Raw genomic sequence first — 57,417 nt, 5'->3', positions numbered from 1 at the left:
CCGGCTCCCACACGTCGGCACGGCCGCCGGCGAAGCCGAAGGTTTTGAAACCCATCGATTCCAGCGCGACGTTGCCGGCCAGGATCATCAGGTCGGCCCAGGAGATACTGCGGCCGTATTTCTGTTTGACCGGCCACAGCAGCCGGCGTGCCTTGTCGAGATTGGCATTGTCCGGCCAGCTGTTCAGCGGCGCGAACCGCTGCTGGCCCGCACCGGCGCCGCCACGCCCGTCGCCGATGCGATAGGTGCCGGCACTGTGCCAGGCCATGCGGATGAAGAGCGGTCCGTAATGGCCGAAATCGGCCGGCCACCAGTCCTGCGAGTCGGTCATCACATGGTGCAGGTCCTTGATCACGGCATCGAGATCGAGGCTCCGGAATTCCGTGGCATAGTCGAAATCCTCGCCCATCGGGTCCGAGAGGCTCGACTGCTGATGAAGAACGCCGAGGTCGAGTAGATTCGGCCACCAATCCCGATTGGTCCTGCCGGCGGATCCATGCGCCACGGGGCATTTGCCAGCGCTGTTGTCGTCGGTTTTCGCGTCCATCTTACTCTCCAGGTTTTGATTTTTCCGAGATTGATTCTGCGCAGATTTCGGGGCCCGCCAGCGGCCGCGCCAATCTGGAATGATTCCAGCCTAGGCCGGCTTGGCGATAAAGACAAATTGCCTTTCCCGTTCGTTTTGATAAGCTTTCCTTATGATCGGCCTCACCGTGCGACAGATGCTTTATTTCGACGCGCTGGCGCAGACGCTGCATTTCGGCCGCGCCGCGAAGCTTGCCGGCGTCAGCCAGCCGGCGCTCTCCGGCCAGATCGCCGAAATGGAAGAGCGGCTGAACTGTCTTTTGTTCGAGCGCGGCGGCAAGACGGTGCGGATGACGGACGAAGCGCTTGTGCTGCAGCCGCGCATCGAGCGCATTCTTGCCGATATACGTGACGTCGAGACGACCGCCCGGCGCGGCCGCCCCGCGATGGAAGGCCGCTTCCGGCTGGGCATCATCCCGACCGTAGCGCCCTATCTCCTGCCGCGGGTCCTGCCGGAATTGAAGAAGCATTTCCCGGGCCTGCAGCTCGAACTGCGCGAGGCGCTGACGGCATCGTTGGTCGAGGACAATGTCTCGGGCAAGCTCGACGCTTTCATCGCCGCGCTGCCGCTCGACCATCCGGGGCTCGTCACGGAAGAGCTCTTCCCGGACCGCTTCTTCCTTGCGGTGCCCGCCGGCGATCCGGCCTTCGCCTCGCCGCCCGTGCCGCCGGAAAGCCCGGCGCTGGAACGGCTGATGCTGCTCGAGGAAGGCCATTGCCTGCGCGAACAGGCTCTGGCCGTCTGCGGCAATGTTCGGCCGGTGGCGATGGCAAGCTATGGCGCCACCAGTCTCACCACGCTCTTGCAGATGGTGGCGCATGGGCTGGGCGTGACGCTGGTTCCGGAAATGGCGGCAAACGCCGCCGGCGTCATGCCGGACCTCAAGATCGTGCCGTTCCAGGAGCCGATGCCGCAGCGCATGATCTGCCTCGCATGGCGGCGCAACAAGGTGCGCCAGGACGAATGCGTGGAACTGGCAAAGATCATACGGGGATTGGATCAGGCGGTGCTGGCGAGCTGACCCTGGATTCTGAGCTTTGCCCCAATCCCAGTTCTCAGCCAACGCCCCGTATCGGAAGCTTCTGCTGCTTACCGGAGCTAACGCTGCCCGCTTCGAAAATCCGATAGTGCGGTTCCCAACCTCGTGTTCTCTACCCTGCGTTCGATTGCCAGCCTTTACGGCACAAATATGAGAAATACGTAGGTAAAGAACACCACAATATGAACCATTCCGGTCAGGAATGTCGTTCTTTCGGTGCTAAAGCTTACGCTGCAAATGAAAAGAGCCAGGGCCAAAAGTACCGCATCAGCCGCCGGAAGCCCAAGGGTTAACCCTCGGCCTGTCAGCAGGCTGGCGGCCGCGACCGCCGGTATCGTCAGACCGATGGTGGCGCAGGCCGAACCCATCGCAACGTTGAGGCCGCGCTGCAGCTCATTGTTGAGCGAGGCGCGAACCGCCGAAATGGCCTCCGGCATCAAAACCAGCCCGGCGATCATCGCTCCCACGATACTGTCGGCCTGGGTCACCTGGTAGGCAACGAGCGTATCCTCGACACCGGCGGCGACCTGCTCGGCCAGCATGACGATGCCGATCAGCCCGCTCAGCAGCAGCAGAACGCCGACAGAAAGGCTTTCGGGAAGGGCAGTTCGCATCGAAACGTCGTGCGCCTGTTCCTGGACGAAGTCGTCCCGGTGCCGAACGGTCTGGGCGAACACGAAGCTTGCATAGAGCAGCACTGAAAGGACGCTCACAAAACCAAGCTGGCCTGCCGAAAACGTGCCTGGATCCGTGGTTTGAGTGTAGGTCGGCAGGACAAGCGTCATGACAGTCAGCGCGATCAGAACCGCGAGATACGCGCTGGTCCCTTGCCGAACGATTGCCTGCTTGCGATGACGCCAGCCGCCAAGCGTGAGACACGTACCGACGACGCCGGTGGAGATAATCATCACTGTCGAGAAAACGGATTCGCGCGCCAATGTCGGGTTGTTCTCTCCATGCAGCATCATGGAAACGATGATCGACACTTCGATTGCCGTCACGGCAAAGGTCAGCACCAACGTCCCGTACGGCTCCCCCACGCGCCGGGCCACGGCCTCGGCGTGGTCGAGCACCACGAAAATGGTGATGAACATGATCGCACTCGAAAGCGCTCCAACGACAATCCTGATGCTCAGCGAACCTTCGTCCACCGAAAGGCCGCTGGCTCTGACCGCGACAGCCATCACCAGGGCGGCCAATGGCATTGTGTAGGAAGTCACCGACCGCGCGAAACCAGTCATTGAAGCCCCTGCGTTTCGGCGAATTTAGCGGAAAAGCCTGTGGGAAGCACCCGAGCCGACATCATTGCGAAGCGGACGGACCGATCAACCGGCGTTCGACTTCTTCCGGGAAGCCGATCCGCTGCTGCCGAGGATGCGCGAGGAGTTGCGGCGCCGGCTGTTCCAGCGCACCGAAACGTCGAGATGCCATGGTCTTACGCCGTTTCCCGCGCCGGCAATCACCGTCCTCACAGCACCCGCGACAGGACTTCACGCGTGCGTGGCGTGCTCCCACTTGCCGGTCTGGGCGATGCGGCTTTAGGACACGATCGAACGGCTTCTGGCATCGACGGTGTCAATCGCCTTGCGAACCGCCGTGCAGAATTTTCGCAAAAGTTCCGGCTCGTTCCCCAGCCGCTGGCGCAGGGAGAAGGGTATCTCCAGCTGCGCTCCTTTGCCGGTCAATCCACGATTGACGATGTTCAAATCGCCGATTCCTGGGAAAATATGGTTGTCCCTTTTGGTGTTGAAGCCGGCTTCCTGGAGGCGCCGAACTATCTCTGTAATCAGCGCGGCATCCTTGCCGCCCATATAGATTGTCGAGGGATCGTCCCGATCCTGGCGACCATGGATAGCAACGACAATCGACTTCGCCCGCACCAAGTCGAGCGCGGATTCCTCGTCAAAGTTATTTGACGTTATGTGCAACTCGCGATTGTTGTGCGGCATCAGTCCTTCAAAGCAATACAGATCCAGATCGCTCCCTGCCACCGTCTCGGCAATCAGGGAGGTGCGGGGCTCGATTTTCCCACCGTGCGGGGCGAGGACGATCGCATTGCCGGTTCGAGCGCCACGCCGCACGACGATGCGATAGTCCACGTTTTCGATTTTGGCGGCCTTCAGCGCCGCAAAATTTGGGAACTCGTTGTCCATAATCCCATCCAAACGCGTGGTCGGCAGTTCGTGCTTCGAGCGCGTTTTGCGAAGGCTGAATATTTCCGGATCAATCCCGCCTCACGCCGTCTTCTGCGCCACCAGCCCCAGTTCCTCGACCATTGCCTCGCGCATCAGGAATTTCTGCGGCTTGCCGGTCACCGTCATCGGCAGCTCGGTGCGGAAGCGGATGTAGCGCGGCACCTTGTAATGCGCGATCTGGCCGCTGCAGAAGGCCTTGATCTCCTCAGCGGTGGCGATCTGGCCGGGCTTCAGCACGATCCAGGCGCAGATCTCCTCGCCATATTTGTCGTCGGGAATGCCGAAGACCTGCACTTCCTTGATCTTGGGGTGGCGGTAGAGGAATTCCTCGACCTCGCGCGGATAGACGTTCTCGCCACCGCGAATCACCATGTCCTTCACCCGGCCGACAATGTTGCAATAGCCCTCGGCGTCGATCGTCGCGAGGTCGCCGGTGTGCATCCAGCCGTCGGCGTCGATCGCCTCGCGGGTTTTTTCCGCGTCGTCCCAATAGCCCTTCATCACCGAATAGCCGCGTGTGCAGAGCTCGCCCGGCTCGCCGACCGGGACGGTGGCGCCATCGGCGCCGATCGCCTTGACCTCGACATGCGGATGGATGCGGCCGACCGTGGAGACGCGTTTTTCCAGCGGGTCGTCGACGCTGCTCTGGAAAGAAACCGGACTGGTCTCGGTCATGCCATAGGCAATGGTCACTTGCGCCATATGCATCAGCAACACCACCTTCTTCATCACCTCTATCGGGCATGGCGAGCCGGCCATGATGCCGGTGCGCAGGCTGGAGAGGTCGAAGCTAGAGAAATCGGCATGATCGAGCATGGCGACGAACATGGTCGGCACGCCATAAAGGCCGGTGCAACGTTCCTGCGCGACGGCTCTGAGCGTCGCGCCCGCGTCAAAACCTTCGCCCGGGAAGACCATCGTGGCGCCTTTGGTGACGCAGCCCATCGTGCCCATCGACATGCCGAAGCAATGATAGAGCGGCACAGGGATGCAGAGCCGGTCGTCGACGGTGAGCTCGATCGCCGAGGTGACGAAGCTGCCGTTGTTGACGATGTTCAAATGGGTGAGGGTCGCGCCCTTCGGCGCGCCCGTCGTTCCGCTGGTGAACTGAATGTTGATGGCGTCGCCGGGCTTCAGGCTTTCGGAGATGCGATCGAGGCTGTCATGCTCGTCGCGTCCGGCCATTGCCAGCACATCGCCGAAATTGAACATGCCGGGCGAGTTGTCCTCGCCCATGCGGATGACGATCTTCAGCGACGGCAGCTTCTTTGCCTCGAGCTTGCCGGGCTCGGCCTTGGCGATCTCCGGCGCCAGCGTCTCGATCATGCCGAGATAGTCGGAGGTCTTGAAGCTGACCGCCGTGACCAGCGCCTTGCAACCGACCTTGTTGAGCGCATATTCCAGCTCGCTCAGCCGGTAGGCCGGGTTGATGTTGACCAGGATCAGGCCGATGCGCGCGGTGGCGAACTGCGTCACCAGCCATTCCCAGCGGTTGGGCGACCAGATGCCGACGCGATCGCCCTTCTCCAGGCCGAGCGCCAGGAAGCCGGCGGCCAGCGCGTCGACCGCATCCGACAGCTCGCTCCAGGTGAAGCGCTTGTCTTGGCCGACGAAGACCGCGGCATCGAGCGTGGCGTATCTGCTCACCGTATCGGAGAAGAGTTCCGGAATGGTTTTGTCGAGCAACGGCGCCGAACGGTCGCCCGAGACATGCGCCCTGCCGTCCATCGGAGCAATGAAGGTGCCATGCGTTCCGCGCCCGCGCAGATTGGTGGCGTTCATGAGCTCGTCGAGTTTGATCGCCATCGCCGTCTCCTCCCGGGATGAGCCAGCCTATCAGCCTGCCGGGACGGTGGAAACCCGCCGAAGGTACCGGTTAAGCGACCAGCGCAGCCATCTTCGCTGCGATGCCACGCAACTGTGCCTCATCGGCCGCGTCGCGCACCTTCCTGGAAGCAACGAGACAGGCCTGCGACTTCAGGATTATCCCATCGCTCAGCACCTTGAGATGGTTGGCGCGCAGCGTCGAGCCGGTGGTGGTGATGTCGACGATGACGTCGGCAAGGCCGGCCGCCGGTGCGCCTTCGGTGGCGCCGAGGCTTTCGACGATGCGGTAGACCTGGATGCCGTGCTTCAGCGAAAAGAACTGCTGGGTCAGCCGCCAGTATTTGGTGGCAATCCTGAGCCGCCGGCCATGACGCTGGCGGAAATCGGCGGCGACATCATCGAGATCGGCCATGGTATCGACGTCGAGCCAGATATCCGGCACCGCCACCACGACATCGGCATGACCGAAGCCCAGACGGGCGACGATCTCGGCGCGCGCTTCCCAGTCGGCGAGGTTTTCGCGCAGCAGATCCTCGCCGGTGATGCCGAGATCGACCGCGCCCTGGCCGATCTCGCCGGCGATCTCGGACGCGGAGAGGAAGGCCACTTCGACATTGTCGAGGCCCTCGATCCGGGCGCGGTATTTGCGGTCGTCCTCGGGCAGAGTGACCGCCAGTCCGGCCTTGGCCAGGACTTCAAGCGACTGCTCCTTGAGACGGCCCTTGGATGGGATCGCCAGCGTGATCATCGCGTGGGCTCCCGTAGTGCTTCGATGCGGTCGAGCCACACCGAGAAGCCGACGCCGGGGATAGGCTTCTTCGCGCCGAGCAGCGTCAGCAGCCGGTCGTAACGACCGCCGCCCACCAGCGGACGGTCGCCACCCTGGGCAGCAATCTCGAAGACGAGACCGGTATAGTAATCGAGCGGACGGCCGAAGGCGGCGTCATAGCGGATCTTTTCGACCGGCAGGCCATGTGCCGCGATCGCCTCGGCGCGGGCGGCGAAATTTTCGAGCGCCGCGCCAAGGGACAGGCCCGCAGCGGCGGCGAATTTTTCCAGCGCCTCAGTTGCTCCGCCCAGCGCGACGTCGATCTCGAGAAATCCTTTCAACGCCGAGAACGCCTCGTCGGACAGCCGCACGCTGCGCAGTTGCGCCTTCTCGATCAACCGCCGCGCGATGTCGGCCGGGGCGCGGCCCGAGGAGGCCGACAGCCCGGCCTCTTCCATGCCGGCGGCGATATAAGCGGCGAGGCCGTCGGTATCGCTGTCGAGCACCAGCAAGGCCACCGGACCCGACAGCTGGCTGTTGCGCGGCGGATTGGCGAGGTCGGCAAGGGCCGCTTCCAGCATCGACGCCGAGCCGAAGGCGCGTGCGAGGCGCATGCGCCAGCCACGCGGCAGGCCGAGCGCGGCCAGCACCGCCTCGAACAAGGTCTGGTCGCCGAGCGTGATGGCGAGCGGCACGCTGGGCAGCACCAGCGAGAGCAGCGCGTGCGCGTCGGCCAGCGAGCGCGCGTCAGCGGCGGCGGTATCACGATCGCCGAGATCCTCGATACCGGCCTGGAAGAACTCGTTGCCGCCCTCGCGGCGCTGTCGGAACACTTCGCCGAGATAGGAATAGCGCCGCGGCGTGCCCGCCTGGCTGGCGATGTGGTCGAGGCAGACCGGGATGGTGAATTCGGGCCTGAGGCACAGCGTCTTGCCGGTCTCGCTCTCGGTCAGAAAGATGCGGCGGCGCAGATCCTCGCCCGCCATATCGAGGAACGGATCGGCCGGCTGCAGCACCGCCACCTCGACCGCGTGGGTGTCGCGCGCGGCGAAGAGTTTTGCGACGTCGGCGGCGATGGCGGGATAGCGGGAAGTCATAAAGCGCCACCTCCCCTTCTCCCCTTGTGGGAGAAGATGGATTGGCGTGCAGCGCCGAGACGGATGAGGGGTGCTGGGCGGAATGAGACGCTGGCGCTCCCTGGAACACCCCTCATCCGACCGAGCTTCGCTCGGCCACCTTCTCCCACAAGGGGAGAAGGAGAGGTTGGCGCCCTACTTGCCACGTGCCCGCTCCTCGGCCTGCGCTGCCAGGATCTTCTTCACCTCGGCGACCAGCTCGCTCTCCGCCACCGTCACCTGCGCCGGGCGCGCGGCGCGCCATTCGGCGTTATCGGTGATCTCGGCCGACAGGCGCGCGCCTTCGATGAGGTCCTTGATCTGCACCTCTCCCTTGACGCGCTCGTCGCCGCCCTGGATGACGGCGATCGGGCTGCCGCGGCGGTCGGCATATTTCAGCTGCGCCTTCATGCCGGCGCCGCCGAGATACATCTCCGAGCGAATGCCGGCGGCGCGCAGATCGGCGACCATCTTCTGGTAGCGGCCGAGGCTTTCCGTATCCTTGTCCATGACCAGAACGACGACCGGAGCAATGACGTCGGAAGTGTCGAGCTTGCCGAGGTTCTTCAGCGCCGTCATCAGCCGCGAGACGCCGATCGAGAAGCCGGTCGCCGGTACCGGCTCGCCGCGGAAACGCGAGACCAGCCCGTCATAGCGGCCGCCGCCGCCGACCGAGCCGAAGCGCACGATCTGACCTTCGTCGTTGGGGATCTCGGCCAGCAGCTCGGCCTCGAAGACCGGGCCGGTGTAATATTCGAGGCCGCGCACGACGGAGCGGTCCATCGCAACGCGGTCCTCGCCATATCCTGCAGCCCTGACCAGAGCTTCAATCGTTGCAAGTTCGCCGACGCCTTCCTGATACACGGCGTTGGCACCGACGGTGGAATGCTGGCCAGCCTGTCCGTTCCTTGCCGTTGCGAGAAGAACCGCTTCGGCCTGCGCGTCACTCAGCCCCGCGCCCTTTGCGAAATCGCCTTCGCCTTCCTTGCCGCCATCCCATCGTCCCGGGCCAAGCAGCAGCCTCACGCCTTCCGGCCCGAGCTTGTCCAGCTTGTCGATGGCGCGCAGCACCGTCAGCCTGCGCCCGGCATTCTCCTCACCGCCAAGCCCAATCGCCTCCAGCACCCCGTCCAGCACCTTGCGGTTGTTGACGCGGATGACGTAGTCGCCGCGCTTGATGCCAAGCGCCTCCATCACGTCGGCCATCATCATCGCCATCTCGGCGTCGGCGGCGACGCCCGGCGTGGCGATCGTGTCGGCGTCGAACTGCATGAACTGGCGGAAGCGGCCGGGGCCCGGCTTCTCGTTGCGGAACACCCAGCCGGACCGGTAGCTGCGATAGGGTTTCGGCAGGCGGTCGTAATTCTCGGCGACGAAACGCGCCGTCGGTGCCGTCAGGTCGTAGCGCAGCGACAGCCACTGGTCGTCATCGTCCTGGAACGAGAAGACGCCTTCGTTCGGGCGGTCCTGGTCGGGCAGGAATTTGCCCAAAGCATCGGTGTATTCGATCATCGGCTGGTCGACCGGCTCGAAACCGTAAAGCTCATAGACCGAGCGTATGGTCGCCATCATCTTCTCGACGGCGCGAATGTCTTCTGCGCTGCGGTCGGCAAAACCGCGCGGCAGGCGCGCTTTCGTCTTTTCCGATTTGTCGGCCATGGATGGGTCTTTTCGCTATGTGAACGCTGACTTATTTCGAGCGGGCGTGTCCTAGACGATACCGCCTTGGGCGGCAAGGGTTGGCGCCTTTCCCTTCTCCTTGTGCCGACAAGGAAAGGCCGCGCCTTCGAAACAAAACGGCGCCAAGAACGAAACAATCGCGTCACCGGCGCGGCATGCTGCCGACACAATCAAGGACCATAAAGCGCGCCGAAATAAGGGTTCGGGCCATGACGACCACGGAAGACATCATCGAGAGCAAGCCGGTTGCCAAGCTCCGGCCGGCCGGCAGCGCCACCCCCAAGCCGGCGCAGCAGCCCGCAGGGCCGTTCGAGGTCGTGGCGGAAGCCCACAAGCCGACGGTGCGCGACGCGCTGGTGACCGGACTGCTGGTGATCTACCCGGCCTTCGCTGCCGTGGCGGCCATCATCGCCGGGCTGTTTCTGACAAGCGCCGGTAGCCTCTGATCTTCCGCACCCTCCAATCTGAGGACGCGTAGCGTCGGAGGCGATGAGCTCGGTTTTGCGACCCGACCCGCGCCTTCGGCGCGACCTGCCCACAAGGGGGCCATAAGGGGCGGGTAGAGGTGACGCTATTTCGGTCTCTTGAACCTCTGCCGCTCGGCCTCCACCTCTGCCCGGCAGACACAGCCTTCGAGATGGTCGTTGACCAAGCCCATCGCCTGCATAAAGGCGTAGACGGTCGTCGGGCCGACGAAGCTCCAGCCGCGCTTCTTCAGTTCCTTGGAGATCCGGACCGAGACCGCCGTCGTCGGATTGGCGCGCAGATGGGCAAGGTCGACAACCGTCGGCCGCTCGTCAGGCCCCGGCTCGAACTTCCAGAACCAGGCGGCCAGCGAGCCGAATTCATCGGCCATTTCACGGGCGCGCCCGGCGTTGTTGATGGTCGAGACGATCTTGCCGCGATGGCGGATGATGCCGACATTGCCGAGCAGACGCTCGACATCCTTGTCGGTGAACGCCGCCACCCTGTCGAAGTCGAAATTGGCGAAAGCCTCGCGGAAATTCTCGCGCTTGCGCAGGATGGTCAGCCAGGAGAGACCGGACTGGAAGCCTTCGAGGCAGATCTTTTCGAAGAGCCGGCGATCGTCCGCTACGGGCCGGCCCCATTCATGGTCGTGATAGTGCAGATAGTCCGGCAGATTGCCGTGCCAGAAGCAGCGCATGATACCGTCGGGGCCGTCGAGCAGGCCGGCATTTTCTTGTTCCATTGTTAAAATCCGTCCGTTAATGCGCGCAAGCGTCGGTTTTACCGTGGCTTTACCAGATTCCTGAACCGGCCGGTAACCACACCACAAAGTTTACTGACAAGTCGGCATTTTACGCATTCCGATTCATGTTTTGCTTGCCGCTCAGCGCCAAGGATCGCCACGCCGAGGGCTCTTCCCTGCCCTTGGACGAGTTCGACGATCAAGGTGCGTTCCGATGAAGACAGCGTTCACTTTCGTGCTCGGCGCAGCCGCGGTGCTTGCCGCCGGCGCGACGACCTCTTTCGCCAATGACCGTTATGCCGACAGGCCGCCCGTGATGGTGAGCCCCGACCTTTCAGCGCCTTGGGTGCTGCAGCTCGGCCATGCGCCAGGGATCGTGCGCCCGAGCCGCCAGGCGACCCAGCAGCCGCTGCGGCGGCTTTTCCAGGCGCAGCCCGACCAGCAGCGCACCGCAGCCGTGCGGCAGCCTGCCAAGCGCATGGTGATGCGGCCACAGATCAACCCGATCTACCTGCCTCAGGAAGTCGCCTATGACGGGCCGCAGAAGCCGGGCACGATCGTCATCGATACCCACCAGAACTTCCTTTATCTGGTCGAGAAGGACGGCAAGGCGCGCCGTTACGGCGTCGGTACCGGCAAGCCCGGTTTCGAATGGTCGGGCACGCACAAGATCACCGACAAAAAAGTGTGGCCGGACTGGCGCCCGCCGGCGGCAATGATCGCCCGCGAGGCGGCCAAGGGCCGCTACCTGCCGACCTATCTGGCCGGCGGCACCGAGAACCCGCTCGGCGCGCGCGCGCTCTATCTCGGCACCACGGAATACCGCATCCACGGCACCAACCAGCCCTGGACGATCGGCGGCGCGGTGTCCTCCGGCTGCATCCGCATGCGCAACGAGGATGTTGTCGACCTCTACGAGCGCGTCAATGTCGGAACAACCGTCGAGGTGATATAGTAACTGCGAATCAGCCGGTTAGGCGGCGCTGAGCAGTTTTGGCGCTCGCTGTTGCCCCCAAGCCATAGCGCGGTTTGGCGAGACATGCTTAGACTGGCATCGAGTTAACGGGGGACGGGCCGTGTGGGGATACGGTCAGTCACGAAAGGGCAGCACGGGAGACCGCGCTGCCCTTTTCGTTTCAAGCCCGTCAACGGGTCGCCCCGGAAGCAGCATGTTTCGCATTCGGGGCTGATTTCCCGGCGCACCTCTGCTATTGCAGCGCACAATCTTGGTTTTACGCAATTCCGGACGGAAAACCGCCCTTCTGGAGTTGCTCCAGAAGGCAGAGGTTCCACCTATGACTCGGTCCGACGACAGCCGCTATCTCAGGGGCGGTCCGGTCGCCCAGCGCATCATCGCTTCGGTACGCGAGGAAGCGGCCATCGCCACAGCGGAAGGCTTCCCACCGAAGCTGGTCTCGATCACCGTCGGCGACACCGACGCGGTCGACGTTTATGTGCGCAACCAGCGCGCCAAGGCCGGGCTTGCCGGCATCGGCTTCGAGGAACGGCGCTTTGCCGCCGACATCACCGCGGGCGAGCTGGAAGCCGCCATTCACGGCCTCAACGCCGATCCGCGCGTCACCGGTATCATCATCCAGCGGCCGGTGCCGGCGCATATCCCGATCAAGACGCTGCAGGCGGCGGTGCACCCGCTGAAGGACGTCGAGGGCATGCATCCGGCCTCGATCGGCAACATCGTCTACAACCAGCTCGATCTCGCACCCTGCACGGCGGCCGCATCGGTCGAGCTTCTCAAGGAGACCGGCCTGGACCTCAAGGGGCTCGAGGTGGTGGTGGTCGGCCATTCCGAGATCGTCGGCAAGCCGATCGCCTTTCTGCTGATGAGCGAGGGGGCGACGGTGACGGTGTGCCATCACATGACGCGCTCGGTGGCCGCGCATGCGCGGCGCGCGGATGCGCTGTTCGTCGCCGTCGGCAGGCCGCGACTGATCAAGGCCGAGATGGTGAAGCCCGGCGCCTGCGTCATCGACATCGGCATCAATTCGGAAATCGGCCCGGACGGCGAGAGCCGCATCGTCGGCGATGTCGACACCGAGAGCGTCAAGGAGGTCGCTTCCTGGATCACGCCGGTGCCGGGCGGCGTCGGCCCGCTGACGGTGGCGATCCTGCTGCGCAACACCATGGTGGCGCTCAACCGTCAGCGCGCGCTCTACCGCGCGACCTATGGCGTCGTGGACAAGCTCGCGGCGGAGTAGCTGCTGTCGTCAGGTCCACTGCGACACATGGCATGTGATCCGGCTTTCTTCGTCCCAGAAGACGTAAAGCATGCCGCCGCTACCCCAGAAGAAACCGGCGAATGAATCGAATTGGAGCAGGAACTCCATTTTTCGATCTGTTCCAGGCACAAGCGGAAAGTCCGGCCCTTGGACCCATGACGGCAAGCCGCCAAGTCGGAACAGGTTCTGTCGCGAATTGCTTGCGAACCACGATTGCCTGAGCCATCGCTGCGGTGTTGGCGCCAACCGCGCGACGTGCTCCCCCGAGACAAGCCGCGACATGAAATCCTCGGAGGAATGGAACGGCGCGATCGGAGTCGGCATGCCATCTGCGTCGTGGGAGTAGTAGGTCGGCTCAAGAGAGCCTTGGCAGGTCTCCAAGCGAAGCCGAGGAAGGCCTTCAACCCCGTCCAAGGTGACGAGGTGGGTCAATCTCCTGCCGCACGTCGGGCAGACAGCTTTCCCAACGCCGCCAACCACAAATGACGGCCGATGAGCCGGCAGATGCCAGGTAGGATGATTGCGATGTGTCGGAAAAGACATGTCGCTCGGAGCGCCTTCTTCAAAGATGAAGTGCTGGCATGCGGGCGGTGATTGGGGATCGGCATGGGTTAGCCAGTCTTTGAAATCAGGATTGTCGACGAGGGTGCTGGCTGGAAACAAGTCGGGCGTCTGCAATGTAACGTGAACCAACAGATCTTCGACATCAATTCCACGCTTCACCTGTGCCTGGAGAAAAAACGCGAGCTGACCCAGATGTTCGTCACCCAGAAACGAAACTGCGTCTTGGATCAGGGTGATCTTGTGGGCATCAGCGGCAATCACCGCCTTGATAAGCCGAAGCAGAAAGTCGGATCCGCTGTGGAGATACCGAGTGACAATCGCCTCGCAGTCAGCATAACGGGCATGAACTGTCGAAGGCGACTGGTCCGACAACAGGCGAACAACAGTCTCGACATCTGCCGATTCTGAGTTGCTCATCGCTGCATTCTCACTTCGGCCAACTTTTTGTCTCAACTCATTTTCGGCGGCTCGCCGCCATAGGCCCAGTCGAGCAGCTTCACCGTATGCACCACCGGCAGCTTCGCGGCCGATCCGATCTGTGTGATGCAGCCTATGTTCCCGGTGGCAACGATTTCGGCGCCGGTCGCCTCGATATTCTTCACCTTGCGGTCGCGCAGCCTGGCCGCAATCTCGGGCTGCAGGATGTTGTAGGTGCCGGCCGAGCCGCAACAGAGATGCCCTTCGCGCGGCTCGCGCACGACGAAGCCCGCCTTGGCCAAAAGCTCCTTCGGCTGACGGGTGATCTTCTGGCCGTGCTGCATCGAGCAGGCGGAATGATAGGCGACGATCGTGCCCGGCTTGCGCACCGGCTCGGGCAGGTCGAGGGCAGCGAGATATTCGGTGATGTCCTTAGCCAGCGCCGAGACACGAGCCGCCTTTTCCGCATAGGCCGGATCGAGACGCAGCATGAAGCCGTAATCCTTGATCGTAGTGCCACAGCCCGATGCGGTGATGATGATGGCGTCGAGCCCGCCCTGGTCGATTGCGCGCATCCAGGCGTCGACATTTTGCCTGGCCGAAGCCAATGCCTGATCCTCGCGGCCCATGTGATGCACCAGCGCGCCGCAGCAGCCCTCGCCTTCCGGCACCACGACCTCGACGCCGAGCCGCGTCAGCAAAGAGACGGCCGCCTCGTTGATGGCGGGATCGAGCACCGACTGGGCGCAGCCGGTGAGGATGGCGACGCGGCCGCGTTTCGTGCCCTGCCCGCCATGCACGGCGGGCGAGGCGATCGGCGATGCCGGCGGGATCGACGACGGCGCAAGCTTCAGCATGGCGGCGACCGGCTTCAGGGTCGGCAGCTTTTCCAACAGGCCGATCAATGGCCGGCCGAGTCCGGCGAGCTTCAGCGCGGCGCGGAAGCGGCCCGGATAAGGCAGCACGAAAGCCAGCATGGCGCGGGTCAGCCGGTCGAGCAGCGGCCGTCTGTAGGTCTGCTCGATGTGGGCGCGGGCATGATCGACCAGATGCATGTAATTCACGCCTGACGGGCATGTCGTCATGCAGGCAAGGCAGGAGAGGCAGCGGTCGATATGGGTGACGATCTCCTTGTCCGCCGGCCGGCCGTTCTCCAGCATATCCTTGATGAGATAGATGCGGCCGCGCGGCGAATCCAGCTCGTTGCCGAGCGTTACATAGGTCGGGCAGGTAGCGGTGCAGAAGCCGCAATGCACGCATTTGCGCAGGATCTTCTCCGATTCCGCGACATGCGGGTCAGCGAGCTGCGCTGCTGAAAAATTGGTCTGCACGAAAAATGTCCTTATCGTCTAAGCATGATCTTTTCCGCGAACCGGTTTCCACTTTGCGGGATCATGCTCTCATTGCCCGAGAAGCCAGCTTTGCGGGTCCCTAATCGGCTCGCCACGCTGCAGCGCCTGCAGGCCCAGAATGCAGCGGACGATGAACCAGACGGCAACCGCAAACATCAGCAGGAAACCGATCGCGAGCATCATCAGGACCACCGAGATCAGCGCGTAGAGAAGGCCGATCCAGAACGTCCTGATCAGGAATGTGTAGTGGCTTTCGACATAGCCGCCCGCCTTGCCGCGATTGATGTAGGCAAGCACGATTCCGATAATGCCGGTGACGCCGATGACAAGGCTGGCGAGATAGAGAATGTAGATGACCAGCGCGTTGGTCTGGCCCGGCTCAAGCCAGCGATCGGTCTGGCGCGCGCTGCTGCCCGGGCCTGGATTGGCATTGCTCATGGTGCTGCTCCCTCCGTTGACTGAGGAAGAGTAGCAGAGCTGGAAGTACGCGCCATGCGGCCGGGGTTGAGAATGTGCTTCGGGTCGAACTCGGCCTTGAGCCGCGCCGAAAGCGCCGCCAAATGCGGCGGTTGCGGTTCGAAAACGGGGAGCGCCGCGCGATGCGAGGCAGACGCCCGCACCAGCGTCGCGTGACCGCCGCCATATTTGCGGATCAATGCGCGCAGCAGTTCCGCCTCCGGATCATCCTCGCGCATCGAAAGCCACACGAGCCCGCCCTGCCAATCGTAGAAGGCGTCGACCGCCGCCTGCATGCGCAGCGCCATCACCATGTGATGCGCCTCAGACGGCGGCATCGAGACGCGCCAGACCGGCCTTGCGCCGCCATCGGCAAAGGGCACGCAGTCGCGGATGTCGCGCCAGATCGCCTTCGACGCTTCGCCGGCAATTTCCTGCAGCGGGCCGGCCTTGCTGAGCAGGTTTCGCAATGCCTCGGTACGGTAGACGACCGAGGGGCCAAAGCCTTCGACGCGCAGCAGCGTCGCGGCATCGCTGCCGAGATGGCCGGCGGCGACGCGCGCGGCGATCCGCTCGGGCAGGTGCGCGGCGCTCGAGACCTCGGCGCTGGAGCCCAGCGCCAGCGCCATAGCCGCAACGGCAGCATCGTCGAGCAGGCCTCGAATGGCCAAAGTCACCTCGGTTTCCGCCGCCGGCAGCACCTTGAAGGTGACGTCGGTCAGCACGGCAAGCGTGCCCCAGCTCCCCGCCATCAGCTTGGAAAGGTCGTAGCCGGTGACGTTCTTGACGACCCGGCCGCCCGACTTGAAGGCTTCGCCGCGGCCGGAAACCGCCGATATGCCGAGAATGTGGTCGCGTGCCGCACCCGCCTTGAGCCGGCGCGGACCGGATAGGTTCGAAGCCAGCACGCCGCCCAGCGTTCCCTTACCCGGCTCGCCGCCGAGCAGCGGCCCGTAATCCATCGGCTCGAAGGCAAATTGCTGGCCGTTCTCGGCAAGCAGTTTTTCGACTTCGGCGAGTGGCGTGCCGGCGCGTGCCGAAAGCACCAGCTCGGCCGGCTCGTAGAGCGTGACGCCGGTGAGCGTCGACAGGTCGAGCGTATGCTCGGTCTGCAGCGGCCGGCCAATGCCGCGCTTGGAGCCATGGCCGAGGATTTCGAGCGGGCTTTCCTCCGCGGCGGCCCATTGGATGGTGGAGAGGACTTCGGCGGGGCTGGATGGGGTGAAGGTGGTCATTGCAATCTCCGGTTCCTCCCCCCGCGAAGCGGGGGCGAGGAACCCAGGTTCTGAGACGTTCCCATCAAAACCTCGGAATGTCCGGAAACGCCACCTGGCCCCGATGCACGTGCATGCGGCCGAGCTCGGCGCAGCGGCGGAGCTGCGGGAAGACCTTGCCGGGGTTGAGCAGATGGCCGGGATCGAAGGCGCATTTGACGCGCATTTGGTGCTCGAGATCGGTCTGGTTGAACATTTCGGGCATCAGATCGCGCTTCTCGACGCCGACGCCATGCTCGCCGGTGAGCACGCCGCCGACCTCGACACACAGCCGCAATATGTCGGCGCCGAAACTCTCGGCCTTGTCGAGCTCGCCCGGCACGTTGGCGTCGTAGAGGATCAGCGGGTGCAAATTGCCGTCGCCCGCATGGAAGACATTGGCGACGCCCAACCCGTATTTTTCGGAGAGGTCGCGCATGCCGGCGAGCACCCTCGGCAGCTCCTTGCGCGGGATGGTGCCGTCCATGCAGTAATAGTCTGGCGAGATGCGGCCGACGGCCGGGAAGGCAGCCTTGCGTCCGGCCCAGAAGCTCAGCCGCTCCTGCTCCGACTGCGAGATGCGGCAGGTGGTCGAGCCGTTGCGGTAGGCGATCGCCTCGACAAGACCGATCAGATGATCGACCTCGACGCTCGGCCCGTCGAGCTCGACGATCAGCAGCGCCTCGACATCGAGCGGATAGCCGGCATGGACGAAATCCTCGGCCGCGTGGATCGCCGGGCGATCCATCATCTCCATGCCGCCCGGGATGATGCCGGCGCCGATGATGTCGGCGACGCATTGGCCGCCCTGCTCGCTGGTCGGAAAGCCGATCAACAGCGCGCGTGCCGTCTCCGGCTTCTTCAGGATGCGCACCGTCACCTCGGTGACGACGCCGAGCAGGCCTTCCGAACCGGTCATGACGCCGAGCAGGTCATAGCCTTCCTGATCGAGATGGCTGCCGCCGAGCCGCACCACCTCGCCATTCATCAGCACCATCTGGATGCCCAGCACATTGTTGGCGGTAAGCCCGTATTTTAGGCAATGCACGCCGCCGGAATTTTCCGCGACATTGCCGCCGATCGAGCAGGCGATCTGGGAGGATGGATCGGGGGCGTAGTAAAAGCCCTCGTGCTCGACGGCGGTGGTGATGCCGAGATTGGTGACGCCCGGCTGGGCGACGACGACACGGTTCTGATAGTCGATCGCGAGGATGCGGTTGAAGCGGCTCATCACCAGAAGCACGGCATCTTCGAGCGGCAGCGCGCCGCCCGACAGCGACGTGCCGGAACCGCGCGGCACGACGCGGATGTTGCGCTCGTTGCAATATTTCAGCACGCGGGAGACCTGCGCCACCGTCTCGGGCAGCACGACGACGAGCGGCAGTTGGCGGTAGGCGGTCAGGCCGTCGCTCTCGAAGGCGCGCATCTCGGTGGCCGTGTCGACAACGCCCTCGCCCGGCACGATGATGCGCATGTCGGCGACGATCTCGGCGCGCTTGCGCAGCGTCCCGGCATCTGGCTTGGGCATGGCAAGGCCGGACATCGAAGCCTCCTCCACTCGACTGGTCAAAATCTTTTACCAGCCGGGAGCATTCCTTGCAAACGCTGCTTTGGTCGAAATCGGATGGCGAACGACGGCCGAGCTTTCGCAGCGGCAATCTGCCGCTGGCTTCTGCCCGCTTGAGGGACCCTCGAGGGGAGATGGCCGCGAAGCGGTCAGGGGTTCGCCTCACGTAACCGCCGGCTCGTCTGGCGTCGAGGAAGATCCTGGAGCTTCTCGCGCCGCGGCCCTCTGTTGTCTTCGGGAAATCTCCCGGTCGAGGGGAAGTTTACTCGCCCGGATGCTTGGCCGGCTCGGAGTGCATCTTGCGCACGCGGCGCACGCCCCACCAGACGAGCAGGATGGCGACCGGCACCGAAGCCGCGGTGACGACTTCCGGCGGGAAGGCATGGCCGAAGCTCGACGCGCCTTTGGCGACATAGCCGATGAGGCCGACGACATAATAAGAGACGGCAGCGACGGAGAGACCTTCGACCGTCTGCTGCAGGCGCAACTGCAGCCTGGCGCGATTGTTCATCGAGGCCAGCAGGTCGCGGTTCTGCTTCTCGACGTCGACATCGACCCAGGTGCGCAGCAACGTGGTGGCGCGGGTGAGTTTTCGCGAGAGGTTCGCCTGGCGCTCCTCCACCGAGCGGCAGGTTCGCATCGCCGGCGCCATGCGCCGTTGCAGGAAGCCTGCCCAGGTGTCGTAGCCCTGTACCGACTCCTCATCCAGCGCCTCCAGGCGCTCGCTGACGATGCCGTCATAGGCGCGGCTGGCGCCGAAACGGTAGAGGCTGGATGCCGCATCGGCCTCCAATTCGGCGGCAAGTTCGGTGAGGTCGGCGAGCAAGGTCTGGCTGTCGCGGGTCTCGACCGCCTTCATTTCAAGCGTCGTCTGCGCCAGCCGGTCCTCGATGCGGCGGGCGCGACCAGACAGCGTCAGCGCCAGCGGCAGGCCAAGCATGGCGAGCGTCCGGTAGGTCTCGATGTCGATCAGCCGTTGCGACAAGGCGCCGGTGCTGGCCGGCGTCAGGCCGCGGTCGAGCACCAGCATGCGGGTCAGCCCGTCACCATCCTGGCGAAAGTCCGTGACGATGGCCGCCGCACCGCGCTCGACCAGCGAATAGCAGAGGCTGGTCGGATCGAAGCCGGCGATCAGCTTCTCGCTCGCCTGCGTCCATTTGCGGATTTCGAGCCGGATGCCGGAAATCACCGTTCCCGGCGGCGAGAAGCCGTTGCCGAAGGGCGAATCCTCCTGACCCCGGCTGCTTTCGGCCAGCGGCCCTTCCCAGAGATAGGTCGAGAACTCCGTATGCCGTTCCCAGCGCAAGGTGCCCTTGCCCCATTTCATGGCATGGTGGCGGGCATGGCGTTCGGGCGCTGCGATGCCCAAGCGCCGCGACAGGTCCGACAGCACGGCAAGGTCGACGGCCGAGCCGCCTTCGGTCATGAAGGAGAGTTGGATGAGCACGCGCGGCTTCTCGACCAGCGGGTGCGGACGAGCATGGACCTCGCCTAGCGCGCCGGGGCGACCCTCATGGGCCGGAAAGCCCATGACGCTGCCCTGGGCGCGCGGCTGGAATTCGAGATTGGCGTCCGACACGGCTGGTCCCCCTGGTTTCGACCCTTCGTGCAATCGCGTTGTCTTGCGGCAATCGGCAGGGGCCGTAAACAGCAAATTTCAGCTGCAGCCGATTCACAGAGCCGCCGGGGAGTCGACCTGATTCGGCGAATTGGATAAATAATTTGACCAGTTGGCGACGGAGGCTTAGATCTGCGCGACATCCATTCCGTTTCCAGGCGCGCTTCCATTGAGCGATATCTTCTCCAGGATCGAGCATTCGCGCACCGCCGACGAGGTGGTGCAGCAGATCGAGAGCCTGATACTCGAGGGCGTGCTGCGCACCGGCGACCGGCTGCCGGGCGAGCGCGAGCTGGCGCGTCAGTTCGACGTGTCGCGGCCGATCCTGCGCGACGCGCTGAAGGCGCTGGAAGGACGCGGGCTGCTGACCACCAGACCGGGCGGCGGCACGCATGTCGCCGACGTCATCGGCCAGCTTTTCACCAAGCCGGTGACCGATCTGATCTCGATGCATCGCAAGGCGGTGACCGACTATCTGGAATACCGGCGCGAGGTCGAGGCAATCGCGGCCGAATACGCGGCGCGGCGAGCGACGCCCGAGGATCTGGCGCTGCTCGACCGCATCATGGCGCGCATGGACGAGGCGCACCGTACCGGCGACTTCGACGACGAGGCGGAAATCGACGTCGAATTCCACCACGCGGTCTGCGAATGCGCGCACAACATCATCCTCCTGCACACGCTGCGCTCCTGCTACCGGCTGCTCTCCGAAGGCGTGTTCCAGAACCGGTTGCTGGTCTTCACCGTGCCCGGCGCGCGCGAGGCGTTGCTTGAGCAGCACCGGGCAATCCACGCCGCGATCAAGGCGGCGGATCCTGCCGCCGCGCGCAAGGCGGCGATGGACCACATTACCTATGTCGAGCGCTCCATGGCTGAGGCCGAGCGCAGCGGCGACTGGCAGCGCGTGTCACGGCTGAGGCTCAGGCAGCGCTCGGAAGCCGGCGACATCGAACCGACACGCAAACGCTCCTAAGCACTGATCACGCGGGGACTACCATGAGCGACATCCTCACCATCGCCGACCTCAAGGACATGGCGCGCCGCAAGGTGCCGAAGATGTTCTTCGACTATGCCGATTCCGGCGCCTGGACGGAGAGCACCTACCGCGCCAACGAGGAGGACTTCGGCAAGATAAAATTCCGCCAGCGCGTGCTGGTCGACATGAGCAACCGCTCGCTGGAATCGACCATGATCGGTGAGAAGGTGGCGATGCCGGTGGCGTTGGCACCGACCGGGCTGACCGGCATGCAGCATGCCGACGGCGAGATGCTCGCGGCGCAGGCGGCTGAAGAATTCGGCGTGCCGTTCACGCTGTCGACCATGAGCATCTGCTCGATCGAGGATGTCGCCTCGGCGACCAGGAAGCCGTTCTGGTTCCAGCTCTACGTGCTGCGCGACAAGGATTTCGTCCTCAACCTCATCGACCGCGCGAAGGCGGCGAAGTGCTCCGCGCTGGTCCTGACGCTCGACCTGCAGATCCTCGGCCAGCGCCATAAGGACGTGCGCAACGGGCTGTCGGCGCCGCCCAAGATGACGCTTGCCAACATCATCGATCTGGCCCTCAAGCCGCGCTGGTGCCTGGGGATCGCCGGCACGTCGCGCCGCACCTTCCGCAACATCGTCGGCCACGCCAAGGGTGTCGGCGACGTCTCTTCGCTGTCGTCCTGGACGACGGAGCAGTTCGACCCGCAGCTGTCCTGGAAGGATGTCGCCTGGATCAAGGAGCGCTGGGGCGGCAAGCTGATCCTGAAGGGCATCCTCGACAAGGAGGATGCGTTGATGGCGGCCGAGACGGGAGCCGACGCGATCATCGTGTCCAACCATGGCGGGCGGCAGCTCGACGGCGCCGCCTCCTCGATCTCGGTGCTGGAAGAGATCGCCGACGCTGTCGGCGACCGGATCGAAGTGCATATGGATGGCGGCATTCGCTCGGGTCAGGACGTGCTCAAGGCGCTCTGCCTCGGCGCCAGGGGTACCTATATCGGCCGGCCGTTCCTTTACGGACTCGGCGCGATGGGCAAGGCGGGCGTCACCAAGGCGCTGGAGATCATCCGCAAGGAGATGGACATCACGCTGGCGCTGTGCGGTAAGCGTCTGGTAACCGACATGGGCAAGGACCAGCTGCGGCGCTAGGGGCTTATTCACCGATCCGCCCTAGTTTCCCGTGATGACAGACACGGGAAGACGTCGCCTTGACTGAAGCCGGCATCCACTATCTCGACGCGCGCGGGCCGAAAGGCATACGCATCTATGCCATCGGCGACGTGCATGGCCGTCATGACCTGCTCGCCGCCATGCACAGCCGGATAGCAAGCGATCTGGAGTACGGACCAAAGTCCGATTGGCGCATCATCCATCTCGGCGATTATGTCGACCGCGGACCGCATTCGAGGAACGTCATCGAATTCCTCATCGAGGCGCGGAGCCGTGATCGCCGCAACATCATGCTTGCCGGCAACCATGACATCGGCATGCTCGAATTCCTTGCCAAACCCGATCCGGAAGGTCTGTTCATGCGCTATGGCGGCGTCCAGACCGCGGCGTCATACGGGGTGAAACTCTCGACCGGCAGCAGTTGGTTCGGCAGGTCGGACGAGGCGCTGGCGCACGGACACGCGGCCTTGGTCGAAGCAGTGCCGCAAGCCCATGTCGACTTCCTGCGCTCGCTGTCTTTTTCAGCGTCCTTCGGCGACTTCTTCTTCTGCCATGCCGGGATCCGGCCGGGGGTGCCGCTCGAAAGCCAGAACGAGCAGGACCTGATCTGGATCCGCGACGTCTTCCACGATTATCCGGGGCTGTATCCCAAAGTGATCGTGCACGGGCATACGCCGGTGCCGGACGTCGAGGTGATGGCCAACCGCGTCAATCTCGACACGCTCGCCTGGCAGGCGGGAACGCTCAGCGCACTTGCCGTCGACGGCGCTGAAAAGCGCATTCTGACGGTCGAGGGAATGGCGTTCTGGCCATGACCCCAAGTGTGGGATCAGCTTTCCGTTTGTCGGGAAGGATCAGGCTCTAGCGAAGCGCGGCGGTGACGCCGTAGCCGTCGACGGCCTGGTGATTGTTTGCAGCGTCGGCAGAATAAATGCCGAGGCCGCACACGACGATGGCAGACAGCATTACAAAGGACAAAAGCGCTGCTTTCACGGACGTCATCTCTGGTTGAGCTTTCTGCATCTGTGCACGAGGCGGTTACCAATGCGTTGAAACGATAAAATGCGTCTCAATGTTTCGACGATTTCGCGCTTCTAAGCAGATTCTGTATCGCCGGTGTGTCGCTTGGATCACACAACAGGTTCATCGCGGTTGCACGGACGATACAGAGGGCGCCCTCTTAGGCGGGCGGCCGGACACAAACCAAGAATGAAGTGCGTTTTCCCCAGGCGGAACTGCCGCCGCGTGCCAATTATGTCACGCTCCGCGGCGGTGCGACGGTCAGATCGTCGCCACCCAGGCACGCGCGATCGCGAGCCCTGCGGCGTCGGCGTGCGGTCCGTTGCTAGCCATCTCGTAGTCGAGCCTGCCGGTCCAGTCGGGATGGCGCTCGGCGATCAGCGCCGCGAAGGAGGTGCTCCAGTCGCGCACCAGCGGGCGATCCGCCTCGAAATGGAACTGGAAGCCATAGACGGCGCGGCCAATACGAAAAGCCTGGTTCGCCGCGACATCATTGCTCGCAAGCCGCACGGCCTTCTCGGGCAGGTCGAACGTATCGTCGTGCCATTGGAAAGTCGGGAACTTTTCCGGCAAGGCGCCGAGAACAGGGTCGTGCTTGGCTTCGGCCGTCAGCGACACCCCGCACCAGCCGAATTCAACCGCACCGCCGATGTGGTTGTCGGCGCCAAAGGCGCGGGCGACGAGCTGGCCGCCGAGGCAGATGCCAAGCACCGATCGGTCCTTGCCGGCGAAATCGCGCGTCAATTCGAGCAAGGCGGGAAAATAGGGATAGTCGTCGTCGGCCAGCGCATTCTGCCCCCCGCCCAGAACCACCATGGCATCGTGACCGTTCGCGTCCCGGGGCAGCGGATCGCCTTGGTAGGGGCGGCGCAAGTCAAGCTCGGCGCCAGCCTCCGCGAGAGCGGCGCCGACTTGGCCGAGGCCGGTATTGTCGTAGTTCTGGACCACCAGCACCCGCATCCGCGAATCCCTGCTGACATGAAAATGACGGTGGGAGCGATATCATGCCGCCTCGGTTTCAGCCAAGCCGCGCGCCGGAGAGAAAGCTATGCCACTGCAGAACCGGGTCGATCCGTTCGGCGTCATCCATGCCGTGCCCGAGCGCGGCCTCTTCACCGGTAATCGCGGTATCATCCATGACCCCGAGACTAAAACGCTCCTGAGGAAGCGTTGGGCGCTGCCGGCCTGGATCATCTGCGTCTGCCAATTCCGCGGCGTGCGACGCGAGCCGATGGGCCGCAATCGGCCTGGAGGAAAGGCCGGCTGGACCGAGCTGTTCTTTCTCGACGAGGTGACGGCGCTCGCGGCCGGTCACCGGCCCTGCTTCTACTGCCGGCGCGACCAAGCGAGAGATTTCGTGCGGCGCTTCGGAAAGGTCTTCGGCATTGCCGAACCGCGCGCGCCGATGGTCGACAAGCGGCTGCACAAGGAGCGGCTGGCCTCCGGCGGGCGTCCGCCGGCCGTCTCATCGGACGAACTCGCCGGTTTGCCGGATGGAGCAGTCGTGGCCGAGGGGGAGACCGCCTATGCGCTCCGCGCCGGCAAGGCGCTCGAATGGTCCTTCGCAGGCTATGCCGAGCCCGTCTTGTTCAATCGCCTCGCCGGGCGATCGCTGCGACTGCTCACGCCTGCCACAAGTGTTTCGGTGCTGAGACATGGTTACGCGCCGGTCTGGCATCCGTCCGCCGATACTTGACGACAACCCGCGCCTCGCCCATTGCTCGGCCATGCGCGCCAACTACAAAATGCAGCGGCTGTTCGTGCCGGACGATCTCGGACCGGGCTTCGAATTCGATGCTGGACAGCAGCAGAGCCACTATCTCGCGCATGTGATGCGGCTCGGCGAAGGCGCGGAGGTCCTGCTCTTCAACGGCCGCGACGGCGAGTGGTCCGCTTCGATCGCCGCCAAGACCAAGAAAGCCGTGCGGCTCAAGGTGCTTACCCTGCAGCGGCCGCAGCCGCCGCTGCCCGATCTCGTCTATTGCTTCGCCCCGCTGAAGCAGGGCCGGCTCGACTATCTGGTGCAGAAAGCGGTCGAAATGGGTGCCGGCATCCTGCAACCGGTCATCACCCAGCACACACAAGTGGCCAAGCCTGGCATCGATCGGCTGCGCGCCAATGTCGTCGAAGCGGCCGAGCAATGCGGCATCCTGGCGGTGCCAAAGGTGTGCGAAGCAGAGAAGCTGGAGCGGCTGCTCGGCGGCTGGGACAAGGAACGGCGGCTGATCTTCTGCGACGAGGATGCCTCGACCAACAATCCACTGCCAGCCTTGCAGAAGGTGAGCGAGAAGAAACTCGCGCTGCTGGTGGGGCCGGAGGGCGGCTTTTCCGATGACGAGCGCAGGATGCTGCGGGCGCTGCCCTTCGTCAGCGCCATTCCGCTCGGGCCGCGCATCCTGCGCGCCGACACCGCGGCGGTCGCGGCGCTCGCGGTGATGCAGGCGACGATCGGCGACTGGTGATCAAATCCAGTTGAGGCGTGGCTCAGGATTTTTCGCTTGATCGGCTACTGACATTTCGTCCATCTAGCGCCCGGCGGCTAGCTGACGGCTGCGGAGGGCTTTCTTATGGCGCGCGACACAACCGATATCCAGCCCATCGAAGGCATCGACGAACTCGTCGGCTATCTGGCGGCCGGCAACAAGCCGCGCGACAAATGGCGGATCGGCACCGAGCACGAGAAGTTCCCCTTCTATGTCGATGGCAACGCGCCGGTGCCCTATGGCGGCGAGCGCGGCATCCGCGCCATCCTGGAAGGCATGCAGGAAAAGCTCGGCTGGGATCCGATCATGGATGCCGGCCGCATCATCGGCCTAGTCGAGCCGACAGGCCAGGGCGCGATCTCGCTGGAGCCGGGCGGGCAGTTCGAGCTCTCCGGCGCGCCGCTGGAGACGATCCACCAGACCTGCCGGGAGGGCAACGCGCATCTGGCGCAGGTGCGCGAGATCGCCGAGCCGCTCGGCATCCGCTTCCTCGGCCTCGGCGGCAGCCCAAAATGGTCGCTTGCCGAAACGCCGAAAATGCCGAAGTCGCGCTACGAGATCATGACCCGCTACATGCCGAAGGTCGGCTCCAAGGGCCTCGACATGATGTATCGCACCTGCACGATCCAGGTGAATCTCGACTTCGAAAGCGAGGTCGACATGCGCCGCAAGATGCAGGTGTCGCTGAAGCTGCAGCCGCTGTCGACGGCGCTGTTCGCCAATTCGCCCTTCACCGAGAGCCGGCCGAACGGGCTGCAGAGCTGGCGTGGCGACATCTGGCGCGACACCGACAACCAGCGCTCCGGCATGCTCGAATTCTGCTTCGCGCCGGATTTCGGCTTTGCCGACTATGTCGAATGGGCGCTCGACGTGCCGATGTATTTCGTCATCCGCGACGGGCAGTATCACGATATGACGCGCTACACCTTCCGCCAGTTCATGGCGGGTGCCGCGCGCACGCAAGTGCCCGACGGCCTGCCGACGATGGGCGACTGGGCGAACCACCTCTCCACCCTCTTCCCCGATGTGCGGCTGAAGCGCTTCCTCGAGATGCGGGGCGCCGACGGCGGACCGTGGCGGCGCATCTGCGCGCTGCCGGCTTTCTGGGTCGGCCTGCTCTATGACGAGCAGGCGCTCGACGCCGCAGAGACGCTGACCTCGAGCTGGACCTACGAAGAAGCGCTGGCGATGCGCAACGCCGTGCCGGAGCACGGCATTTCGGCGCCGTTCCGCAATGCCACCTTGCGCGAGGTTGCCCGCGACGTGCTGGCCATCGCCCGCACGGGTCTGAAGAACCGCGCCAAGAAGAACCGCGACGGCTATGACGAGACGTCGTTCCTCAACACGCTCGACGAGGTCGTGGCGCGCGGCACCACCAGCGCCGAGGAGATGCTTTCGGCATATCACACGCGCTGGGGCGGCTCGATCGAGCCGGTGTTCATGGAATATGCCTACTGACCGTTCGCCGGCCACCTGAGCTGTGGCTCGGCAAAAGCTGCTTCATTCGGTGAAGGAAACGAACTAGGCTCTTCCGTGAGGATATTGCGGAGGAGATCTCATGCCTTCCCTGTTCGATATTTTTTTGCAAGCCCAGAACGGCGCCGGCATGCAGGCGCTGGCCCAGCAGTTTGGCCTGTCGATGCAGCAGGTGCAGGCCGCGGTGCAGGCGCTGCTGCCGGCCTTCTCACAGGGGCTTCAGCGCAACACCGCCGATCCCTATGGAATGGGCGCTTTCATGACCGCGATGGCGAGCGGCCAGCACGCCAAGTATTTCGAGGACGCGACCCGGGCCTTCACGCCGCAAGGCATCGATGAAGGCAACGGCATTCTCGGCCATCTGTTCGGCTCGAAGGACCTGTCACGCGCTGTCGCGGCCCAGGCCGCGCAGGCGACCGGCCTTAGCCAGCAGGTGCTGCAGCAGATGCTGCCGGCGATGGCGTCGATGATGATGGGCGGATTGTTCAAGCAGACCAATAGCCAGATGCAGGCCGCCGGCGGCTTCGGTGGCGGCGGCAATCCTTTCGGCGAGATCATCGAGGAGATGATGCGGCAGGCGGGAGGCGGCGCACAGGCCCCGCAGCCGGCGCCAAATCCCTATGGCGACAATCCGCTCGGCAAGGTGCTGCAAGACATGTTCGGCGGCGGCGCCCAACAGCCGCAAAGCCAACCGCAGCAGGCGCCGAACCCTTACGGCGACAATCCGCTGGGCAAGATGTTCGAGGAAATGCTGCGGCAAGGCGGCGGTTTCGGCACGCCAGGCGGACAGCAGGCGCCGCAGCAATCCCAGCCGCAGCCGCAAACCAATCCGAGCGGCCGGCCGAGAAATCCATTCGACGACATCTTCGGCAGGATGTTCGAGACCGGCGCGCAGCAGCGCGACGAATATCAGAAGGGCGTGGAGACGATCTTCGACCAGTTCAAGCGCGGGATGGACCGACGGTAGGGCGCTCAACTCAAAAGAAAAATGCCCGGTCCTGGAGGGGAACCGGGCAATGTGCAGGCAGGCCGGCGGGGAACCGGCAGGGAGTGTGGGAGCCTGCATGAAACTTGGTCGCGCCGAACCCTCGAAAGGTTCAGCGCGAGGGCAAACGCAGCCGGCGAAGCCGCTCAGGCGACCTTGCGGGCAAGATCCTCGATCATATCGGCGCGCTCTTCTGCGATTGCGCGCAGCTTCACCGTCGGATCGCGGCCGAAAGGCACGCTGACGGCGACGTGGAGGTCGGCGCGGGTCAGGCCGATATCGGCAAGCTCGGCATCCGACATCTCGCCAAGGCGATAAAAGGCGCGGCGGTTTTTCCAGGCGCGGAAGGCATCGGCGACCGCATTGAGCACGCGGGTCGCAACGGCCGGACGCGTGGTGATGCGCGGGGTCTCGGAGGCGAATTCGATCGTGGTCATGTCAGTCTCTCCTTCGGAGTCGAGCGACGAAACCATGCAATCGGCGCCTGGGAGGAGCGCCGTTGCGGTCTCGATACAGTTAACGTGACGCATGTCGTTGCCCCCCAAAACCGGGGGCACTCTTGGGCGACATGCAGTGCCTTCATGTGAACAATGGCAATTTGCCACGCCGCGATTGATTAATCCAACGAATGTTTCTAATCTTTAGCATCAACACGAATGATGGATTGGACCGATGAAAGCGCCGCTCGATCTCGATCAGTTGCAGACCTTCATCTCGATTGCCGACACCGGCAGCTTCACGCGGGCTGCCGAGGAGGTGCACCGGACACAGTCTGCGGTGTCGATGCAGATGCGCCGTCTTGAGGAGCGGATCGGCAAGCCGCTGTTCGAAAAGGATGGTCGCACCAACAAGCTGACCGAGGAGGGCGACAGGCTGCTTTCCTATGCAAGGCGGCTGATCTACCTCAACCGCGAGACTTTGGCGGCCTTCGACGACCAGCGGCTCGAAGGCACGATACGCATCGGCACGCCGGATGACTATGCCGACCGCTTCCTGCCCGAGATCATGGCGCGCTTCTCGCGCTCCAACCCGCGTGTGGAGCTCACCGTCATCTGCGAGCCGACGCCGGGCCTGGTCGAGCACATCAAGCGCGGCAATCTCGACCTCGCGCTGGTGACGCACAACGACACGCGCGGCCAGTCGGAGGTGGTGCGGCGCGAGCCGCTTCTGTGGGTCACCTCGGCCAACCACGCCACGCATGAGCAGGAAATCCTGCCGATGGCGTTCGGCCGGCCGAACTGCATCTGGCGGCGCGCGGCGGTCGACGTGCTCGACCGGCAGAACCGGGAATACCGCGTCCTCTTCTCCAGCTTCTCGGCGACCGTGATCACCGCCGCGGTGCTTTCCGGCCTCGCCATCTCGGTGCTGCCGGAATGCGCCCTCAGGCCCGGCATGCGCGTGCTCGGCGAGGCCGACGGGTTCGACGCGCTGCCGGATTGCCGCATCGGCATCATGCGCGGCCAGACCTCGCAGCCGGAGATCGTCGATGCTCTGGCCCGCCATATCGCGGAAAGCCTGGACAATATTTCCGTGCCGGTCAGCGAAGAGACGGGAAGCTTCGACTTCGCGGCACTCGCCTTCGCCAAGATGAAGCGGACCAAGGCAAACCAGATCCTGCCTGGATGGTAGGGGTTCAGGCGCGAGCGGCGGCGGGCTGAATCTCGTCCGGCGAAGCTAGACCAGAAAGGCCGAGCAGTTGGACCGGCTCAAGCGGCGGCGACAAGAAATAGCCCTGGAGTTGCCGGCAGCCCATTGCGACCAGCAGCATCTTCTGCGCCTCGGTCTCCACGCCCTCGGCGGTGACGTCGACCCCGAGCGCCATGGCAAGATCGATCAGGGCCTTGACGATCGCGGCCGAGTTGCCGTCGCCATCGAGAAGCCGCACGAAGGAGCGGTCTATCTTGAGCTTATCGATGGCGTGGCGACGCAAGTAGCTGAGCGATGAATAGCCGGTCCCGAAATCGTCCAGAACGATGCCGACGCCCAACTGCCGCAAGGTGGTCAGAGCCGCCCTCGAAGCATCGCTGTTGTCCAGAAGCACGCTTTCGGTGATCTCGAACTGCAGGCGCTGCGGCGCCAGCCCGGTGTCGGCAAGGATCGACGCGACCTGTTCGGGAAAGCCGGCGTCGCGCAACTGCAGCGGTGATACGTTGACGGCGAGCCACGGCAGGTCGGTTCGCACGGCGAAACGGCAGGCCTCCTGCAGCACCCACGCGCCGAGTTGGCCGATCATGCCGCGCTCTTCGGCGATGGCGATGAATTGCGCCGCCGGCAATGCGCCATGCACGTCATGCCCCCAGCGGATCAGCGCCTCCGCGCCGAGGATCGTCTTGCCGTTCGCCGCGAACACCGGCTGGTAGGCGAGCCTGATGCCGGAGCCGCCGTCGAGAGCCTTGCGAAGCTCGGTCTCGACTGTGCGCTTGCGCAAGAGCAGGTCGTCCATGTCGCCGGCGAAGACCTGGTGCCGGCCCCGGCCGTTCTTCTTGGCTTCGTAAAGCGCGATGTCGGCCTTGCGCAGCAGATCGTCGGCATCCGTTTCGCCGCCGTCCGATAGCGCGATGCCGATCGAGGCGCTGACGAAGACCTGATCTTCCATGAGCTTGAACGGTTCCTGCAACTTCTGCAGCAGCCGCTCGGCGATATCCTCGGCGGCACGGATATCGCGGATGTCGACGAGGATCAGCGCGAACTCGTCGCCGCCCAGCCGCGCCACGGTGTCCACCTCGCGAACGGTGTGCTGGAGCCTGGCCGCCGTCTGACGCACAAGCTCATCGCCCGCCGGATGGCCGAGCGTGTCATTGATGTGCTTGAAACGGTCGAGATCGAGATAAAGCAACGCCACCCTTCCCATCTCGTGAACCGCCATATCCTGGCTGGCCCTGAGCAGGGCCCGACGCAAGCGGTCCTCGAACAAAGCCCGGTTGGGCAGGCCGGTGAGCGTGTCGTGGAAAGCGAGATATTGCGCCTCGTCCTGGCTTGTCTGCAGCGCGGACGAGGCGCGGCGGAGCCTTCGCAGCAGAAACGCCAGAACGCCGGCCGCGACAAGCAGCGCCAAGGCCAGCGCCGGGGCCATCTTGCGCACCAGCGTGAGACCTGGCCGTTCCTGGTCCCAGCCGACATAACCGAGCATTATACCGCGGGAATCGACCAGAGGCACCGCAGCGGCTCCGACCGATTGCGACAGCGGCACGAGACGCGCGCCGTCGAGCAGATATTTTTTGGCGATCTTGCCGATGACCGCCTCGTTGATGAACTCCACCGAAACATGCAGATATTCGGTGCCGGGCGCCTGCGTGACCCGGTCCGTACTCGGCACCAGCGCCATGACGCTCAGGATCGCCGGTTTTCCCTGGAGCGACACAAGGTCCTCCGCGACCATCTTGGCCGGCTGGCCGGAAGCGTCCGCCTTCTGTGGCTCAGCCAGCATGCGGCGCAGCTTCTCGATGGATGGCTGCAAGGCAGGCTCGTCATCGCCATAGGCGGACGCATCGACCACCTTACCTTCCTGCATGGCATGGACCGGACGATCAACGGCATCGAGAATGTAGACCCGGTTGTGACCGTAATAGGTATACATCCAGACGCTGAGGTTCTCCTCGATCCAGGTCCAATTGCCGGCCCTGACATTGGCGACCGCGTCATCCCAGACCGCAACGCTTTCCTGCTCACGCTGAACAGACGCAATCTGGTCCTTCAAACCCTCGTCGATGAATATCTTCTGCCGTTCGAGCGAGGCGTTGTCAGCCTGAGCCGCCGCGTAGATGCCGAAGCCGACGACCATGGCCAGCGCGAAGACGGCCAACGTCAGCACGGTCAGCGTCACCTGATGCGTCAAAGGTCTGGTGTTGGCGGTTGCGCTCATGTGTTTCCGGCTGGCTCTTGCTACCGCCAGTCAAAGCAAATCGGGCTTAAGATCGCGTTATAATATTAGCGAGATTTCAGCTCTGCCTTGACGCCGCCCGATAAGCGTTCCCCAATCAGAGCATGAGCGAAGCAGCAACCGAATCACGCAGCAATGCCACCGAATATACGGTGAGCGAGATTTCCGGCGCGTTGAAGCGCACGGTCGAGGATGCTTTCGGCAATGTGCGGGTGCGCGGCGAGATTTCCGGCTACCGCGGCCCGCATTCCTCCGGACACGCCTATTTCGCGCTGAAGGACGACCGTGCGCGGATCGAGGCCGTGGTCTGGAAGACCACGATGGCGCGGCTGAAATTCCGCCCCGAGGAAGGGATGGAAGTGATCGCCAGCGGCAGGCTGACGACCTATCCCGGAAAATCCAACTACCAGATCGTCATCGACAATCTGGAGCCGGCCGGCGCCGGCGCGCTGATGGCGCTGCTGGAAGAGCGCAAGCGGCGGCTGCAGGCCGAAGGCCTGTTCGATGCCGGCCGCAAGCGGCGGCTGCCATTCATGCCGCGCGTCATCGGCGTCATCACCTCGCCCACGGGCTCGGTGATCCGCGACATCATCCATCGCATCAAGGACCGTTTTCCGCTCACTGTGCTGGTGTGGCCGGTCCGGGTCCAGGGCGACACGACCGCAAAGGAAGTGACCGCAGCCGTCAACGGCTTCAACGCACTGACCTGGGACGGCGCAATCCGCCAGCCCGATCTCCTGATCGTGGCGCGCGGCGGCGGCAGCCTCGAGGACCTTTGGGGATTCAACGACGAAGGGCTGGCGCGCGCCGTCGCCGCCTCGCGCATTCCGATCATCTCGGCCGTCGGACACGAGACCGATTGGACGTTGGTCGATTTCGTCGCCGACATGCGGGCGCCGACGCCGACGGGCGCCGCCGAGATGGCAGTGCCGGTCAAGGCGGAGCTCGAAGCGACACTGGCAAATCTCGGCGCGCGGCTTAGTGCCTGCACCTCGCGGCACCTGGATCGCAAGCGCCAGGCGGTGCGCGCCGCGGCGCGGGCGCTCCCCTCACCCGACCAGCTGCTGGCGTTGCCGCGCAGGCGCTTCGACGAAGCGACGAGCCGGCTCGGCCGCGGGCTGACGGTGAGCATCGAACGCAAGCGCGCAAGGCTGGAACGGCAGCGGCTGACGCCGGCCACCTTGTCGCGCCGCCTCAATGAGACGCGCAGGCTGACAGGCCGCGACATCGCCCGCGCGCGGGCCGCGTTCTTCGCAATCGTGCGGCAAAGCCGGGCGCGCTTTCAGCGCAACTCGGCAAGGCTGTCGCCGGCGCCGGTCGTCAGGCGCCAGAAGCTGCAGGCCGACACGCTGGCCGGACTGACCCGCCGCCAAGAGCAGGCGATGGCGCGGCGGCTTGACCGCCTGCGTGCCGCTCTTACCCAGGCCGACCGGCTGCTCACCACGCTGTCGCACAAGGCCGTGCTGGCGCGCGGCTTCGCGCTGGTCAAGGACGCCGATGGGACCGTCGTCAAGCGCGTCGCGGAGCTGGCGCCGGGTGCGGCGCTGCAGCTGGAGTTCGCCGACGGCAATGCAGATGCCATCGCCACCAGCGGCGGCGCGCGGCCGAAGTTGGCCGCCAAGCCCTCGGGCAAGGCCAAGGAGCCGGGCAACCAGGGCTCGTTGTTCTGAAATGAGCAGGAGCGACCCGCATCTGCGCACGCCGTCGGGCAAGCCGCGCCTGCGCTCGTTCAACATCGCACTGGACGGCACGCCCGGCCGCTTCAACGCCATCACCGACGTGCCGGGCGTCGCGGTCGGCTATACGACGCTGATTGCTGGCGGGGGCCCGCTGCAAGTCGGGATAGGACCCGTGCGCACCGGCGTGACTGCGATCCTGCCGAGACCTGTCGGCGAACTGGCGACGCCGGTGTTTGCCGGCGTGTTCAGCCAGAACGGCAATGGCGAGCTGACCGGCACGCATATCATCGAGGAGACCGGCGCCTTCAACCTGCCGGTTACCATCACCAACACCCATTCCTGCGGCCTTACCCGCGACGGAACGCTGCGTTGGATGAGCCGGGTGCTGCCGGCGGCGCTCGACAGCGCCTGGGGCCTGCCGGTGGCGGCGGAGACCTATGACGGCTTCCTCAACGACATCAACGGCCACCATGTGAGCTTCGAGCATGTCGCCTCGGCGCTCGACGGCGCGACGGACGGCGCGATCGAGGAAGGAAGCGTCGGCGGCGGCACCGGCATGATCTCGTTCGGCTTCAAGGCCGGGTCAGGCACCGCCTCGCGCATCGTCGAATGGCAAGACAGAAGTTACACGCTCGGCGTGTTCGTGCAGGCGAATTTCGGCAAGCGGCGCAACTTCACCATTCGCGGCCGGCACGTCGGGCCGGAACTCACCGAGCCGGCGATCCGCGAAGGCACGCCGCGCGCCGAAAAGGGCTCGATCATCGCCGTCGTCGCTACGGATGCGCCATTCCTGCCGCACCAGATGAAGCGCCTCGCCAGGCGCGTGCCGCTCGGCATCGCCCTGGCCGGCGGCTACGGCTACCACAGCTCGGGCGATATCTTTCTTGCCTTTTCGACCGCCAATCGCGAGGCCGCGCTGGCGGCTTCAGGCCGCGTCGCCCGCGCGGAGTTCATTCCCGATGTCGATATCGACCCGTTCTTCGATGCTGTGGTGCAAGGGGTGGAGGAGGCGATCCTCAACGCGCTCGTCGCCAACGAGGATATGACCGGACGCGACGGCAACTTCGTGCCGGCGCTGCCAAAGGTGTGGCTGAAGGACAATTTCAACTAAGCCGGTCGCCCGGCTGAGGTCAGACAAACCGCCCTCGCGGTATCTTATTCGGACGGCTTGTCCGACGTCGTCTGTTGCTCGCTCTCCTCGGCGACTTCCTCAAGGCGCGAAGCGATCAGTTCCTGGATGTCGCCGACCTCTTCCTGGATGTCTTCCAGAAGGATGCCTTCCTCGGCGGCCTTGGCGCAGCACTCCTTGGCGAGAGTTTCGGCCTGCTCGTCGATCTTCACCGGCGAATGCTGGCATTGGACCTTTTCGCCAATCCATCCGCGCAAGAACTCGATCGCATGTTCACTCATACTGCTTTTCCCTAGCGGCAATGCCGGTTGGTAGTCATGAACGCTCGCGTCCCGCCACGGGACGCAGGCCCATTCGAGCCGAGTCGGCCTCTGCCGGCAAGACGTCTTGCCAATGGGACAAGATGCCTTGCCCATGGGACAAGATGTCTTGCCCAGGGTCCGCGGAGCCGAAGGACTGGAAAGGTTCGAGGGACACGTTCAGATTGTTGAGGATGATGCTTTGGCCAGGACCGTCAAAGATCCGCTCTGTTGTTTTTACTTGCTTTCTTCCGGTTTTTCAGACCGATTTCCGTCACAACACCACGCATTTACGGCGATCTCGCGGGCGCAGCCAAGGTGCGAGAAACCGAAAGCCGCCGCTATATAGTGATATCCCCATACAATGTCGACTCTGATCGTCGTGCCTGCTTCTTTCCGCCGCGTCAGGCAGGTGGCGGACAGCCTTCGGGGAAAGGTCTCGGCACCCCTGCTGCGCATCTGGGCATGACGCTGCGCCATACTTGGCAGGTGGCGATGACCATCGCCTCGACTTTCGTTGCCGCGACGCTGCAGCTTCTCATTCCACATTCGTTGCGGCGCGCCATCGACCAGGCGCAGGGCGTGATGGTTGCGGGCGGCGGGACGGCTGCCGAACAGGCGCTTCGGAACACGGCCCTGACACTGCTTGCAGTCAGTGTCGTGCAGGTCTTTTCACGATGGCGCAGAACGAGGCCGTCGGCCATCAGACCGGCTATGAGCTGCGCCTGGCCTTCTGCGAGATGCGCGGGCTGCTCAGCCTGAGCTGCCCTTCGTCGCCCGGCGATGCTTCGTCACCCAATAGAGGAATGGGACGCGGCGGCCGGAAAAGCGACGTGACCGCCAGGAAATCGATGGTACCGTTGGCTGGGCTCGAACCAGCGACCCCCAGATCCACAATCTGGTGCTCTAACCAACTGAGCTACAACGGCACATCCGCCTGAGCGCAATCCGAGGAGAAAATCATTCCCCGTGTCCGCTCCGTCGTCGGCGATGCGTCCAATACGGATTATCGGAGTCTAATTCAAGGCCTTTGATGAGGCAAAGATCCGATGAACGAACCCGCGCAGTCCTGATTGGGCAAAAGAAAAGGCCGGCGGGAGGAGGTGCCGGCCTTTTCCTGTTACGAGCCAGCGGGAGGAGGAGCTGGCTGGTCACCCCGGAGAGCAAAGGGAGGAGGTTTCACACTCCGGGTATTCATCTCATCAATTCATCGCACATCTATTTGTCTGACGAAATGCGACGTTTTGATGCATCGTTGAGTTGCGCCTGAAATCAGGCCGCCTTGATGTCCTTGAACGCCTTCTCGAAAGCGGTCTTCACCGGCTTCGAGACGTCCTCGACAGCCTTGGAGGCGACGGCCTGAAAGTCCTTGGCCTGCTCGACGGCCATCTCAGCGCGCTTGCGCAGGAAGGCAGTCTGCAGCTCGACGACTTCCGACAGCGTCTTGGCGCCGACCAGGGCTTCAAGGTGCGAGAAGCTGGCCTCGGCATTGGCGCGAAGGATGGCAATGGTCTTCAGCGAGACATCGCCGGAAACGGTCTTGGCGGTCTCGTAGGTCGACTCCAGAACCTTCTGGGTCTCCTCGGCGCCGTTCTTCAGTTTGGTGTAGGCCTCTTTCGACTGCTCGACGCCCTTCTCGGCGAAGGCGCGGATCTGGTCGGTGGCTTTGGAAGCGTCAAAGCTCGGGAATTCAACGTTCTCGATGGTCTCGGTCTTGGCAGTCTTGGACATTTTCCAACCTTTCAAGGGCAGCGGCTTTGACGGAAAGCCGTCTCGTTCATGTATGATGGCAATATAAAGGCAAGTTTTGTGCATTGCAATATCTTTGTTGCACTGCACCATAAAAAATCGCCCCGCCATTAACCAAGAGCCCAGAGATTTCGGCCGATACACGGCATGGCTTGTGGACCTTGGTCCCGTACGCTTTTATTAACAAAGCGTTAACTCAAAAAGCCCGCCTGGAAGGTCTGCCAGCGCATGCCGCCTGAAAACTACTCCTTCCTCGACGTCGCCGTGCTCGACGCGGTGCGCCAGCGCTTCGCCGCCGGCGACGCGCTTGCCATACTGTCGGCCGATCTCGAGCAGGTGATCTGGGCCAACGGGCCAGGTGCCGCGGTATTCGGCTATCCGGAAATCGAAGCAATCATCGGCGCTTCCGCGCGGCTGCCGCTAATTGCCAGGCGGCAGATCATGGCGACCAGCGGCTTTCCGGATATCGGCAGCGACCGCGCCGTCACCGTGCGGCTGGCGACCGGCATGGTCAGCCGCGCCGTCGGCTTGCTCGCCAGCGCGGTAACGATGCCGGACGGCGAAAAGGCGATCATGCTGGCGATGCCCGCGGCGCAGACCGGCTCGCGCGGCGCCGCCGAAATAGCCAGCCGCGCCATTGGCGGCTTCACCGAGGCCGGACATTTCATCGCCTTCGTCGACGCCCAAGGCCATGTCGAGGCGGCTTCGGAGGGATTTGCCGCGCTCGGCATCAGGCCGGAGACGCTCGCTGCCCTGGTCGCGGACGTGGCAAGTGCTGGAGACCGCATCGTCAAGCGGCTTGTTCCCGGCGCAATCACCTCGTACCCGGCCGGGCTTGCGCGCTTGACCGACGCGCGCCATCTCCTGGTGGTGATCGACGAAGACCAGCTCGACGGCGAGCGGAACGACCAGCCCGACGCCGGTAAGTCGGCAGCGCCGGAAGGCGCGCCCACCGTCTCCGAAGACAAAAACACCACAGTCATCGCCGAGCCGAGCCGAGAGAACAATACCCAGTCTCCGGCCGCGGCAAAGGGCGAAAAGGCAGACGCGGTCCCGGCAGCGGCCACGGATGACGCCCAGCCAACGCAAGGGACCGCGGCCACGGCCGACCACGCGCCGGATGCTGCGCTGGCAGGCGGTGCCGGCCCGGCGCAGCATGACCATTGGTATTTCAATGCCGGCGGCGACGACGTGAAGGGGCCGGAGAGGCCGCCACAGATCGGACCGGCGGAGGTCGCGGCCGCAAGCCGGCAGCACACCGCCGGAACGGCGGCGGCCGAGCCGAGCGCGGCGCGCAACATCGACCGTTCGGCGCCGCCGCTGCGTTTCGTCTGGCGGACCGACGCCGAAGGCAAGTTCAGCGCACTGTCGCCGGAATTCGCCGACATCGTCGGCAAACCCGCCGCCGATGTGATCGGTCGCCGCTTCAGGGATGTCGCCACGACGTTCGGCCTCGACGCATCGGGCGAGATCGCCACTCTGCTCGAGCGGCGCGATACCTGGTCGGGACGCTCGGTGCTGTGGCCGCTGGCGGGCACGGACCTGAAGATCCCCGTCGATCTTGCGGCGCTGCCGGTCTATGGCCGCAGCCGCGCCTTCGAAGGCTTCCGCGGCTTCGGCGTCGCGCGCAGCGCCGACGCCGTTGTCGACCCGGAAGCGCTCGGCATGGCGCTGGTGCCCAATGGCGCCGCTCCGACAGAACCCGAACCTGCCGCCGGGCAACCTGCGGCCGAGCCGGCGAAACCTGCCGACCCGTTCCTGGGCGAAGTGCCGGCGCTGACCATCGTGCCCAAGCCGGAGCGCCGCTATGCCGACAAGGTGATCCGGCTGGCCGAGCACAGGCAGCCGGCCAACGACAAGCAGCCGGGAAATGACAGGCCGGCGAGTGAGAAAGGGCTGTCGATCCTCGAGCGCAGCGCCTTTCGCGAGATCGGCGAGCGGCTGCGGAAGGACAGTTCGGGACCGGCCGAGCCGCCAAGCGGCGCAACCGCGGGTGCTCAAAAGCAATCAGATGCGGCTGCAACCGCCGACAAGGCTGCTCCCACGGCCGAACAACCGTTGGCCGGTGAGAGGAAGACCGACCACTCCGATCTGAACGCGACTGACGCGACCTCGCCTGAGCCGGCCATACCGGAAGGCAACGAGGCCATTGGTACGGCCGAAGCGGAGACCGAGGCGGAAGATCAGAAGGATCTGGCTCGGCTCGACGGCCTCGATGTTCCCGAGACAGCCGCTGGGAAAGACGAAACGCCCGCCGCCTCCGGGTCGCTGCTCAACTATGCCGGGCGCGAGAAACCCGCCGATGAAGCGGAGGAAGCGGCGGGTTCCGACACCCGCCAAACCGCAGCGGCGGACAGGGCAGCCGAATCGACGGCCGAGCGGCCGGCAGCCGAAGCCCCTGCCCCAGAGGCAGGCGCTGGCGACGACGACGGTATGACCGCCGACGATTTTCGCGACGCGGAAGACAGCGAGGACTGGGCCGGTTCCGACCGGGACGGCGCCCTGCCTGCGCCTGAACAGCCTGGCGAAGCAAAAGCGCGGCCACCGAAAAGGCCGCGCCTCACGGTGCCGCCGCTCAAGCTCGAGGGCTTCGTGCCCTCGGCTTTCTCAACCGGGGAAGACGGCAGGGCTCCCGACACGTCCATCCTCGCCAGGCTGCCTGTGCCGCTGCTCATCCATTCCGGCGACGTGCTGCACTATGCCAATGAGGCGTTTCTCGAGCTCACCGGCTACGACGCGCTGGAAGACCTTGCCGATGCTGGCGGGCTCGGCGCGCTGTTCGCCGACCATTACGCCGATGATGGCGAGACCGACGAAAGCGATCGTTCACTGAAGCTCACAACCCGCCAGGGCCAGGAATTCCCGATCGATGCGCTCCTGCGCTCGGTGCCGTGGCGCGGCGGCAAGGCGCTGATGCTGGTGGTTCGTCGCTCGGGCGAGGACGAGGCGCCCTCCTCCCATCTCAGCGCGGCCAATGATGACCCGAGCCAGCAGCCGGACGTGTCCGAACTGAAGTCGCGCATCGCCGAAATGCGCACCATCATTGACACCGCCACCGACGGCGTGGTGCTCATCGGCCGCGACGGCAACATCCGCTCGATCAGTCGCCCGGCTGAAGCCCTGTTCGGCTTCGACAGCGACGAAATCGCCGGCAAGCCCTTTGCCTCGCTGTTCGCCATCGAGAGCCAGCGCGCGGCGCGCGACTATCTCGTCGGCCTCTCCGAACCTGGCGTGGCGAGCTTGCTGAACGACGGGCGCGAGGTGATCGGCCGCGAGGCGCAAGGGCGCTTCATCCCGCTGTTCATGACCATCGGCAGACTGCCCAACGACAGCGGCTTCTGCGCCGTCGTACGCGATATCACGCAGTGGAAGCGGGCCGAGGAAGACCTCACCCAGGCGCGCGCCGTGGCCGAGCGCGCCTCCTCGCAGAAGACGGATTTCCTGGCCCGCATCAGCCATGAGATCCGCACGCCGCTCAACGCCATCATCGGCTTTTCCGAACTGATGGTGGACGAGAAGTTCGGACCGGTGGCCAACGACCGCTACCGAGACTATCTGCGCGACATAAACCGTTCGGGCAACCATGTGCTCGACCTCGTCAACGACCTGCTCGACATCTCCAAGATCGAGGCCGGCCAGCAGGAGATGGCCTATGAGGCGGTGTCGCTCAACGACACGCTGGCCGAAACGGTGGCGATGATGCAGCCGCAGGCCAACCGCGAGCGCGTCATCATCCGCTCGAGCTTCGCCTCGCGGCTGCCGGAAGTGGTGGCGGATTTGAGGAGTGTGCGCCAGATTGCGTTGAACATACTTTCCAACGCCATCCGCTATACCCAGGCCGGCGGCCAGGTTATCGTGTCCACCGCCTACGAGACCTCCGGCGACGTCGTCATGCGCGTGCGCGATACCGGCATCGGCATGACGCCGGCCGAGATCGAGCAGGCATTGAAGCCCTTCAAGCAGATCAATGCGCTCAAACGCGGCCGCGGCGACGGCACCGGCCTCGGGCTGCCTCTGACCAAGGCGATGGTGGAGGCCAACCGTGCCCGCTTCACTATCACATCGACACCTGGCGAAGGCACGCTGGTCGAGGTCGTCTTCCCATCGACGCGCGTGCTGGCCGAATAACGATCCGCAAGACCGAGCTTCGGCCAAAGAAAAAGGCGCCCTGGAGGACGCCTTGGAAAATGGGATGCTGTCACAACGGGGCTTGAGCTGAACCTCAGGGGACGAGGAACGGGATTTCTCCCTCAAGTTACACGCGACTATCGGCGCCGTCCCTTAACAAGTCCTTACCGGGAGCCAAAAAAATTTACGAATGTGTACCACTCGTGAAATCTAGGTAAATTGGACCGGCACTATTTCTTAACCATGCCGGGAAGACCTAATCGGCAAGCTGCGGCAGGTTCCTGAACAGCTCCAGCGCTTCGGGATTGGCGAGCGCTTCCTTGTTCTTGATGGCGCGACCATGCACCACGTCGCGCACGGCAAGCTCGGTGATCTTGCCCGACTTGGTGCGCGGGATGTCGGTGACGGCAACGATCTTCGCCGGCACATGGCGGGGGCTGGCGCCCGAGCGGATTCTGGCGCGGATGCGCTTTTCCAGATCCTCATCGAGGCTCACGCCGGCGGCCAGCCGCACGAACAGCACGACGCGCACGTCGTTGTCGAAATCCTGGCCGATGCAGAGCGCCTCCAGGATTTCCGGCATCTGCTCGACCTGGTTGTAGATCTCGGCCGTGCCTATTCTCACCCCGCCTGGATTGAGCGTGGCGTCGGAGCGGCCATGGATGACCATGCCGCCATGCGCGGTCCATTCGGCGAAATCGCCATGGCACCAGATGTTGTCGAAGCGCTCGAAATAGGCCGCGTGGTACTTCTTGCCGTCCGGATCGTTCCAGAAGCCGATCGGCATCGACGGGAATGCCTTGGTGCAGACGAGTTCGCCCTTCTCCTGCCGGACCGGCTTGCCGTCGTCGTCCCACACGTCCACCGCCAGGCCGAGGCCCGGCCCCTGGATCTCGCCGGTCCAGACCGGCTCGGTCGGGACACCCAGCACGAAGCAGGAAACGATGTCGGTGCCGCCGGATATCGAGGCGAGATGCACGTCCTTCTTGATGCCGTCATAGACGAAGCGGAAATCCTCCGGCGACAGCGGCGAGCCGGTGGAAGAGATGGTCTGCACGCTTGCAAGGTCGTGGCTGTCGATCGGCTTCAGCCCTGCCTTGCGTAGGGAATCGATGAATTTCGCCGAAGTGCCGAAATAGGTCATCTTCTCGGCATCGGCGAAATCGAACAGCGCATTGCCGTCGGGGTAGAAGGGCGAACCGTCATAGAGCAGCAACGTCGCCCCCGAGGCAAGGCCCGAGACCAGCCAGTTCCACATCATCCAGCCGCAGGTGGTGAAGTAGAAAAAGCGATCGCCGTCGAGCAGGCCGGCATGCAGCCGCTGTTCCTTGACATGCTGGATCAGCGTGCCGCCGGCCGAGTGCACGATGCATTTCGGGATTCCGGTGGTGCCGGAGGAGAACAGAATGTAGAGCGGGTGCGAAAAAGGCAGTTGCTCGAAGGCGAGCGGCCTGGCGGCAAAGGGCGAGAGCGCTCCTTCCAGCGCCTCGGCCTGGTCGATGGTAGCGGCGACATCGGCCGACGTGCCGAGATAGTCGACGATCAGCACCTTGCGCACGGTCGCGAGCTTCTCGGCCACCGCGCGGATCTTGTCGGCGACCTCGATGGCTTTGCCGTTGTACCAATAGCCGTCAGGCGCGATGAAGACGACCGGCTCGATCTGGCCGAAACGGTCGAGCACGCCCTGTTCGCCGAAATCAGGTGAGCAGGAAGACCAGACCGCGCCAATCGAGGCGGCAGCCAGCATGGCAGCGACCGTCTCCGGCATGTTCGGCATCATGGCGGCGATGCGATCGCCCTCTCTGACGCCGATCGACAGGAAGAGCTGCTGCAGGCGCGAAGTGAGCGCATGGAGCTCGTTCCAGGACAGCCGGCGATCGACCTTGTCCTCGCCGCGGAAGACGATAGCCAGGCTGCCGCCGGTTTTTTTCATAAGGTTCTCGGCGAAATTGAGTTTCGCGTCGGGAAAGAAGGCGCCGCCAGGCATCTTCTCGCCATCGACCAGAGCCCGCTCGCCCTTGTCGCCGACAAGTCCGCAAAAGTCCCAGACGAGGTCCCAGAACGACTCGCGGTCCTCGATCGACCAGCGGTGGAGCTCGGCATAGCTGGAGAAAGCTTGGCCAGACTTCGCAACCGCAGCTTTCATGAAGGCAGTCATCGGCGCGGAGGCGATCCGGTCCTGCGTCGGCGTCCACAAGGGGGTGTCGGCAGCCATATCGTTCCTCCCAAAGCGCGTCGCGATTGCGGCAATTAAGCCTGATGTCGCCTGCGTCGTTGTCCCAAAACCGGCGTGGCGTTGGCGGACCGGACGGGTTTATCGCTTATGCATACCGCAGCGCAGCAGAGCAAGATTTTGTTGAAATGGCCGGCAAGGACACGGCGCAAACGCCATCGGAGGGCCATAAAGACTTGAAAAGCGTCGGCGCTCGGCTACACCCGTCGGGCGATTTGTCGGCAATGGAAACTCACGGGGCGAGATGAGATCATCTTTGATCCGGCGCGGGGTATGGGTAATCGGCGTTGCGGTGCTGGTCATCGCGCTCGCCGTCGCCGCCTTGCCGCTGATTGCCTCGACGCGCATCGTACGCGACCGCATCGCTTGGGAATTGAGCGCCTGGAGCGGTTTTCGCGTGACGATCGACGGCTCGCCGCGCATCGAGGTGTGGCCTAAGTTCCGAGCCATCCTCAGCGATGTGACGCTGTCGCAATGGACGGAGACCGACGCGCCGCCGGTGATCGAAGCCGAGCGCGTCGAAGTCGATCTCTCGGCCATGGCCGCCGTGCAGGGCGAGGTCCAATTCTCGACGGCACGGCTGGTGCGGCCGACGATCAGGGTGGAGCGCAAGGCGAGCGGCCTCTATCTGCCGCCGCTGCCGACCGGCGGCCGCATCACGCGCTCGATCGACACCGCTCGCGGCGTGGTCACCGCGAACCCGCAGAAGCCCGACCTCGGCAGACTGCCTTCCGATCCGTTCGGCATCGTCGAGTTCCGCGACGGCCGCGTCGTAACCTCGGTTGGCGGCAAGGATCCCGAGATCCTGAGCAGCCTCAGCGGCCAGGTGAACTGGGCGGCGATGAACAGCGACGCCACGCTCACGGCGACCGGCATATGGCGCGGCGAGAGCGTCCAGATCGATTTTTCCTCGGCGAAGCCGCTGGTGCTGTTTGCCGGAGGGCTCGCGCCGGTCACGCTCGCCTTCAAGGCGGCGCCCGCCACGCTTTCTTTCGACGGCGTCGCCTCGATGTCGGAGAACGGCTATCTGGACGGCCAGGCGAAATTCACCGCCCCTTCGCTGCGACGCCTGCTTGAATGGTCGCAGGCCGGCATGGCGCCTGGTGCTGCGATCGGCTCCGTCTCGGTCGCGAGCAAGGTGGCGGCCTCGGCGGGACGAGCGAAGTTCGAGAACACGACGGTGGCGCTGGACAACAACCCCGGCATGGGAGCGCTGGACTTTTCGTTCAGCGAGCCCCTGCCCGTCATTTCCGGCACGCTTGCGTTCGATACGCTCGATCTTCGATCGGTGCTTTCCGCTTTCACGCCGATCGCTCCGGCCGGCCAGGCAGCCCCCGGCGAGTTCGACACCGGCTTCGCCGACAAGATGAACCTCGATCTCAGGCTGTCGGCAGCGCACGCCACCGCCGGCCCGATACAGCTTGCCGATGTCGCCGCGACCGCGCAGGTCAAGAACGGGCTTGCCGTCTTCGACATCTCCGACGCGTCGGCCTTCAACGGCAACATCCAGAGCAGCCTGCGCTTCGACCGCAAGCCGGACGGCACGCAGGTCGAGTTGCGGCTTTTGGCATCGGACGTCGACACCGGCGCCTTCGCCACCGCGGCGGGGATGACGCGGCTGGTGCCGGCCGGAACCGGAACCGTCTCGGTCATTCTGAAGGGGCCGGGCAAGGCCTGGGACTCGATCTTCGAGAACGCCGACGGGTCTTTCTCGGCGACGTTCGGGCCGGGCTCGCTCAACGGCCTCAATCTGCCTGCCTTTCTCAAGCGCAACGAACAGGGCGGATTCTTCGCCCTCGACGACGTCGCCGACGGCTCGCTGCCCATCGACGGTGCCGAGATCAAGGCGAGCATCTCGAAAGGTGTGGCGCGGCTGGACAAGGCCGAGGTCAATGCACAGAAGTACAAGATCTGGCTTTCGGGCATCGCATCCTATACCGGGCGCGGGCTGGCGCTCTCGGGCGGCATCATCCCGAACGGACAACCTGCGCAGCAACAGCCGGCCCAACAACCGGCTACCGCCGGTCAGACAGCGGTGCAGGCGCCGCAGCCCCCAAAGCAATCGTTGTTCTTCGTCGGCGGCAACTGGAGCACTCCGTTCATCTCGCCGATCAGCCGCGGCGTTTCAGGCCAATAGAACAAGGCGCAGGTCGCGCCCGTCTTTGTTCCCTATCCGCGTTGCGCCGCCTGCTCATCGCGCTGGCGCTGGACCTCGCGGCGCTTGTTGGCGATCGAGGCAATGATGACGCCGATCGCGACGACGGCGATCAGGATGGTGCAGGCGGCATTGATCTCCGGCGTCACGCCGAGGCGCACCTGGCTGTAGATCTTCATCGGCAGCGTCGTGGCGCCGGGGCCCGAGGTGAAGGAGGCGATGACCAGATCGTCGAGCGAGAGCGTGAAGGCCAGCATCCAGCCGGAGACGATCGCCGGCAAGATGACGGGCAAGGTGATCTGGAAAAAGGTCTTCACCGGCGGCGCGCCGAGGTCCATCGCGGCTTCTTCCAGCGAGCGGTCGAAGGAGACCAGTCGCGACTGCACGACGACGGCCACGAAGCACATGGTGAAGGTGACGTGGGCGAGCGTGACGGTGAAGAAGCCTCGGTCAAGCCCGACGGCCACGAAGAGCAAGAGCAGCGACAGGCCGGTAATGACTTCCGGCATCACCAGCGGCGCAAAGACCATGCCGGAAAATAGCACCCGCCCCTTGAAGCGTGTGTAGCGGGTCAAGGTGATCGCCGCCAGCGTGCCGAGCACGGTGGCAACGGTCGCCGAGATGACGCCGACGCGGGCTGTCACCCAGGTGGCGTCCATCAGGCCCTGGTTGTGGAACAGCGACACGTACCATTTCGTCGAAAAGCCGCCCCAAACGGTGACGAGCTTGGATTCGTTGAAGGAAAAGACGATGAGAAGCACGATCGGCAGATAGAGAAAGGCAAAGCCGAGCACGATCGAGGTGATGTTGAAGCGGCTCCAGGTGGCGTTCATTTGCCTTGCTCCTGGGCTTTCGCTTGAGCCTGCTGGAAGAACATGATCGGGACGGTCAGCACCAGGAGCAGGATGACCGCCACCGCCGACGAGACCGGCCAATCGCGGTTGGCGAAGAATTCGTTCCACAGCGTCTTGCCGATCATCAGCGTCTGCGAGCCGCCGAGAAGGTCCGGTATGACGAACTCGCCGACCGCCGGGATGAAGACCAGCAGGCAGCCGGCAATCACGCCCGGCAGCGACAGCGGGAAGGTGATCTTCCAAAAGGCGCCGATCGGCGGGCAGCCGAGATCCTGCGCCGCCTCGATCAGCGAATAGTCCATCTTCTCCAGCGACGAGTAGAGCGGCAGCACCATGAAGGGCAGATAGGAATAGACGATGCCGATGAAGATCGCGGTGTAGGTGTTGAGGATGACCAGCGGCTGGCTGATCAGGCCAGTGGCGAGCAGCACCTGGTTGAGCAGCCCTTCGGGTTTCAGGATGCCGATCCAGGCATAGACGCGGATCAGGAACGAGGTCCAGAACGGCAGGATCACGAGCATCAGCAAGGTCGGCCGGATCGTCGCCGGCGCGCGCGCCATGCCATAGGCGATCGGATAGCCGACGATCAGCGTCAGCACCGTCGAGATGCCCGCGATGATCAGGCTGGTCACATAGGCGTTGAAGTAAAGCGCGTCCTGGGTCAGCCACGTGTAATTGTCGAAGTTGAGCTCGCGAAAGCCGGCGAAGAATCCGGAAATACCGTCGCCGAAATCGAGCACCGGGGTGTAAGGCGGCATCGAGATCGCCGTCTGCGACAGCGAGATCTTGAAGACGATGATGAACGGGACAAGGAAGAAGAACAGCAGCCAGAGATAGGGAATGATGATAACGAGACGGTCGACGAAGCCCTTCGCCAGCTTGGTCGGCAACTGAGCGGCGGTTTCGGCCGAGGAAGGGGCGGCGGCGATATTGGTCATGGCCGCCCTATTACCTTGTCAGCACGACGCCGGCGTCTGGCCGGAAGGAGACCCAGGCGCGATCGTTCCAGGTCAGCGGGTCCTCGCTGACGCGGGCAGCGTTCAACGCGCTTGCTCGCACCATCTGTCCGTCGTCGAGCTTGATGTGGTAGACGGTCATGTCGCCAAGATACGCAACGTCATAGACTTCGCCTTCCAGCGCATTGACGGCATCGGCCGGCTTCCTCGACGACACCTTGATCTTCTCCGGCCGGATCGCGAAGACGATGTCGGCGCCCTTGGTGGTGTCGGCGGCGTTCTCGACGACGATCTGCGCACCGGTCGCGCCGGTGATGCGCGTCGTATTCGCTGCCCGCTCGGCAACCTTACCCTCGAACATGTTCACATTGCCGACGAAGTGCGCGACGAAGCGCGATGTCGGGGCCTCGTAGATTTCCGCCGGCGTCGCCACCTGCATCACCTCGCCCCTGTCCATGATGGCGATGCGGTCGGCCATGGTCATGGCTTCCTCCTGGTCGTGGGTCACGACGACAAAGGTAAGGCCAAGCTCCTGCTGCAGGTCCATCAGTTCGAACTGCGTCTCCTCGCGCAGCTTCTTGTCGAGCGCGCCGAGCGGCTCGTCCAGCAAAAGCACCTTCGGCCGCTTGGCGACCGAGCGGGCAAGCGCCACACGCTGGCGCTGACCGCCGGAAAGCTGGTGCGGCTTGCGCTTGGCGAACTGCTCGAGCTTGACCAGCCTCAGCATCTCGGCGACGCGCTTTTCGATATCGGGAGCGGGCATGCCTTCCTGCTTGAGGCCGAAAGCGATGTTCTTTTCCACCGTCATATGCGGAAACAGCGCGTAGGACTGGAACATCATGTTCACCGGCCGCTTATAGGGCGGAATGCCGCGCAGGTCCTGGCCGTCGAGCAGAATGCGCCCCGCGGTCGGCTCCTCGAAGCCGGCGAGCATCCTGAGCAGGGTCGACTTGCCGCAGCCCGAGGCGCCGAGCAGGGCGAAGAACTCACGTTCGAAGATGGTCAGCGAGAGATTGTTGACAGCGGTGAAGTCGCCAAACTTCTTGGTTACTTTGTCGAACTGTATATACGGCTTGGCGCTCGGATCATTCCATGGCGCGAAATCCCTGCGGATGCTGCCAAGCGATTTCATGTCCCACTCCGGGTCTGTTTCGTTCCGCTGGAACGGTTCATGGTTTCGAGGAAACGCCAAACCGCTTTTAGCTTTTTGTTTTGACGCAATTCCGGGCGGAAAACCGTCCCACACTTTTCCTGAAATTGCTTTCAAAGAAAGCGACCCCCGGCAGTTTCTGCCGGGGTCGACTCTCGATGCTTATTGGCCGGTGACGATCTTGGTCCAGGTGCGCGTGATGATGCGCTGTGTCTTGGGATCGTAGGGCTGCACGGTGTAAAGCTTCTTGGTCGTCTCCTCGTCCGGATAGACCGAGGTGTCCTCCAGCAGGGCCTTGTCGACGAACTGCTGCGAGGCCTTGTTGCCGTTGGCGTAGAGCACATAATTCGAGGATTTGGCGATGACTTCCGGCGTCATCATGTAGTTGATGAACTCATGCGCTTCCGCGACATGCGGCGCGTCGGCGGGGATCGCCATCTGATCGAACCACATCTGGGCGCCTTCCTTGGGCACCGAATAGCCGATCTCGACGCCCTGCTTGGCCTCCTCGGCGCGGTTGCGCGCCTGGAACACATCGCCCGACCAGCCGATCGCCAGGCAGATGTCGCCGTTTGCCAGCGCGTTGATGTATTCCGAGGAATGGAACTTGCGAATATACGGCCGGACCTTGAGCAGGGCTTCCTCGGCCTTGGCGATATCGTCGGGCGAGGTGCTGTTTGGATCGAGGCCGAGATGTTTCAACGTGGCCGGAATGATGTCGGAGGGGGAATCCAGCACATAGACGCCGCAATCCTTGAGCTTGGCGAGGCTCTCCGGATTGAAGAACACTTCCCAGCTGTCGATCTTGTCGGTGCCGAGTGCCGCCTGCACTTTCTTGACGTTGTAGCCGAGGCCGACCGTGCCCCACATGTAGTTGACCGAATACTCATTGTTCGGATCATACTTTGCGGTGCGCTCCGAAATGACATCCCACATGTTGGAGATGTTCGGCAGCTTGGACTTGTCGAGCTTCTGGAAGACGCCGGCCTGGATCTGGCGCGCCAGGAAATTGGCGCTGGGCACCACGACATCATAGCCGCTGCCCCCGGCCAGCAGCTTGGTCTCCAGGATCTCGTTGGAGTCGAAGGTGTCGTAGACGACCTTGATGCCGGTCTTCTTGGTGAAGTCCTCGATGATCGAGCTGTCGATATAGTCCGACCAGTTATAGACGTTGACGACGCGGTCGTCGGCATGGCCGCTCGCGGCGAAGAGCGTCAGCAAGGCCGAAGTCGCCGAAAGCAAAAGCGCTTTGCGGATCATGATATTCTCCTTTGGTGAGTGTTCCCGTGCCGGCTCGTCGCGACATGGGCGCGGGCCGGCGTTTGTTTCAGACTATTGAGCTTTCCGGGGAGCGACAAGCGCGCGCGACTGGCAGTGCGCCGGATCGTTGAGTGACGGGTACCGCCCTTGCCTCCTTTCCAGGAAGCTGTTCGGACGGCCTCAGCGGCGTTGGCCGCGGCGTAAGCAGAGATGTAACGATGCGGTCCGGCCTCGATGAGGCCGGCGGAGTCACTTGGCAAGATACGCCTGTCTTGTTGTTGCCGTAATTGCAGCCTGCCCGGCCCGCAGCGGAGTTGTCAATGGGGAAGACACTCGAGCATCAATTGGGAGACGGCAGCCCGGTGATGCCCGGCCGCTCGGGCCGGGTCTGCCGCTTGAACTCAAACGCAACATGTACAAGCAGCGCGGCGATGACGACCGCGCCGCCGATGATGGTGCGCCCCGACGGCACCTCGGAATGGACGAGCCACACCCAGATCGGACCGAGGATCGGCTCGAAAGTGCCGAGCAGCGCCGCGACGGCCGCGGGCACCAGGCGGGCGCCCATGGCGAAAAAAGCAAGACCGACGCCGAGATTGATGACGCCGAAGGCGAAGAGAAAGCCCATGTCGCGCCCGGAGACGGTGAATTCCGTGGCTTGCGAGGCAGCAAAAGCACCGGCGAGCAATGCGCCGAGGCAAGTGGCCGGCACCATGCGCACATGGGCAAAGCGCCGGGTGATCACGGTCGCGAACGACAACATCACCGCGATCAGCAGCGCCAGGCCATCGCCGATCGGCGAGACGGCGCCGCCAAGCGATTCCGAGACCATGACGGCCACGCCGGTGATGACGGCGGCAATGGCGACCCAGGTTCCTGGGGTCACGCGTTCGCGAAACAGCACCCAGGCGAGCATGGCCGCCAGAAGCGGGACACCGGCCTGCATCAACAAGATGTTGGCGACCGTCGTGTAGGCGAGCGCGACGATGAAGCTCGTGGAGGCGGTGGCGAAGCAGAGAGCGACGCCCAGCCCAGGCAAGCCCATGTCGCGGAACAATCTCCAGGTGCCGCGCCAGCCGTCGCGCCAGAGCATGAAGGCGACGAGGAAGCCCACCGCCCAGATCGAGCGCCAGAACACCACGGTCCAGCTGTCGCCGACATGGATGAAGCGAGCTATGGTGCCGCCAAAACTCCACATCAGCGCCGACAGGAAGACCAGCAGCATGCCGATCCGCTCCTCGCGCGGCGAGACGGCGGCCAAGGCAACGCGAGACGACGCGGTATCGGTCATAGGCGAGACTGTCAGCGATTTGCCGGCGGCACGATCCACCACGGACGACCACACCATATCCCATTCGCGTAGCGCAAATGCTGGAGCCAGGCGTGATCCAGCATCCGCTGAAATGTAGGACAAAGCCGGCTTGCGGGCCGCCGAACCGCTGCGGCTGGCGGGGGTGCTACCCCTGGAAATCGAAGGCGCTGAGACCCGTCACCATCTCGTCGAGGCCTAGCGGCCGGGTCACCGGCGGCTCGGCGCGCGCCAGGCAGCCGACGCGTTCGCAGAGCCTGCAGGCCGGGCCAACCGGCGTTGCATATGCCGTGCTCTGCGCGACCTTGGCGGCGGACGGTCCGGGCAGCGCCGCGCTGTAGACGATCTCGTCGCGAAAGCCGATGTCGCAGCCCAGCAGAAGCGCCGTGCGCCGCGGCCGCTCGGAGAAGGCGCCTTGCGGCCCTTCGAGCGTGCGGGCGATGCAGAGGAACTCCGCGCCGTCCGGCATTTCCACAGCCTCGACCAGAATCCGGCCCGGCTGCGAAAAGGCTGCATGGACAGGAAGCTTCGGACAGGCGCCGCCAAAGCGGCTTTGCGGATAGCCAAGGCTGCCCGCCTTGCGGAAGCGGTTGCCGGCATTGTCGACCTCTAGCATGAAGAACGGTACGCCGGGGGCGCTCGGCCGCTGCAGCATGGTCAGGCGGTTTGCCGCCTGCTCGAAGGAGACGCCGAAGCGCGAACGCAAGACGTCGATGTCGTAGCGGGCGCGGACGGCCGCTGCATGAAAGGCGTGATAGGGCATCATCAGCGCGTGCGCCGCATAGCGGCCGAGCTCGAAACGGGCTAAGCGGCGCGCTTCGTCGGAGCCGAGCTTCAACGTCTGGATCTCGCTCGCCACCGCCACCGTCATGCGCATCAGGCTCGCCTCCATGGCGACCTCGCGCAGCTGATCGAAGGGGGAGAGCCGCTCTGACAGGAACAGGCGTTGCGAATGGCGATCGTAGCGCCTGCGCCAGTTCGGCATGGTGGCCACCGGCAGCACCTTGACCACGATGCCGTGCTCGCGCCTTAGCCACGCCTTCAGCGTGCCGAACAGGTCGTCGCCTGGATCGAGCAGCGAAATGAAGGCCTCGGCTTCCTCCTCCAGCGCGGCGAAATGGTTCGGCCTGCGCTCGAAAGTCTCGTGCACTTCGTCGACAGGCAGGCGCGTGCCGGACAATGCGGTCGCCCTGCCCTCCCGCGCCAGGAGTTCATTGAGATCCGACAGCCGATCGGCCTGCTCGCGATAGGCGCGAAACAATTTCACCATCGCGGCGGAAGCGTTCGGCGCGATCTCGGCGAGGTCGATCAGTTCCTGGTCACCCGGCAGTTCGCCGGCCAGCAGCGGATCGCCGAACACTTCCTTCAGCGCCGCGATCGATCCTTTGGTCTCGCCCTGCAATTCGTGCGGATCGATCTTGTAGACCGACGCCAGCTTGAGGATCAGCTGCACCGTCAGCGGCCGCTGGTTGCGCTCGATGAGATTGAGGTAGGACGGCGAGATGCCCAGGCCTTCGGCCATCGCCGTCTGGGTCAGGCCCTTGGCGTTGCGAAGCCGGCGGATGCGCGGCCCGGCGAAAATCTTCTGCTCGGCCAATCGGCTACCTTGACAAGAGTTTTACATAACGGCGCGCCGTCGCGGGCTCATCCAGCTTTTTACAATCATGACAGATTTACAGCCCCGACCTGTCAAACGCAACACCAGTTTTCCCGTATTTTAGCGGGCAAGCTCCGGTTTTTCTGGCGACTTTTGCGGCGCAATGTAAACAATGTAACACGTGAACGGCCCACAGATACGTCCCTCAAACGGGCCATCTAAACAAGCAAGACTGACCTGGAGCAATCGATGACTGATTTTTACAACCTCGTCCCGTCCGCGCCGGAAGGCCGTTTCGACGGCATCGAACGGCCCTACTCGGCGGAGGACGTGAAGCGGCTGCGCGGCTCGGTCCAGATTCGCCATACGCTTGCGGAGATGGGCGCGAGCAGGCTGTGGAAGCTGATCCACGAGGAAGATTTCGTCAATGCGCTCGGCGCCATGTCGGGCAACCAGGCCATGCAGCAGGTCAGGGCGGGCTTGAAGGCGATCTATCTGTCGGGCTGGCAGGTCGCGGCCGACGCCAACACCGCGTCGGCCATGTATCCGGACCAGTCGCTTTATCCGGCGAATGCGGCGCCGGAGCTGGTCAAGCGCATCAACCGCACGCTGCAGCGCGCCGACCAGATCGAGACATCCGAAGGCAAGGGTCTTTCGGTCGAGACCTGGTTCGCGCCCATCGTCGCCGACGCCGAAGCCGGCTTTGGCGGGCCGCTCAACGCGTTCGAGATCATGAAGGCCTTCATCGAGGCCGGTGCCGCTGGCGTCCACTATGAGGACCAGTTGGCGTCGGAGAAGAAGTGCGGCCATCTCGGCGGCAAGGTGCTGATCCCGACCGCAGCGCATATCCGCAACCTTAATGCGGCCCGGCTTGCAGCGGACGTGATGGGCACGCCGACGCTGGTGGTGGCGCGCACCGACGCGGAAGCCGCCAAGCTGCTCACCTCCGACATCGACGAGCGCGACCGGCCTTTCGTCGACTATGACGCCAGCCGCACGGTCGAGGGCTTCTATCACGTCAGGAACGGCATCGAGCCCTGCATCGCGCGCGCCGTCGCCTACGCGCCGCATGCGGACCTGATCTGGTGCGAAACCTCGAAGCCGGATCTTCAGCAGGCAAGGAAGTTCGCTGAAGGGGTGCACAAGCACCACCCGGGCAAGCTGCTCGCCTATAATTGCTCGCCGTCGTTCAATTGGAAGAAGAACCTGGACGACGCGACCATCGCGAAGTTCCAGAAGGAACTCGGCGCCATGGGCTACAAATTCCAGTTCATCACACTGGCCGGGTTCCACCAGCTGAACTTCGGCATGTTCGAACTGGCCCGCGGCTACAAGGAGCGCCAGATGGCGGCCTATTCGGAACTGCAGGAGGCGGAATTCGCGGCGGAGGTCCATGGCTATACCGCGACCAAGCATCAGCGCGAAGTCGGCACCGGCTATTTCGATGCCGTTTCGATGGCGATCTCCGGCGGCCAGTCTTCGACCACCGCCATGCATGAGTCGACCGAGCACGCCCAGTTCAGGCCGGCGGCCGAGTAATGACAACACCAGAGGAAACGCCCGAAGGGCACTTACGTCGAGGAGAACAGCAATGGCATCGATAAGCCGGGTCAAGGAACGGGCCGAAGAACAATCAAGCGCGATGAGCGTCGATCAGCAGGCGACGATCCGCATGCTTGCCAACGACCTGCACAGGCTCAACCAGTCTGTGATGAAGGCGGTCGAAGCAGGTGTGTCCGTCGAGCTGGTGCGCTCTGCCAGGCACCATGGCGGAGACGGCAACTGGGGTGATCTTTTGATCCCAGTGATCGTCACCCATCAGAACCAAGGCTGACGTAACGTCAACAATCACTCGCGAGTGTCTCCCGTGTGCTATACGTTCCGGGGGACGTTCGTTTTTTCGAATTGTGGCCGTGGCGCTGGGGAGAACTTGCGCCGGATTTTAGCAATTCTTCCTATATTATCATTTTCCACTATTTTTGCTTGACACCGCTGGCGATCTCGCGCCAATTGCGCGCTTAAGGTTTCAACCCTGCATTGAACCAGAGCCTCCGCCATACATGTGTCCCGCCAATCGTGACGACTCTGAAAAACCAATGAAACCGGCGGACCGTGGCGCGGCGGCCCGGCTGCCGGCGGATATCTCCAAGGTGCTGGTGGTCGGCAAATCGTCGATCAACCGGGTCGTCGTATCGAAAATCGTGGAAAAGTCCGGGCTGAAGCCGATTTCGGAGCCACCGGAGGCGGCCGAGAAAGCTTTGGCCGGCCTGGTTCCCGGCGCAATCATACTCGATGGCGGACCCGACGACAGGGATTGCGACAGGTTGCTGTCCGGCATCGACGCGCTGCGGCGCGCTTCCGGCAAGGCGCGGCCCGCCGTGATCCTGCTTTCAACCAGGAATGGCACGCCGGACAGCCTCGGCCTGTCGAGCGTGGTCGACGCCGTGGTCGCCAAGCCGATCACGCCCGAAAGGCTGCAACCAGTAATCGATCGCCTGGTCGGCCGCGGCTAGGCAGAGGCGACGCTCAGCCGGGCTTCGCTATTGCCTCGACCAGTGCCGGCAACTCGCCGAGATCTGCGATCTCGCGAAAACGCGGCGCCGCGACAGGCGCCTCGGCGTGTTCGATCGCCCAGGTCAATTCGTGCGGCACATGGATACCCCAGCCACCGGCCTCGATGGCGGGAACAACGTCGGACTTGAGCGAGTTACCAACCATCATGCTGTTCTGCGGACCGTCGCCATGGCGGCTGAAGATGCGGGCATAGGTGGCTGCGCTCTTGTCGCTGACGATCTCGACGGCATCGAAGAGATCACCCATTCCCGACTGCGCGAGCTTGCGCTCTTGATCGAAGAGGTCGCCCTTGGTGATCAGCACCAGATGGTAGGAGCCCGCCAGCTTTTCGACCGTCTCGCGGGCATGCGGCAGCGGCTCGATCGGATGGCTGAGCATCTCGCGGCCGGCAGCCAGGATTTCGCCGATGACCGAACCGGGCACCTCGCCGTTTGTGATCGCGACGGCCGTCTCGATCATCGACAGCGTAAAGCCCTTAATGCCGAAGCCATAGAGGGCGAGGTTGCGCCTTTCCGCTTCGAGCAGCCGTGCCGCGATGTGCTCATGATCGCCGTGCTCGGCCAGCAAGGCGGCAAAACGCTTCTCGGTCAGGCGGAAGAACTGCTCGTTCTGCCACAGCGTGTCGTCGGCATCGAAGCCGATGGTGGTCAAACGTGGAGCGGACATGTGCGACCCTTTGCTTACAGGCTCATCTAGACCCTGTGGCGCTGCGCCGCCAGCAAGAAGACAGGCACGCCGGTTCCTTTAGGCTGCGTCTCGGCTTGCCTGTGGCGACGCGGGCGCCTCCCCTTTCCTTCCGCCACGGCGCCCGGCTATACTTTGAAATCCGCAACACAATCTGGTGAATGATGCCGCCTGAAAAAAAGGAAGTCCGTCCGTCGAGCCGGGGGGGACGCGCCCGCACGCCTGCCTTCTTGAAAAACGAACGCGGTGTGAAGAATTGGAAGGAAGCCAGCGCCTGGCTGGAGTGGCGCGGCATCGAGGACATCGAGTGCATCACGCCGGACCAGGCCGGCGTCGCCCGCGGCAAGATGATGCCGTCGAAGAAATTCACCTCCAACACATCGCTGGCGTTGCCTTCAGCCGTGTTCATGACGACGATATCCGGGGGCTATCCGGAAGACGGCAATGGCTTCCACTATCCGGAGGACGACGGCGACCTGAAGCTCTTGCCCGATCTCTCGACACTGACCGTCGTGCCCTGGGAGGAAGATCCGACCGCCGCGGTGATCTGCGACCTCGTCCACCAGGATGGCCGCTCCGTCGAATTCACGCCGCGCAACGTTCTGAAGCGCGTGCTGGCCGCCTATGACGACCGTGGGCTGAAGCCGGTGGTGGCGCCCGAGATCGAATTCTATCTGGTACGCAAGAACCCCGATCCGGACTACCCGCTGACGCCGCCCGTCGGGCGCTCAGGGCGGCCGATCGGCGGCGGCGCCGGCTATTCGATCGCGGGCGTTAACGAGTTCGACGAACTGATAGACGACATCTACCATTTCTCGGAGCGGCAAGGCCTGGAGATCGATACGCTGATCCACGAGGAGGGCGCCGGTCAGCTTGAGATCAACCTGCGTCACGGCAATCCGATCGAGCTTGCCGACCAGGTCTTCATGTTCAAGCGCACGATCCGCGAGGCGGCGCTGAAGCACGAAATCTACGCCACCTTCATGGCCAAGCCGATCCAGGGGCAACCTGGCTCGGCCATGCATATCCACCAGTCGGTGGTCGACAAGAAGACCGGAAAAAACATCTTCTCGGCCGAAGACGGCGCCGAGACGGATGCGTTCTTCCATTTCATCGGCGGCATGCAGAAACACGTGCCGAACGCGCTGGTGATGCTTGCGCCTTACGTCAATTCCTATCGGCGGCTCACGCAGGCTGCGTCGGCGCCGGTCAACAACAAGTGGGGCTACGACAACCGTACGACGGCTTTCCGCGTGCCGCGTTCCGATCCAGCGGCGCGGCGCGTCGAAAATCGGATTCCGTCCTCGGACGCCAATCCCTATCTGGCGCTTGCCGCCTCGCTTGCCTGCGGGTTGATCGGCATGAACAACAAGGTCCAGGCCGAGCCGCCGGTGCTGACGACCGCCAACGAGGACGAGATCGACCTGCCGCGCAGCTTGCTCGAGGCCGTGGACCTTTTCGAGGCCGACAAGGAGCTTGGCGCCATTGTCGGCAAATCCTTCGCAGCCACGTATGCGGCCATCAAGCGAGCCGAGTTCGAGACATTCATGGAAGTGATCAGCCCTTGGGAGCGGGAGTATCTGTTGCTGAATGTGTGAGCGGCCACTTCGTCGAGTGAATGGGTGAATAGTGAATGGTGAGTAATTTCATATTGGATGGGTGAACGCAGCCAGAGCGCTCTAGCAAAGCATTCACTATTCACCATTCACCTGCGTTTCCGCATGCCTCGATGGGCGGGTATTCCGGCCACGGCATCATGCTGTCCAACTTCTTCGGCA

General features: G+C 63.9%; 48 protein-coding genes, 1 tRNA gene and 2 pseudogenes (2 of these 51 running past the window's edge). 22 read left to right on the top strand and 29 right to left on the bottom strand.

Annotated elements, in window-relative coordinates:
• Positions 1–547 carry the beginning of a catalase/peroxidase HPI gene (gene katG / locus CK218_RS04065; protein ID WP_095826946.1) on the bottom strand. It extends 1,667 nt beyond the left edge of the window, so 547 of the gene's 2,214 nt are visible here — the first part of the coding sequence; it begins with the start codon at positions 545–547; the stop codon falls past the left edge of the window.
• Positions 548–698: 151 nt separating this feature from the next.
• On the opposite strand from katG, the gene CK218_RS04060 reads away from it, so the two are divergent.
• A complete protein-coding gene (locus CK218_RS04060; RefSeq protein ID WP_095826945.1) occupies positions 699–1,607 on the top strand; it encodes a hydrogen peroxide-inducible genes activator in 909 nt (302 codons plus the stop codon).
• A gap of 155 nt (positions 1,608–1,762) precedes the next feature.
• Here CK218_RS04060 and CK218_RS04055 read toward each other — a convergent pair whose 3' ends face one another.
• From CK218_RS04055 to hisS, 6 genes are all read right to left on the bottom strand, one after another.
• The gene (locus tag CK218_RS04055) at positions 1,763–2,866 is read right to left on the bottom strand and encodes a calcium:proton antiporter (protein WP_095826944.1); all 1,104 of its coding nucleotides are present in this window, start codon (positions 2,864–2,866) and stop codon (positions 1,763–1,765) included.
• A 297-nt stretch (positions 2,867–3,163) separates the two neighbouring features.
• Positions 3,164–3,778, bottom strand: a complete 615-nt coding sequence (locus tag CK218_RS04050) for a poly-gamma-glutamate hydrolase family protein (protein WP_095826943.1) — start codon at positions 3,776–3,778, stop codon at positions 3,164–3,166.
• An 81-nt stretch (positions 3,779–3,859) separates the two neighbouring features.
• Positions 3,860–5,626 carry an AMP-binding protein gene (locus tag CK218_RS04045; protein WP_095826942.1) on the bottom strand — a complete coding sequence of 589 codons (1,767 nt, stop codon included), beginning with the start codon at positions 5,624–5,626 and terminating at the stop codon, positions 3,860–3,862.
• A 70-nt stretch (positions 5,627–5,696) separates the two neighbouring features.
• The gene (hisG, locus tag CK218_RS04040; protein ID WP_095776372.1) at positions 5,697–6,395 is read right to left on the bottom strand and encodes an ATP phosphoribosyltransferase; all 699 of its coding nucleotides are present in this window, start codon (positions 6,393–6,395) and stop codon (positions 5,697–5,699) included.
• A complete protein-coding gene (locus CK218_RS04035) occupies positions 6,392–7,513 on the bottom strand; it encodes an ATP phosphoribosyltransferase regulatory subunit (RefSeq protein WP_066989230.1) in 1,122 nt (373 codons plus the stop codon). The genes hisG and CK218_RS04035 overlap by 4 nt, the downstream gene beginning before the upstream one ends.
• Before the next feature lie 174 nt (positions 7,514–7,687).
• On the bottom strand, positions 7,688–9,190 hold the full coding sequence (gene hisS, locus CK218_RS04030; RefSeq protein WP_095826941.1) for a histidine--tRNA ligase: 1,503 nt from the start codon (positions 9,188–9,190) through the stop codon (positions 7,688–7,690).
• A gap of 230 nt (positions 9,191–9,420) precedes the next feature.
• Between hisS and CK218_RS04025 the strand changes: the two genes are divergently transcribed.
• Entirely contained in the window at positions 9,421–9,657 is a 237-nt protein-coding gene (locus tag CK218_RS04025; protein WP_066989234.1) for a hypothetical protein, read from the top strand.
• A 125-nt stretch (positions 9,658–9,782) separates the two neighbouring features.
• On the opposite strand, the gene CK218_RS04020 is transcribed toward CK218_RS04025, so the two are convergent.
• Positions 9,783–10,421: a DNA-3-methyladenine glycosylase I gene (locus CK218_RS04020; protein ID WP_095826940.1), complete on the bottom strand. Its 639-nt coding sequence runs from the start codon at positions 10,419–10,421 to the stop codon at positions 9,783–9,785.
• A gap of 214 nt (positions 10,422–10,635) precedes the next feature.
• Between CK218_RS04020 and CK218_RS04015 the strand changes: the two genes are divergently transcribed.
• Entirely contained in the window at positions 10,636–11,376 is a 741-nt protein-coding gene (locus CK218_RS04015; RefSeq protein WP_095826939.1) for a L,D-transpeptidase, read from the top strand.
• Positions 11,377–11,716: 340 nt separating this feature from the next.
• Complete coding sequence (locus CK218_RS04010; protein WP_095826938.1) at positions 11,717–12,637, top strand: bifunctional 5,10-methylenetetrahydrofolate dehydrogenase/5,10-methenyltetrahydrofolate cyclohydrolase; 921 nt, start codon at positions 11,717–11,719, stop codon at positions 12,635–12,637.
• 9 nt (positions 12,638–12,646) lie between these two features.
• Here the strand turns inward: CK218_RS04010 and CK218_RS04005 are convergent, their stop codons facing one another.
• From CK218_RS04005 to CK218_RS03980, 6 genes are all read right to left on the bottom strand, one after another.
• Positions 12,647–13,639, bottom strand: coding sequence for a hypothetical protein (locus tag CK218_RS04005; protein WP_095826937.1), 993 nt, complete (start codon positions 13,637–13,639; stop codon positions 12,647–12,649).
• 32 nt (positions 13,640–13,671) lie between these two features.
• Entirely contained in the window at positions 13,672–14,970 is a 1,299-nt protein-coding gene (gene glcF, locus CK218_RS04000) for a glycolate oxidase subunit GlcF (protein WP_095826936.1), read from the bottom strand.
• A 69-nt stretch (positions 14,971–15,039) separates the two neighbouring features.
• Positions 15,040–15,429, bottom strand: coding sequence for a DUF4870 domain-containing protein (locus tag CK218_RS03995; protein WP_095826935.1), 390 nt, complete (start codon positions 15,427–15,429; stop codon positions 15,040–15,042).
• Positions 15,426–16,682: a glycolate oxidase subunit GlcE gene (glcE, locus tag CK218_RS03990; RefSeq protein ID WP_095826934.1), complete on the bottom strand. Its 1,257-nt coding sequence runs from the start codon at positions 16,680–16,682 to the stop codon at positions 15,426–15,428. The genes CK218_RS03995 and glcE overlap by 4 nt, the downstream gene beginning before the upstream one ends.
• A 64-nt stretch (positions 16,683–16,746) precedes the next feature.
• Positions 16,747–18,243 carry an FAD-linked oxidase C-terminal domain-containing protein gene (locus CK218_RS03985; RefSeq protein WP_095827208.1) on the bottom strand — a complete coding sequence of 499 codons (1,497 nt, stop codon included), beginning with the start codon at positions 18,241–18,243 and terminating at the stop codon, positions 16,747–16,749.
• A gap of 286 nt (positions 18,244–18,529) precedes the next feature.
• Positions 18,530–19,846: a DUF3422 family protein gene (locus CK218_RS03980; protein WP_095826933.1), complete on the bottom strand. Its 1,317-nt coding sequence runs from the start codon at positions 19,844–19,846 to the stop codon at positions 18,530–18,532.
• Between the two features lie 208 nt (positions 19,847–20,054).
• Between CK218_RS03980 and CK218_RS03975 the strand changes: the two genes are divergently transcribed.
• The 3 genes from CK218_RS03975 to CK218_RS03965 are packed head-to-tail and all read left to right on the top strand — an operon-like array spanning position 20,055 to position 22,854.
• A complete protein-coding gene (locus CK218_RS03975; protein WP_067327345.1) occupies positions 20,055–20,858 on the top strand; it encodes an FCD domain-containing protein in 804 nt (267 codons plus the stop codon).
• 23 nt (positions 20,859–20,881) lie between these two features.
• A complete protein-coding gene (locus CK218_RS03970) occupies positions 20,882–22,018 on the top strand; it encodes an alpha-hydroxy acid oxidase (RefSeq protein WP_095826932.1) in 1,137 nt (378 codons plus the stop codon).
• Between the two features lie 59 nt (positions 22,019–22,077).
• Positions 22,078–22,854, top strand: coding sequence for a metallophosphoesterase (locus tag CK218_RS03965; protein WP_095826931.1), 777 nt, complete (start codon positions 22,078–22,080; stop codon positions 22,852–22,854).
• Positions 22,855–22,900: 46 nt separating this feature from the next.
• Here the strand turns inward: CK218_RS03965 and CK218_RS31360 are convergent, their stop codons facing one another.
• Together CK218_RS31360 and CK218_RS03955 are read right to left on the bottom strand one after the other, a co-directional pair.
• Positions 22,901–23,032 (bottom strand): hypothetical protein, encoded by a 132-nt coding sequence (locus CK218_RS31360; protein ID WP_275955501.1) that lies wholly within the window; start codon positions 23,030–23,032, stop codon positions 22,901–22,903.
• Between the two features lie 288 nt (positions 23,033–23,320).
• Positions 23,321–24,019 carry a type 1 glutamine amidotransferase gene (locus CK218_RS03955; protein WP_095826930.1) on the bottom strand — a complete coding sequence of 233 codons (699 nt, stop codon included), beginning with the start codon at positions 24,017–24,019 and terminating at the stop codon, positions 23,321–23,323.
• Positions 24,020–24,107: 88 nt separating this feature from the next.
• On the opposite strand from CK218_RS03955, the gene CK218_RS03950 reads away from it, so the two are divergent.
• From CK218_RS03950 to CK218_RS03935, 4 genes are all read left to right on the top strand, one after another.
• Complete coding sequence (locus tag CK218_RS03950; RefSeq protein ID WP_095826929.1) at positions 24,108–24,755, top strand: hypothetical protein; 648 nt, start codon at positions 24,108–24,110, stop codon at positions 24,753–24,755.
• Between the two features lie 31 nt (positions 24,756–24,786).
• Positions 24,787–25,521 (top strand): 16S rRNA (uracil(1498)-N(3))-methyltransferase, encoded by a 735-nt coding sequence (locus CK218_RS03945; RefSeq protein ID WP_095776386.1) that lies wholly within the window; start codon positions 24,787–24,789, stop codon positions 25,519–25,521.
• 105 nt (positions 25,522–25,626) lie between these two features.
• The gene (locus tag CK218_RS03940) at positions 25,627–27,000 is read left to right on the top strand and encodes a glutamate--cysteine ligase (RefSeq protein WP_095826928.1); all 1,374 of its coding nucleotides are present in this window, start codon (positions 25,627–25,629) and stop codon (positions 26,998–27,000) included.
• A 100-nt stretch (positions 27,001–27,100) separates the two neighbouring features.
• Positions 27,101–27,985, top strand: a complete 885-nt coding sequence (locus tag CK218_RS03935; protein WP_095826927.1) for a DUF937 domain-containing protein — start codon at positions 27,101–27,103, stop codon at positions 27,983–27,985.
• A 164-nt stretch (positions 27,986–28,149) separates the two neighbouring features.
• On the opposite strand, the gene CK218_RS03930 is transcribed toward CK218_RS03935, so the two are convergent.
• Positions 28,150–28,440 (bottom strand): DUF1127 domain-containing protein, encoded by a 291-nt coding sequence (locus CK218_RS03930; protein WP_067327317.1) that lies wholly within the window; start codon positions 28,438–28,440, stop codon positions 28,150–28,152.
• Between the two features lie 235 nt (positions 28,441–28,675).
• On the opposite strand from CK218_RS03930, the gene CK218_RS03925 reads away from it, so the two are divergent.
• The gene (locus CK218_RS03925; RefSeq protein ID WP_066989268.1) at positions 28,676–29,632 is read left to right on the top strand and encodes a LysR substrate-binding domain-containing protein; all 957 of its coding nucleotides are present in this window, start codon (positions 28,676–28,678) and stop codon (positions 29,630–29,632) included.
• 4 nt (positions 29,633–29,636) lie between these two features.
• Here CK218_RS03925 and CK218_RS03920 read toward each other — a convergent pair whose 3' ends face one another.
• Positions 29,637–31,865 (bottom strand): EAL domain-containing protein, encoded by a 2,229-nt coding sequence (locus CK218_RS03920; protein WP_095826926.1) that lies wholly within the window; start codon positions 31,863–31,865, stop codon positions 29,637–29,639.
• 122 nt (positions 31,866–31,987) lie between these two features.
• On the opposite strand from CK218_RS03920, the gene xseA reads away from it, so the two are divergent.
• Entirely contained in the window at positions 31,988–33,553 is a 1,566-nt protein-coding gene (xseA, locus tag CK218_RS03915; RefSeq protein WP_095826925.1) for an exodeoxyribonuclease VII large subunit, read from the top strand.
• 1 nt (position 33,554) lies between these two features.
• Positions 33,555–34,673, top strand: a complete 1,119-nt coding sequence (locus CK218_RS03910; RefSeq protein WP_095826924.1) for a P1 family peptidase — start codon at positions 33,555–33,557, stop codon at positions 34,671–34,673.
• A 44-nt stretch (positions 34,674–34,717) separates the two neighbouring features.
• On the opposite strand, the gene CK218_RS03905 is transcribed toward CK218_RS03910, so the two are convergent.
• On the bottom strand, positions 34,718–34,972 hold the full coding sequence (locus CK218_RS03905; protein WP_067327302.1) for a DUF768 domain-containing protein: 255 nt from the start codon (positions 34,970–34,972) through the stop codon (positions 34,718–34,720).
• Between the two features lie 483 nt (positions 34,973–35,455).
• Between CK218_RS03905 and CK218_RS03900 the strand changes: the two are divergent.
• Positions 35,456–35,730: pseudogene (locus CK218_RS03900) on the top strand (ABC transporter ATP-binding protein); the annotation flags it as partial.
• A gap of 112 nt (positions 35,731–35,842) precedes the next feature.
• Here the strand turns inward: CK218_RS03900 and CK218_RS03895 are convergent.
• Together CK218_RS03895 and CK218_RS03890 are read right to left on the bottom strand one after the other, a co-directional pair.
• Positions 35,843–35,919, bottom strand: a tRNA-His gene (locus CK218_RS03895).
• A 343-nt stretch (positions 35,920–36,262) separates the two neighbouring features.
• Positions 36,263–36,721: a phasin gene (locus CK218_RS03890; RefSeq protein ID WP_066989279.1), complete on the bottom strand. Its 459-nt coding sequence runs from the start codon at positions 36,719–36,721 to the stop codon at positions 36,263–36,265.
• 246 nt (positions 36,722–36,967) lie between these two features.
• Here CK218_RS03890 and CK218_RS03885 point away from each other — a divergent pair, with 246 nt between their 5' ends.
• Positions 36,968–40,867: a PAS domain S-box protein gene (locus CK218_RS03885; RefSeq protein ID WP_095826923.1), complete on the top strand. Its 3,900-nt coding sequence runs from the start codon at positions 36,968–36,970 to the stop codon at positions 40,865–40,867.
• 256 nt (positions 40,868–41,123) lie between these two features.
• Here CK218_RS03885 and CK218_RS03880 read toward each other — a convergent pair whose 3' ends face one another.
• Positions 41,124–43,082, bottom strand: a complete 1,959-nt coding sequence (locus CK218_RS03880; protein ID WP_095826922.1) for an acetoacetate--CoA ligase — start codon at positions 43,080–43,082, stop codon at positions 41,124–41,126.
• Positions 43,083–43,344: 262 nt separating this feature from the next.
• Here CK218_RS03880 and CK218_RS03875 point away from each other — a divergent pair, with 262 nt between their 5' ends.
• The gene (locus CK218_RS03875; protein ID WP_095826921.1) at positions 43,345–45,237 is read left to right on the top strand and encodes an AsmA family protein; all 1,893 of its coding nucleotides are present in this window, start codon (positions 43,345–43,347) and stop codon (positions 45,235–45,237) included.
• A 32-nt stretch (positions 45,238–45,269) separates the two neighbouring features.
• Here the strand turns inward: CK218_RS03875 and CK218_RS03870 are convergent, their stop codons facing one another.
• The 6 genes from CK218_RS03870 to CK218_RS03845 form a co-directional block, all read right to left on the bottom strand.
• The gene (locus CK218_RS03870; protein ID WP_095826920.1) at positions 45,270–46,088 is read right to left on the bottom strand and encodes an ABC transporter permease subunit; all 819 of its coding nucleotides are present in this window, start codon (positions 46,086–46,088) and stop codon (positions 45,270–45,272) included.
• Positions 46,085–47,047 (bottom strand): ABC transporter permease subunit, encoded by a 963-nt coding sequence (locus tag CK218_RS03865; protein ID WP_066989289.1) that lies wholly within the window; start codon positions 47,045–47,047, stop codon positions 46,085–46,087. Before CK218_RS03865 ends, CK218_RS03870 begins: the two co-directional genes overlap by 4 nt.
• 10 nt (positions 47,048–47,057) lie before the next feature.
• On the bottom strand, positions 47,058–48,197 hold the full coding sequence (locus CK218_RS03860; protein WP_095776397.1) for an ABC transporter ATP-binding protein: 1,140 nt from the start codon (positions 48,195–48,197) through the stop codon (positions 47,058–47,060).
• Positions 48,198–48,377: 180 nt separating this feature from the next.
• Entirely contained in the window at positions 48,378–49,475 is a 1,098-nt protein-coding gene (locus CK218_RS03855; RefSeq protein WP_095826919.1) for a polyamine ABC transporter substrate-binding protein, read from the bottom strand.
• 340 nt (positions 49,476–49,815) lie between these two features.
• Positions 49,816–50,766 carry a DMT family transporter gene (locus CK218_RS03850; RefSeq protein ID WP_095827207.1) on the bottom strand — a complete coding sequence of 317 codons (951 nt, stop codon included), beginning with the start codon at positions 50,764–50,766 and terminating at the stop codon, positions 49,816–49,818.
• Positions 50,767–50,932: 166 nt separating this feature from the next.
• Positions 50,933–52,381 (bottom strand): XRE family transcriptional regulator, encoded by a 1,449-nt coding sequence (locus CK218_RS03845; RefSeq protein WP_095826918.1) that lies wholly within the window; start codon positions 52,379–52,381, stop codon positions 50,933–50,935.
• 249 nt (positions 52,382–52,630) lie between these two features.
• On the opposite strand from CK218_RS03845, the gene aceA reads away from it, so the two are divergent.
• From aceA to CK218_RS03830, 3 genes are all read left to right on the top strand, one after another.
• The gene (gene aceA / locus CK218_RS03840) at positions 52,631–53,920 is read left to right on the top strand and encodes an isocitrate lyase (RefSeq protein WP_095826917.1); all 1,290 of its coding nucleotides are present in this window, start codon (positions 52,631–52,633) and stop codon (positions 53,918–53,920) included.
• Between the two features lie 52 nt (positions 53,921–53,972).
• On the top strand, positions 53,973–54,215 hold the full coding sequence (locus CK218_RS03835; RefSeq protein ID WP_066989302.1) for a hypothetical protein: 243 nt from the start codon (positions 53,973–53,975) through the stop codon (positions 54,213–54,215).
• 262 nt (positions 54,216–54,477) lie between these two features.
• Positions 54,478–54,894 carry a response regulator gene (locus CK218_RS03830; RefSeq protein ID WP_164747267.1) on the top strand — a complete coding sequence of 139 codons (417 nt, stop codon included), beginning with the start codon at positions 54,478–54,480 and terminating at the stop codon, positions 54,892–54,894.
• 13 nt (positions 54,895–54,907) lie between these two features.
• Here CK218_RS03830 and CK218_RS03825 read toward each other — a convergent pair whose 3' ends face one another.
• Positions 54,908–55,621 (bottom strand): HAD family hydrolase, encoded by a 714-nt coding sequence (locus tag CK218_RS03825; RefSeq protein ID WP_095781924.1) that lies wholly within the window; start codon positions 55,619–55,621, stop codon positions 54,908–54,910.
• Positions 55,622–55,803: 182 nt separating this feature from the next.
• Here CK218_RS03825 and CK218_RS03820 point away from each other — a divergent pair, with 182 nt between their 5' ends.
• Both CK218_RS03820 and CK218_RS03815 read left to right on the top strand, forming a co-directional pair.
• Positions 55,804–57,237, top strand: coding sequence for a glutamine synthetase family protein (locus CK218_RS03820; protein ID WP_095776675.1), 1,434 nt, complete (start codon positions 55,804–55,806; stop codon positions 57,235–57,237).
• Between the two features lie 128 nt (positions 57,238–57,365).
• Positions 57,366–57,417 (top strand): annotated as a pseudogene (locus CK218_RS03815) (FAD-dependent oxidoreductase); its annotated part runs 148 nt beyond the window's last position; the annotation flags it as partial.

The sequence above is a fragment of the Mesorhizobium sp. WSM3879 genome, from assembly GCF_002294915.1.
Classification (GTDB): Bacteria; Pseudomonadota; Alphaproteobacteria; order Rhizobiales; family Rhizobiaceae; genus Mesorhizobium.
This window is presented reverse-complemented; position numbering and strand designations above follow the sequence as displayed.

Excerpts from the sequence above, each read along its gene's own strand:
- CK218_RS04060 (WP_095826945.1), top strand. The coding sequence starts at position 699 with ATGATCGGCCTCACCGTGCGACAGATGCTTTATTTCGACGCGCTGGCG.
- CK218_RS04055 (WP_095826944.1), bottom strand. The coding sequence starts at position 2,866 with ATGACTGGTTTCGCGCGGTCGGTGACTTCCTACACAATGCCATTGGCC.
- CK218_RS04050 (WP_095826943.1), bottom strand. The coding sequence starts at position 3,778 with ATGGACAACGAGTTCCCAAATTTTGCGGCGCTGAAGGCCGCCAAAATC.
- CK218_RS04045 (WP_095826942.1), bottom strand. The coding sequence starts at position 5,626 with ATGGCGATCAAACTCGACGAGCTCATGAACGCCACCAATCTGCGCGGG.
- hisG (WP_095776372.1), bottom strand. The coding sequence starts at position 6,395 with ATGATCACGCTGGCGATCCCATCCAAGGGCCGTCTCAAGGAGCAGTCG.
- CK218_RS04035 (WP_066989230.1), bottom strand. The coding sequence starts at position 7,513 with ATGACTTCCCGCTATCCCGCCATCGCCGCCGACGTCGCAAAACTCTTC.
- hisS (WP_095826941.1), bottom strand. The coding sequence starts at position 9,190 with ATGGCCGACAAATCGGAAAAGACGAAAGCGCGCCTGCCGCGCGGTTTT.
- CK218_RS04025 (WP_066989234.1), top strand. The coding sequence starts at position 9,421 with ATGACGACCACGGAAGACATCATCGAGAGCAAGCCGGTTGCCAAGCTC.
- CK218_RS04020 (WP_095826940.1), bottom strand. The coding sequence starts at position 10,421 with ATGGAACAAGAAAATGCCGGCCTGCTCGACGGCCCCGACGGTATCATG.
- CK218_RS04015 (WP_095826939.1), top strand. The coding sequence starts at position 10,636 with ATGAAGACAGCGTTCACTTTCGTGCTCGGCGCAGCCGCGGTGCTTGCC.
- CK218_RS04010 (WP_095826938.1), top strand. The coding sequence starts at position 11,717 with ATGACTCGGTCCGACGACAGCCGCTATCTCAGGGGCGGTCCGGTCGCC.
- CK218_RS04005 (WP_095826937.1), bottom strand. The coding sequence starts at position 13,639 with ATGAGCAACTCAGAATCGGCAGATGTCGAGACTGTTGTTCGCCTGTTG.
- CK218_RS03995 (WP_095826935.1), bottom strand. The coding sequence starts at position 15,429 with ATGAGCAATGCCAATCCAGGCCCGGGCAGCAGCGCGCGCCAGACCGAT.
- glcE (WP_095826934.1), bottom strand. The coding sequence starts at position 16,682 with ATGACCACCTTCACCCCATCCAGCCCCGCCGAAGTCCTCTCCACCATC.
- CK218_RS03985 (WP_095827208.1), bottom strand. The coding sequence starts at position 18,243 with ATGTCCGGCCTTGCCATGCCCAAGCCAGATGCCGGGACGCTGCGCAAG.
- CK218_RS03970 (WP_095826932.1), top strand. The coding sequence starts at position 20,882 with ATGAGCGACATCCTCACCATCGCCGACCTCAAGGACATGGCGCGCCGC.
- CK218_RS03955 (WP_095826930.1), bottom strand. The coding sequence starts at position 24,019 with ATGCGGGTGCTGGTGGTCCAGAACTACGACAATACCGGCCTCGGCCAA.
- CK218_RS03950 (WP_095826929.1), top strand. The coding sequence starts at position 24,108 with ATGCCACTGCAGAACCGGGTCGATCCGTTCGGCGTCATCCATGCCGTG.
- CK218_RS03945 (WP_095776386.1), top strand. The coding sequence starts at position 24,787 with ATGCGCGCCAACTACAAAATGCAGCGGCTGTTCGTGCCGGACGATCTC.
- CK218_RS03940 (WP_095826928.1), top strand. The coding sequence starts at position 25,627 with ATGGCGCGCGACACAACCGATATCCAGCCCATCGAAGGCATCGACGAA.
- CK218_RS03935 (WP_095826927.1), top strand. The coding sequence starts at position 27,101 with ATGCCTTCCCTGTTCGATATTTTTTTGCAAGCCCAGAACGGCGCCGGC.
- CK218_RS03930 (WP_067327317.1), bottom strand. The coding sequence starts at position 28,440 with ATGACCACGATCGAATTCGCCTCCGAGACCCCGCGCATCACCACGCGT.
- CK218_RS03925 (WP_066989268.1), top strand. The coding sequence starts at position 28,676 with ATGAAAGCGCCGCTCGATCTCGATCAGTTGCAGACCTTCATCTCGATT.
- CK218_RS03920 (WP_095826926.1), bottom strand. The coding sequence starts at position 31,865 with ATGAGCGCAACCGCCAACACCAGACCTTTGACGCATCAGGTGACGCTG.
- xseA (WP_095826925.1), top strand. The coding sequence starts at position 31,988 with ATGAGCGAAGCAGCAACCGAATCACGCAGCAATGCCACCGAATATACG.
- CK218_RS03910 (WP_095826924.1), top strand. The coding sequence starts at position 33,555 with ATGAGCAGGAGCGACCCGCATCTGCGCACGCCGTCGGGCAAGCCGCGC.
- CK218_RS03905 (WP_067327302.1), bottom strand. The coding sequence starts at position 34,972 with ATGAGTGAACATGCGATCGAGTTCTTGCGCGGATGGATTGGCGAAAAG.
- CK218_RS03890 (WP_066989279.1), bottom strand. The coding sequence starts at position 36,721 with ATGTCCAAGACTGCCAAGACCGAGACCATCGAGAACGTTGAATTCCCG.
- CK218_RS03885 (WP_095826923.1), top strand. The coding sequence starts at position 36,968 with ATGCCGCCTGAAAACTACTCCTTCCTCGACGTCGCCGTGCTCGACGCG.
- CK218_RS03880 (WP_095826922.1), bottom strand. The coding sequence starts at position 43,082 with ATGGCTGCCGACACCCCCTTGTGGACGCCGACGCAGGACCGGATCGCC.
- CK218_RS03875 (WP_095826921.1), top strand. The coding sequence starts at position 43,345 with ATGAGATCATCTTTGATCCGGCGCGGGGTATGGGTAATCGGCGTTGCG.
- CK218_RS03870 (WP_095826920.1), bottom strand. The coding sequence starts at position 46,088 with ATGAACGCCACCTGGAGCCGCTTCAACATCACCTCGATCGTGCTCGGC.
- CK218_RS03865 (WP_066989289.1), bottom strand. The coding sequence starts at position 47,047 with ATGACCAATATCGCCGCCGCCCCTTCCTCGGCCGAAACCGCCGCTCAG.
- CK218_RS03860 (WP_095776397.1), bottom strand. The coding sequence starts at position 48,197 with ATGAAATCGCTTGGCAGCATCCGCAGGGATTTCGCGCCATGGAATGAT.
- CK218_RS03855 (WP_095826919.1), bottom strand. The coding sequence starts at position 49,475 with ATGATCCGCAAAGCGCTTTTGCTTTCGGCGACTTCGGCCTTGCTGACG.
- CK218_RS03850 (WP_095827207.1), bottom strand. The coding sequence starts at position 50,766 with ATGACCGATACCGCGTCGTCTCGCGTTGCCTTGGCCGCCGTCTCGCCG.
- aceA (WP_095826917.1), top strand. The coding sequence starts at position 52,631 with ATGACTGATTTTTACAACCTCGTCCCGTCCGCGCCGGAAGGCCGTTTC.
- CK218_RS03835 (WP_066989302.1), top strand. The coding sequence starts at position 53,973 with ATGGCATCGATAAGCCGGGTCAAGGAACGGGCCGAAGAACAATCAAGC.
- CK218_RS03830 (WP_164747267.1), top strand. The coding sequence starts at position 54,478 with ATGAAACCGGCGGACCGTGGCGCGGCGGCCCGGCTGCCGGCGGATATC.
- CK218_RS03825 (WP_095781924.1), bottom strand. The coding sequence starts at position 55,621 with ATGTCCGCTCCACGTTTGACCACCATCGGCTTCGATGCCGACGACACG.
- CK218_RS03820 (WP_095776675.1), top strand. The coding sequence starts at position 55,804 with ATGCCGCCTGAAAAAAAGGAAGTCCGTCCGTCGAGCCGGGGGGGACGC.